Origin of the sequence: Salipiger mangrovisoli, assembly GCF_015223355.1 — a bacterium.
Classification (GTDB): Bacteria; Pseudomonadota; Alphaproteobacteria; order Rhodobacterales; family Rhodobacteraceae; genus Salipiger; species Salipiger mangrovisoli.
In genome coordinates this window covers 1-56060 of the sequence record NZ_JADFFK010000006.1, presented here as the reverse complement: position 1 = coordinate 56060, position 56060 = coordinate 1, and the positions used below count along the sequence as shown (strand labels likewise).

Here is a 56060-nt window from a genome sequence, read left to right as displayed (position 1 = left end):
GTGGTGGGCGGGTAGCCCTTGGCGGTCGGCGGCTCGCCCCCGGCGAGACCGATCTCGCGTTGCGCCATGGCAAAGCGGGTGACGCTGTCGATCAGCAGCAGCACCTGCTTGCCCTGATCGCGGAAGTATTCGGCCACGGTCGTGGCGGTCCAGGCCGCCTGACGGCGCATCAGCGGCGGCTCATCGCCGGTGGAGACGACCACCACCGAGCGCGCCAGACCGTCCTCGCCGAGGTCTTCCTGAAGGAAGTCCTGCACCTCGCGGCCACGCTCGCCGACGAGGCCCACGACGATCACGTCCGCCTGCGCACCGCGCGCCAGCATCGCCATCATCGTGGACTTGCCGACGCCCGATCCCGCGAAGACCCCCATGCGCTGCCCACGGCAGAGCGGGGTGAAGACGTCCATCACCTTGACCTTGGTGTTGAGCCGCTGGCCAACCCGGCGGCGTTCAAAGGCGGGGGGCGGCGCGGCGCGGATCTTGCGCGGGCTGCCGCCTTCGGGCAGGCGGCCCTTGCCGTCGAGCGGCTGACCGAGCGCGTTCACCACGCGGCCGATCCAGGCGTCGTCGGGGCGGATCTCGTTGGCGCTGTGCGACACATGCACCGGATCGCCGGTGCGCACCCCGTCCCAGCTGCCGAAGGGCAGCAGGCGCGTGCCCTGGGCGTCGATGCCAACGACCTCGGCCAGGACCGGCCCCTCGCGTCCCTGCACCAGGCAATGCGCACCGATGCCCACCGCGCGCTCGAGCCCCGAAACGGTCAGGACCAGCCCGAGCGCGGATTTCACCTCGCCGGTTATGCTTGACCTTTCAATGGTCCTGGTAAGGCTTGAAAGCTCCGAAAACGCGGTGTGCATGGTCACTATCCATTGATGTGTCCGTTTTATTCATGCTATCCTTGTTTCAACCGAAAGGGAACTCTTCATGAAACTTGATGGTATGTCCTTTTTCCAGTTGGCCTCCGAGCGCATGACGTGGCTCGGGGCGCGGCAGAGTGTGATTTCCGAGAACATCGCCAACGCGGATACGCCTAATTACAAGGCCCGCGAGGTGAATGACTTTGCCCAGGCGCTCGACGGGCAGCGGTCGATGAACGGCCTGGCGGTCACCAACGCGCAGCACATCCAGAGTGGCCATACCACCCCCGACGGCGTGCGAATCGAGCGCGACGAAACCGCCTGGGAAGCCAGCCTCGACGGCAACACCGTGTCGGTCGAGCAGCAGACCATCAAGGCGGCGGAAGTGGCGGGCAGCTACCGGTTGGCGGCGGAGTTGTATCGGAAGGGCCACACCCTGCTGACCGTCGCGGTCACTGGCATCCGCTGAGAGAGGGCATCATGGATCCGCTGAAATCAGTTCTGAACGTCGCAGCGAGCGGCATGCGTGCCCAGGGCGAGCGCCTCAAGGTCGTCTCGGAGAACGTCGCCAACGCCAGCTCCACCGGCAACACCGAAGGGGGCGAGCCCTATCGGCGCAAGGTGATCTCCTTCGAGGAAATGATCGACCGCGAGACCGGTGCCTCGATGGTGGGTGTCTCGGACGTGACCCAGGATGACGCCGATTTCGAGCTGCGCTTCGACCCGTCGCATCCTGCCGCCAACCAGGACGGCTTCGTCAAGGTCTCGAACGTCAAGACCATCCTCGAGCTGGCCAACATGCGCGAGGCCTCGCGCAGCTACCAGGCCAACCTGAACATGTTCGAGACCGGGCGCACCATGCGCTCGCAGCTGCTCGACCTGCTGAAATAGGACTTTGAACTATGGCGGGACCTTCCTCGCTTCTTTCGCTGAACACCGCCAGCGGCGCATACCGTGCGTCGCGCGACATGGCCGCCGAGAAGATGCCGGCCATCGTGCCGGACCGGACCGAGAAGCCCAGCTTCTCGGACATGATTGCCAAGGCCGGTGCCGACACAGTGCAGACCATCCGTCAGGCCGAGGCGGTTGCACAGAGCGGCATGCGCGGCGATGTCGACACGCAGCAGGTCGTGCTGGCGACGCTCGAACTGGAATCCACCGTCAAGGTGGCGGTGTCGGTGCGCGACAAGCTGGTCGAGGCCTACCAGGAAATCATGCGCATGCCGGTCTGATCCGGCGAATGGGGACGCGGTGACCGAAGCCGATACGCATACGATCCTGTCGGACGCTTTCCTGACCGTGCTCTACGCATCCGGTCCGATCATGGCGATCGCGCTGAGCATCGGCTTGGCCGTGGCCTTCTTCCAGGCGCTGACGCAGATCCAGGAAATGACGCTGACCTTCGTGCCGAAGATCGTGGCGATCTTCCTTGGCCTGCTGGTGCTGATGCCTTTCATGTACGCCATGGTGAAGCGGCTCTCGGATTCGGTGTTCGACCTGATCATAAACGGGGGCTTTTGATGCGCGGGCTGTGGAGCGCACTTCTGGCCGTCGCGGCGCTGGTCGGCAGCGGGCAGAGCGCTGTCGCGGACTGGAGCGACTTCTACCGCCCGACGCCGCGCACGGCCGAGCCGATGGCCCCTGTGGCCACGGCCACGGCCTCGGCACCTTCGGGCATCTGCATCCGAGAGATCCTGCGCGCGCAGCTGCGCCACCAGATTCCCGGCAACCTGCTCCTCGGCATCGGCCTGCAGGAGTCGGGCATGATGCACGAAGGCGAGCTGACCATCTGGCCCTGGACCGCCAATGCCGAGGGCGACGGCCGCTACTTCAACAACCCCGAGACCGCCGCCAGCTGGGTGCGGGCGCGGCAGAAGGACGGCGTCGCTTCGGTCGATGTGGGTTGCATGCAGGTCAACCTGCGCTGGCATCCCGAGGCTTTCGTCTCGCTTGAGCATGGTTTCGATCCGGCGCGCAACGTCGATTACGCGGCGCGGCTGCTGGTCTCGCTCTACGAGCAGACCGGCGACTGGGTCGAGGCGGCGGGCCGGTATCACTCGGCAACGCCCGAGTACCAGCAGGTCTACCTCGGGCGGCTCAAGCAGAATGTGGCGATCGCCAATGACCGCCTTGATATCTTCCGCGCGCTGGCGGCGGGGGCTGGGGATGGCGATGCAAGCGTCGCGGTCGCGGTTGCTTCTGCCGAACCGCTGCCCGAGGGCCACTTCTGGACCTCCTGGCTGACCACGCGAAGCGGTGCCGCCGACGAGGGCGCGCGCAGTCTCTACGGGCGCGAGGTCATGCAACCCGTACTGCCCGCCTTCCGAAAGATGTTCTGATGGCCGTGACCGATCCTTTCACAAGTTCCCCACGCAAGGGCTCCGGTCTGATGAGCAAGGGCTTCGCCAACCGCGACGTGGCCTTTGCCCTCGGCGTGACGCTGATGCTCGGCATGCTCTTCGTGCCGCTTCCGCCGGTGATCCTCGACCTCGGTCTCGCGGTCTCGCTGTCGGTCTCGGTGCTGATCCTGATGGTCGCGCTGTGGATCCCGAAGCCGCTGGAATTCAACTCCTTCCCGACGTTGCTGCTGGTGGTCACAATGCTGCGGCTGTCACTCAACGTCGCCTCGACCCGGCTGATCCTGTCCGAGGGCCACACCGGCCCCGGCGCCGCGGGCGGGGTGATCGAGGGTTTCTCGCGCTTCATCGTCGGCGGCAATTTCATCATCGGCATCGTGATCTTCGCGATCCTCGTGGTCATCAACTTCGTGGTGATCACCAAGGGCTCGACCCGGATCGCCGAGGTCTCGGCCCGTTTCTCGCTGGACTCGATGCCCGGCAAGCAGATGGCCATCGATGCCGATCTCGGCGCCGGGCTGATCGACGAGGAGCAGGCGCGCAGCCGCCGCAAGGAGCTGGAGGACGAGAGCGGCTTCTTCGGTGCGATGGACGGTGCCAGCAAATTCGTGCGTGGCGACGCGGTGGCAGGGATCATCATCACGCTGATCAACGTCATCGGCGGCATCCTGATCGGCGTGGCGCAGCACGACCTGTCGCTCTCTGAGGCGGCGAACTTCTACACGGTGCTGACCATCGGCGATGGGCTGGTGTCGCAGATTCCCGCGCTGGTCGTCTCGCTCGCCGCGGGTCTCATCGTCACCAAGGGCGGCACCGAGGGTGCGGCCAACGAGGCGGTCCTGGGTCAGCTGTCGAAGTTCCCCAAGGCTCTGTTCATGGCCGCGGCGCTGCTCTTTGCCATCGGCTTGCTGCCGGGCTTCCCGTCTCTGGTCTTCGCGGCGCTGGCAGGGCTGATGATCTTTCTCGGCATCACCGTGCAGCGCGGTGCCGAAGAGGCCACCCGCAGCGCAGCCCGCGAGGAGGCCCAGCGTCAGAAGGCGGCCGCCGCACCTGCCGAGGACAGCATCAAGGAGACGCTGAAACTCGACACGCTGCGGCTTGATCTGGGGCAGGCGCTGGTGCCGCTGATCTCCAGCCCCGACGCGGCGCTGGCGGGCAAGATCAAGAGCCTGCGCGGGCTTTTCGCGCGCGAGTTCGGCTTCGTGCTGCCCACGGTGCGGATCAAGGACGAGCCGATGCTGCCCTCGCAGAGCTACGCGCTGATGGTGCAGGGGGTCGAGGTCGCCCGCGGCGAGGTGCGCCCCGCGGGCATGATGGTGGTCAACCCCGGTGACTGCGGTCTGAAGGGCGAGAAGGGCAAGGATCCGACCTTCGGCCTCGATGCGCTCTGGGTCGATCCGCAGACCGCCAAGCAGGCCGAGGGCATGGGGCTGACCGTGGTCGACCCGGAAAGCGTGATCATCACCCATCTGACCGAGGTGGTGAAGGAACACCTGCCGGAACTGACCACCTACGGCGCAACGCAGGAGCTGATCGAGGGGTTGGACCGCGAGTACCAGAAGCTCGCCAAGGAAATCCCCGGCAACGCGCCGATGGTGCTGATCCAGCAGGTGCTGCAGGGATTGCTGGCCGAGCGCGTCTCGATCCGCAACCTGCCCCTGATCATCGAGGCCATCGCCGAGGCCAAGCGCGGCACCTCCAGCGTGACACAGATCACCGAGCAGGTGCGCCGCCGCCTCGCCAACCAGATCTGCAAATCGATGGTGGACGGCTCGGGCTTCATCTCGGTGATCACCATGGGTCCGGGCTGGGAGAAGGAGTTCCTCGAGGCGCTGCGGGTCAGCGGCGACGAGCGCAACTTCGTCATGTCGCCGCAGCGGGTGCAGGACTTCGTGCTGCAGGCGCGGCGCGAGATCCAGCAATTCGCCGAGCGCGACGAATGGCCGGCGCTGCTGGTCAGCCCCGAGGTGCGCAGCTTCGTGCGCTCGATGCTGGAACGGGTCAGCCCGATGACCACCGTGCTCTCGCACAACGAGATCCACCGCAAGGCCGCGCTGCGCACCGTCGCGACCATCGGCAAGTAATGAACGTCTCGGCGCTGATCACCGTCCAGTTCCTCGGGGTGGCGCTGGTCTTTGCCCGCATCGGCGGCATCCTGATGTTCATGCCCGGCCTCGGAGAGCCGCTGTTCCCGGTGCGTCACCGGCTGGCCATGGCGCTGGTGCTGTCGCTGGCGCTCTATCCTCTGGCGCCGCTGGGGCCGGTGGATTTCGACAACACCGCCGGCTTCATCGGCATCCTCGCGATCGAGCTGACGCTGGGGGTGTGGATCGGCATGTGCGGGCGCATCCTGTTGACCGGGCTGCAATTCGCCGGCTACCAGATCGGCATGATCGCCGGGCTTGCCAACGCCTTCTCGCCCAGCCTCGGCTCCTTCGAAGGGGCCAACCTCGTCTCTACGGCGCTGATGATGGCGGCGGTGGCGGTGATCTTCGCGACCGACATGCATCACCTGATCATCCACGCCATGGTGATGAGCTACGATATCTTCCCGCCGGGGCGCATTCTCACCGGCGATCTCGCGCAGCAGATCGTCAAGGCGGTGAGCGCGAGCTTCTACATGGGCCTGTCGATCGCCGCGCCTTTCTTCGTCATGGGATTGCTGCTCAACCTGGCGATGGGCCTGACCGCGCGCATGATGCCGACGCTGCCGGTGTTCTTCGTCGCCGGGCCGGTGCTGATCTGCTCGGGCCTGCTGGTGCTGGTCATGGCTTCGCCACTGATGCTGCGCGAGTTCGCCGAGCATTTCGCCGACTGGCTCGGCCTGCTGGTCTTCTGAGGAGCGCGCGGTGGCCGAAGACGAGGACAAGAGCAACAAGACCGAAGAGCCGACCGAGCGAAAGCTGCGCAAGGCGCGAGAGAAAGGCGAGGTCCCGAGTTCCAAGGAGGTGGGGAACGTCACCGCGGTGCTGTCGCTTTTTGCGATCACCGCCTTTGTCATGCCGAGCGTCTCCGCGCCGCTTGCGGGGGTGCTGCGCGGGGTTTTCGAGACCGCGGGGCAGGTGACCGTTGGCGAGGACGTTCAGGGCATCCGCGATCTGGGCGGGGTGACTTGGGGTGTGCTGCGCGGCGTCGGCATCCTGCTCGCGCCGCTGCTGACGCTGATGGTGCTCGGCGCCGTGGCCGGGGTGCTCCTGCAGGGCGATATCGTTGTGGCGGCAGAGAGGATCCGGCCGAAGCTGTCAAAGATCAGCCCGCTCGCGGGGTTCAAGAAGATCTTCTCGATGGGCGCCATGGTCGAATTCCTCAAGAGCATCGTGAAGGTGCTGGTGGTGGGCACGATCGGGCTCTGGATCACCTATCACGGCGTCCGCCAAATCTGGATGGTGCAAGGGATCCTGCCCGAGATGGTGACCGACTTCGCCCGCCGCACGGCCTCGCAGATGCTGCTTGTGGTGCTGGCGCTGCTGCTGGTGATCGCCGTCGCGGACGTCTTGTGGAAACGCTTCGAGCACCGGCGCAACCAGCGCATGTCGCTGCAGGACATCAAGGACGAGCACAAGGACACCGAAGGCGATCCGCAGATCCGTGGCAAGCGGATGCAATTGCGCCGCGAGCGGGCCCGGCAGCGCGTCGCGCAGGCGGTGCCGCGGGCCACGGTGGTGCTGACCAACCCGACCCATTTCGCCGTGGCGCTGAAATACGAGAGCGGGGTCGATCTGGCGCCGGTCTGCGTGGCCAAGGGGGCGGACCTGCTTGCCGCGCGGATCCGCGAGCTGGCGCGCGAGGCGGAGGTGCCGATCATCGAGAACAAGCCGCTGGCGCGCGCGCTGCATGACGTGGCCGAGGTCGACAAGCAGATCCCGATCCAGCACTGGGAGGCGGTGGCGGCGATCATCGGCTACGTCATGGACATGCAGCGCAACATCAAGCGCCCGCTGCCCGAAGGGTCGAGCCTGCGCGAAGAGGACTGATCGCTTCGACGCGCATCGCGCTGACCTTGCCATCGGCATATGGTCGCGCACGCGGGCTGCACGGCGTGGAAAACGCGCGGACTCCGCGCTAGGGCAGGGGGGCGAAGCGCGGCGCTTTGCTGCGTCACCGCGACTGTAGACCTTTGTATGCAGAACGGCTAAAGGGGGCCAGACCCCCAGGAAAGGCACCGCATCATGGCTGAGAACAACACTCCTGACATCGTTTACACCAAGGTCGACGAAGCGCCCGAGCTGGCCTCGGCCTCGCTGCTTCCGATCATCCGCAGCTTCGCCGCGGCCGCCGGCGTATCGATCGGCACCAAGGATATCTCGCTGGCGGGCCGTATCCTCGCGACCTTCCCCGAGGCGCTGACCGAGGCGCAGCGCCAGTCGGACGACCTGGCCTGGCTGGGCGAATGGGTGAAGACCCCCGAGGCCAACGTGATCAAGCTGCCGAACATCTCGGCCTCGGTGCCGCAGCTCGTGGCCGCGATCAAGGAACTGCAGGGCCAGGGCTACGCGCTGCCCGACTACCCCGAGGCCGCCACCACCGATGCGGAAAAGGCGATCCAGGCGAAATACGACGGCATCAAGGGTTCGGCCGTGAACCCGGTGCTGCGCGAGGGCAACTCGGACCGCCGCGCCGCCGCCGCGGTGAAGAAATTCGCGCAGTCGAACCCGCACCGCATGGGCGAGTGGACCAAGGACAGCAAAACCCGCGTCGCCTCGATGGACGGCGGTGACTTCTTCTCGAACGAAGTGTCGGCGACGCTGGACAAGGCGGCGACCGCCAAGATCGTGCTGGAAACCGCATCCGGCGAGAAGGTCCTGAAAGAGGGCGTCTCCTACCCCGCCGGCACCGTGGTTGATGCGACCTACATGAGCGCTGCCAAGCTCGGGGCTTTCCTGGAAGACGAAATCGCCAAGACCAAGGCCGAGGGCACGCTCTTCTCGCTGCACATGAAGGCGACGATGATGAAGGTCTCGGACCCGATCATCTTCGGCCACGCGGTGAAGGCCTGGCTGAAGCCGGTGTTCGACAAGTTCGGCGCCGAGCTGAAGGTGCTTGGCGTGAACCCGAACTCGGGCCTCGGCGACCTGCTGGCGCGCGTGAAGGACAATGCCGACATCGTCGCCGCGATCGAGGAAGTGACCGCCGCGCGTCCGCCGATGTACATGGTGAACTCGGACAAGGGCATCACCAACCTGCACGTGCCTTCGGACGTGATCATCGACGCCTCGATGCCCGCGCTGATCCGCGCCGGTGGCAAGGGCTGGGGCCCGGACGGCAAGGAAGCCGACACCAACTGCGTGATCCCCGACAACTCCTACGCGCCGGTCTATGACGCGTCGATCGAGTTCTTCAAGGCCAACGGCAAGCTGAACCCGGCAACCGCCGGCACCGTGCAGAACATCGGCCTGATGGCGCAGAAGGCGGAAGAATACGGCTCGCACCCGACCACCTTCGAGATCCCCGAGGCGGGCACCGTCAAGATGATCCTCGACGATGGCACCGTGCTGCATTCGCACGCCGTGGACGCGGGCGACATCTGGCGTTCGGCCTCGGCCCGCAAGGCGCCGATCGAGGACTGGGTGAACCTGGCGATCGACCGCCAGAAGGCCACCGGCTACCGCGCGATCTTCTGGCTCGACGCCAGCCGCGCGCATGACGCCGAGCTGATCGCCTACGTGAAGCCGATCCTCGAGGCCAAGGGCGTGGCGGACAAGTTCGAGATCATGGCCCCGCGCGAAGCCACCATCGCCTCGCTCGAGACCATCACCAAGGGCGAGAACACCATCGCGATCACCGGCAACGTGCTGCGCGACTACCTGACCGACCTCTTCCCGATCCTCGAGCTGGCCACCTCGGCCAAGATGCTGTCGATCGTGAAGCTGATGAACGGCGGCGGCCTGTTCGAGACCGGTGCCGGCGGCTCGGCTCCGAAGCACGTGCAGCAGCTGGTCGAAGAGAACCACCTGCGCTGGGACTCGCTGGGCGAGTTCTGCGCCCTCGGCGAGAGCTTCAAGTTCCTCGCCGACCAGAAGGGCAACGAGAAGGCGCGGGTGCTGGGCGATGCGGTGGATGCCGCGACGCAGGGCATCCTCGACCACGACCGTTCGCCCTCGCGCAAGGTCGGCGAGCCCGACAACCGCGACAGCCACTACTGGTTCGCCCGCTACTGGGCAGAGGCACTGGCGACGCAGACCGGTGACGCCGAGATGGCGGCGCATTTCGCCCCCATCGCCAAGGCGCTGGCCGAAGGCGAAGCGGCGATCGTGGCCGAGCTGGCCGCGGTGCAGGGCAAGCCCGCCGATCTGGGCGGCTACTACCACGGTGATGCGCAGAAGACCGCTGCCGTGATGCGCCCTTCGGCGACGCTGAACGGCATCCTCGGCTGAAATCGCGCCTGACGGTGTGACCGCGCCCCCGGCTCGCAAGGCCGGGGGCGTCTTCTATTGCAGACACGCGATCGGCAGGCCGGACAATGCATGCCCGATTTTATCCACAGCCTCGGTATGTCAATTCTGCGACAGTCTGAGTCTCTTGCGGTGAACACTGCTGAATGTAGGTGACAAGGAATGCGCTACTGCATCTGGTGGTTTTGCAAGGCGGGTTCTCAAAAAATCCATTGTTAACAACATATTAATGATTTGACCGCGATCATAGATCTGTGCCGACCCGGTGATTCTCGCTTGCCTTCGCGGCAGCGTAGCAGGGCCAATCGAGTCGTTCTCTCTTGGGTTGAAAATCCGTGGTCCACAGATTGTGGAAAAGATGCGGCAGGACAGTGGCTTGCACGAAAGCTGCCGGGCTGGCGCAAAAAACTGCTCACGCACGGCGATTTCCCGCTAATCTGAACGGGCCCGGGTCGCTGTCATGACTGAGCAAGATCGGAGATTTCTCTCCTGATGGCAGCGCCTCGCCCGCATTTTCAGGGCGACGTTCTCCGTTCGGGCAGAAGGGGGAGGCTGTTGGGCCGACGTATCCTTTGTCTTTTGTTTATTATGGTCGGCACCCGTAGAGAGATCTTCGGGTGCCTATTTTTTGGTGTAGGGCGCCTTGATTGACCCTCAATTCGGATATACATTTTCGAGTGTATATCCGCGTTCCGGAGGGCGCCATGCAGATCTCGAAATGGGGAAATTCGCTCGCGGTTCGCCTGCCCGCGGAACTCGTGCGCGAGCTTGGCCTCAAGGAGGGGGACCGCATCGAGTTGCATCCCGATGCGCGGGGGCTTGCGGTCAGCCGTGCCGAGCGGCCCGAGGAAATCCTTGCCGGGTTGCGCCGCTTCCGAGGTCGGTTGCCCGCCGAAGCACGGCTGTCGCGTGACGAGGCGAACGCGCGCTGACCGATGAGCCGCGCCTTCTTCGATACCAATGTGATCCTCTACCTTCTGGGGGAGGGACCGAAGGCGGACCGCGCCGAGGCGCTGCTGCTCCAGGGCGGGGTGATCAGCGTGCAGGTGCTGAACGAGGCGCTGGTCAACTGTCTGCGCAAGGCCCGGCTGAGCCCGCAGGAGGCGGGGGATTTCCTCGCCGGGGTCCGGGCGCTCTGCGAGACCGTGCCGCTCACCACCGAGACCCATGACATCGGCCGCGCGCTGGGGGCGCGTTACGGGTTTTCCGTCTACGATTCCATGATCGTCGCGGCGGCGCTCCGGTCCGGGTGCGACACGCTGTGGACCGAGGACATGCACCACGGGCTTTTGGTTGAAAGCAGCCTTCGTCTTCTCAACCCTTTCGCGAGCTAAACACCGTCCTTCACCTTTCGCTCACTTCTTCGGGAACCGATCGCCCTGCTACGCGGTTGCTTGGAGAAGGGTGCTGGTGACGGCAAGGGGCGTTATCCGTTTGAGACGCAGGGGTTTCCTGATCATTCCAATGGTCCTCGCGGGGTGTGGCGGGCGGCACAACTGGCTTGCGGCGGCGGGCGAGGAGGCGCGCGCGGTCGAGACGCTGTTCTGGATCGTGCTCGTGGGTGCGGGGGTGATCTGGGCGCTGGTCGTCGGGCTTGCCGTCTACGCCCACCGCGCCGAGGCCAAGCCCCACCGCGAGCGCGAGGCGCGGCGCTTCATCCTCTGGGGCGGGGTTGCCCTGCCGGTGCTGGTGGTGGGCGGTCTGTTGATCTGGGGTCTGCTGATCCTGCGTGACATCACCGCCGACGACGGCGCGCTGACCGTGCGCGTCGACGGCGAGCGCTGGTGGTGGCGCGTCATCTACGACACGCCCGAGGGGCCGGTGACCACGGCCAACGAGATCCGTCTTCCGCTTGGCGAACGCGCGCTGTTCCGGCTTACCGCCGATGACGTGATCCACTCTTTCTGGGTGCCCGCGCTGGGGGGCAAGATGGATATGATCCCCGGCCGAGAGACCACTCTGGCGCTGACGCCGAGGCGGCTTGGCAACTGGGGCGGGCTTTGCGCCGAGTTCTGCGGCGGGGCACATGCGCTGATGCGTTTCGACGCGATCGTCATGGAGCCGGATGACTTCGCGGCCTGGCTCGCGCAAGAGGCGCAGCCGGCGCGGGTGGCCATGGACGATCCGGGTTTTGCAATTTTTGCTGAAGAGGGCTGCGGTGCCTGTCACGCCATCCGCGGCACCGAGGCGCAAGGACCGGTCGGGCCGGATCTGACCCACCTGGCGTCGCGCGACAAACTGGGGGCGGGCATCTACGACATGACGCCCGAGAACATCGCGCGCTGGATCACCGAGACCGACGCGATGAAACCCGATATCGACATGCCCTCCTACCCGGGGCTTCGGGGCGCGCGGCTCGATACGCTTGTCAGCTTCCTGATGAGCCTCGAATAAGGGACCGCGCCACGCATGACCGAAGAGATCGACCTCTCCAAGCCGCCCCCCGCCGAGCCCTACGACAGGGCGCGCGACGAAGCGCAGCGTGCGCGGCTGATGAAGGTCTGGGAAACCCCGACCGGCTGGCGGCGCATCTCTGCGGTGAACAATTCGTCGGTGGGCAAGTGGTACCTGCTCACCTCCTTCGCCTTCTTCACCTTCGCCGGGTTCCTCGCGCTGCTGATCCGCGCGCAACTCGCCGTGCCGAACAACGATTTGCTGTCGCAAAGCCTCTACAACCAGCTTTTCACCCTGCACGGCACGGCCATGATGTTCCTCTTCGCCGTGCCGATCTTCGAGGCGGTGGCGATCCTCATCCTGCCCGAGATCCTCGGCGCGCGTGACCTGCCGTTCCCGCGGCTCTCGGCCTTCGGCTACTGGTGCTTCCTGATCGGCGGCATCTTCGTCTGCGGTTCGGTGTTCTTCGGCGTGGCCCCCGACGGCGGCTGGTTCATGTACACACCGCTGTCGTCCGACCCGGATTACAGCGGGCTCGGGGCCGACATCTGGCTCCTGGGCCTGTCGTTCATCGAGGTCTCGTCCATCGCGGCCGCCGTCGAGCTGATCGTCGGCGTGCTGAAGTCGCGCCCGCCGGGAATGCGGCTCAATCTCATCCCGCTCTACTGCTGGTACGTGCTGGTTGTGGCGGGGATGATCCTCTTCGCCTTCCCGCCGCTGATCGCCGGGGACTTGCTGCTCGAGATGGAGCGCGCCTTCGGCTGGGCCTTCTTCGATCCCGACCGGGGCGGCGATCCGCTCCTGTGGCAACACCTCTTCTGGATCTTCGGCCACCCCGAAGTCTACATCATCTTCCTGCCCTCGATCGCGCTGATCGCCACCATCCTGCCGACCTTCGCCGGGCGGCCCATGGTCGGCCATTCGTGGATCGTGCTCTCGGCCGTCGGGGTGGCGTTCCTCAGCTTCGGCCTCTGGGTCCACCACATGTTCACCACCGGCCTGCCGGAGATCTCGCTCTCGTTCTTCTCGGCGGCCTCCGAGGCGGTGGCAGTGCCCACGGGCATCCAGATCTTCTGCTTCATCGCCACCATGCTGGTCAGCAAGCTGCGCCGCTCGGTGCCGATGCTCTTCGCCGGGGGCGCGCTGGCGATCTTCGTCTTCGGCGGTCTGACCGGCGTGATGGTGGCGCTGGTGCCCTTCGACTGGCAGGCGCATGACAGCTATTTCGTCGTGGCGCACCTGCACTACACGCTGATCGGCGGCATGCTCTTCCCGCTCTTTGCCGGGGTGCACTACTGGTACCCATTCGTGACGCAGAAACGCATGTCCGACCGGCTGGGCCGCTGGAGCTTCTGGCTGATGTTCGGCGGCTTCAACCTCGCCTTCCTGCCGATGCACTGGACCGGGGTCATGGGCATGCCGCGCCGGGTCTGGACCTATGACGTGACCGACGGCTGGGCGGTGCTCAACATGGTCTCGACCATCGGAGCCTTTGTTTTCGCCGCGGGCTTCGTGGTGCTAGCGGTGAACGTTCTCTGGCCGCGCGGCAAGGCGCCGCTGGTCGTGCGCAACCTCTGGAACGCCGGGACGATGGAATGGAGCGGCGAGGTCCCCGACAAGCCCTGGGGCGTGCGCTCGATCCCTTACATCCACACCCGCTACCCGCTGTGGGAGCAGAAGGAGCTGCTGGGCGAGATGGACCGGGGCGAGTGGTTCCTGCCCGACGCCGAGGAGGGCAAGCGCGAGTTGATCATCACCGACATCCTCGACGCCCGTCCGCTCTACGTGCAGCGGGTCGGCGGGCCGAGCTACCTGACGCTAGGCTCGGCCTTCTGCCTCGGCGCGGTGTTTATCCTTGCGACCTTCCATCTCTGGGCGCTGACCCTGCTTTTCGGCGCGGGCTTCATTGGCTTCACGCTCTGGTGGCTGTGGACCGGCACCTCGGAAATCCCCGAGAAACCCGAGAAAATGGCGGGCCGCGGGCTTGTGCTGCCGACCTATGCACAGGGCAACAACTCGCCCGGCTGGTGGGCGGTGTTCATCACCATGACCGGTGACATGACCGCCTTCATGGGGCTGGTTTTCAGCTACTTCTTCTACTGGACTGCGCTGCCGGACTTCCTGCCGGGCGCGGCGAAACTGCCGGGTTTCGGCTGGCTGCTCATCGGCCTTGCGCTGCTGCTCGCGAGCTGGCTGACGGCGCTTGCAGCGCGCGAGCGATTGGCGGGCGGCAGCGCGGGGCAGGCGATGGCGCTGCTGGTCGCGGGCGTGCCGCTCGGCGCGGCGGGGATCGGCGCGTGGGGCTGGGCGGCGTGGAGCGCAGGTCTCGACCCGACCGAGGCCTCGTTTGATGCGACTGTCTGGGTGCTGATCCTTTGGATGGGCCTGCACCTGCTGCTCGACGCGGTGATGCGGCTCTACGTGGCCGCGCGGATCTGGCGGAAGCGCTGCACGCCGCGCTACCGGGCCGACAGCGCGAACCTCACGCTCTTCACCCATTTTCTCGCGCTGACGGCTGTGGTGATCTTCGCCCTGCTGGCGCTCTTCCCGATGCTGATGGGGGGCGCGTGATGGCACCGCGCAGAAAGATCGTTCCGCCCGGCGATGCGCCGCGTGTCATCGACCAAGGCTCGGTCTGGATCCTCGTCGCCGCGCCCTCGATCTGGGCGGCGCATTTCCTGATCAGCTACTGGGTCGCGGCGATCTGGTGCGCCAAGCTCGGGCGCGGGACTTCGCTGGCCGAGCCGCGCTGGATCATCGCCGGGCTGGGCGCGCTCTGCATCGGTGCGATCATCGGGCTGGCGGTGCTGGCGGTGCGGCGCTACGGCGGGGTCTTCGTCATCTTCGAGGAGATCACCGAGAGTTCCGAGCGCGGGCGCGACCGCTTCGTCGGCCACGTTGCGCTGCTGCTCTGCGTGCTCTCCGCCGCGGCGATCCTCTTCACCGTGATCCCCGGCATGGTGCTGGGACAATGCTGAGCCCGCGCCGGCTTTTGGCGCTGGCGCTGCTGGCGGCGCTCTGGCTCGGGCCACTGCCGGGGTTGGCGGCTGGCTCGATGGTGCTGCACATGGTGCTGCACCTTGGCGTGACGGCGGGGGTGCCCGCGCTCTGGGCTCCGAGGCTGCGCCTGCCCTCTGGCGCGATGGCGCTGGTGCTGGGCGCGGTCGCCGAGATGCTGGTGGTCTGGGTCTGGCACCTGCCGGGGATGCACCTCTGGGCGCGTCTTAGCGGCACGGGCCTCATGCTGGAGCAGGGAAGTTTTCTCATTGCCGGGATCATGCTCTGGGCCACGGTCCGCGCCGCGGGCGGTTTCGGCGGCGCGGTGGTGCTGCTGGCCACGACGATGCACATGACCCTGCTCGGCGCGCTGATCGGCCTCGCTCCGCGCACGCTCTATGGCGAGATCTGCGCCGGTCATCTCGGGCTCTCGGCGCTGCAGGAGCAGCAGGTGGCCGGGGCGCTGATGGCCGGGGCCGGGGGAGCGATCTATCTCGTCGCGGCGCTGCGCCGGCTGGGGCAGGCGCTGGAGTTGAAGGAGGCGCAGGCATGCGAGTGAAACGCTGGATACTTGGCGGCATGGGCGCCCTGGCCCTTGGCGGCGCCGCCTTCTTCTGGTTCGCGCCCTACAATATCGCGGCCTCCGTGCCGCACCTGCCCGGCGTGGGCGAGGTGCTGCACCAGTACCTGCGCAACGCGGTGCGGGTGCGGGCGGGTCGCGTAGAGGTGCCGGAGCATGTGGATCTCGACGATCCGGCGTTGATCCGTCTTGGCGCGGGGCATTTCGCCACCGGCTGCCAGACCTGCCACGGCGCGCCGGGCATCGCGCGCAACCCGGTGGTGGAAGGAATGCGCCCCGAGCCGCCGATGCTGACCTCCGAGGATTTCGAACCCAAGGAGTTCTGGTGGATCGCCCGGCATGGTTTCAAGTACACCGGCATGCCCAGCTGGCCGGGTGCAGGGCGCGAGGACGAGCCCTGGGCGCTGGCGGCCTTCCTCTCTCGCTATGACAGCTTTGACCGCGCGGGCTACGAGGACGCCGCCTTCGGCCGCGCCGGAGGCTATGAGAGCGACGGCGTGCGCTTCGGTGGTCTGCCCGGCGCGATCCCGCAGGAGCTCGGCTGCGCGCGCTGCCATGGCGAGGACGGTCTGGGCCGCGATGGCACCGCGCCGAAGCTGGCCGGGCAGTCCGCCGAATGGCTCGAGTTGGTGCTTGGGGCCTACGCCAAGGGGCATCGGGAGAGCGGCTTCATGGAACCTCTCGCCAAGCCCCTGAGCGCCGAGACCCGTGCCGGGATCGCCGCGCGCTACGCCGGGATGAGCGGTGAATGGCAGGGCAGGGCGCTGCCTTTCGGCGATGCCGAGCGGGGCCGCGCGCTGGCGCAGCGAGGCGACGAGCACGAGGACATCGCCAGCTGCGCCTCCTGCCACGAGGGCGGCGACGACGGTCTGTCGCCGAGGCGCGCGGATACCCCGCGCATCGCCGGGCAGGACGGCTACTGGCTGGTCAACTGGCTGCGTCTCTACCGCGATGGACCGGTGCCCGAGGCGCCGCGCGCCCCGCTGATGCAGGCGGCGGCGCGCAATCTCAGCGACGAGGACATCGCCGATCTTGCCGCTTATTACGCCATGCTCGGCGGGGGCTGAGAGGGATCCGAGCGCGGAATCCCGCCTCGGGACTTCCTCCCGCCGTGGGGAGCACGCGCCACGCTCAGCTGCCGCGGTAGGTGGAATAGCCGAAGGGAGAAAGCAGCAGCGGCACGTGGTAATGCGCGGGCTCGGACATGCCGAAGCGGATCGGCACCACGTCGAGGAAACGCGGCTCCTCGGGCGGGGTGCCGCAGGCATCAAGATAGGCACCGGCATGGAACACCAGCTCATAGGTGCCGAGCGCGAAATCTGCGGCGGGCAGAATCTGCGTGTCGGTGCGGCCGTCGTCATTTGTCACCAGCGTCCTGAGCAGGCTGCGGCTCTCGCCCTCGATCCGGAAAAGCTCGATCTTCAGCCCCTGTGCGGGGCAGCCGCGGGCGGTGTCGAGCACGTGCGTCGTCAGGTATCCGGTCATCGGCGGGTCTCCATAAGGGGTTGCGGGACATAGTGGCAGAAGCGGGGGGCGGGTAAAGCCCCGCACGCCCGAGGCAGTTTCAAACGCCGTTTGAAGATCAGCGCGCCGCCATGCGCCGGGTCATGTCGATCATCCGTGCGGAGAAACCCCACTCGTTGTCGTACCAGCCGAAGAGCCGCAGCTGGCCGCCCTCGATCACGCGGGTTTCGCGGGTCGAGAGCACCAGTGATTCCGGCCGGGCGCGCAGGTCGGTGGACACGCAGGGATCGGCGGTCAGCCCGACAAGCGGTGATCCCGCGAACAGCTCCGACAAGACCGAATTGATGTCGTTGGGCATGTCCTTGATCTGCAGGACGGCGTCCACCGCCGAGACCGAGATGCAGGGCACGCGCACGGCGGTCACGCTGAGCCGGTGGTCGAGCGCAGGCAGCACCTTGATCACCTGCTTCGCCGCGCTTGTGCTGGTCGGCACCATCGAAACGGCCGCGGCGCGGCTGCGCTCGTAGCTCGCGCCGGGCGCGTCCACCGTTGGTTGGCTGCCTGTGTAGCAGTGGATCGTCGTCACATGCGCGCGGTCAATGCCGAAGCGCGCGTCGAGCGCCTTCAGCATCGGCGCGATGGCGTTGGTGGTGCAGGAGGCGTTGGAGACGATCCTTGCGTCACCCATCTCTGCCTCGTTGGCACCGAGCACGCAGGTGACATCGGCGGCCTCGGAGGGGCCGGAAAGCAGTACCGACCGCGCCCCGGCCAGCAGCCCGGCCTCGGCATGCGGGCGGTTCGACGCCGCGCCGGTGCATTCGAGCACCACGTCGACATGGCCCAGGTCAAGGTCGCGCAGGTCGCGGGTGGTGTGGAAGGGGATGCGGCGGCCATTGATGACCAGCGCGCCGGGCTCCTCGGTCACGGTGCCGGGGAAGGGGCCGAAGACGCTGTCGTAGCGGAACAGATAGGCGCACATCTCGGGCGCGGCGATGTCGTTGATCGCCACCAGCTCGAGGTCGGCATGCGCCGGGTTGGTGAGCAGCTGGCGCAGCAGGGTGCGGCCGATGCGGCCGAAGCCGTTGATCATGATGCGGGTCATGGGTGCCTTCCGCGGAACTAGGACGGGCCAAGCGATACGCCTCTGCGCCGCGGGGTCAAGCGGGTGGGGTGACGCGCGGGCGCACCCGGCCTCGCGGGCAGGCGGCTGTTCCGGTCTTGCTCAGCCCACGAAGCGGCCCCGGTAGTCGCTGGGGCTCTGGCCGCGCAGCGCGCGGAAGCGGCGGGAGAAATAGGCCGGATCGGAAAAGCCCAGCCGGTAACCGACCTCGGCCACGGGCACCTGGGTGAAGGCGAGCAGGCGGCTGGCCTCGGTCATCAGCTTGCCTTCGATGTAGCGCGAGGCGCTGAGGCCGGTGGCGGCGTGGCACAGCCGGTTGAGATGGCCGGGGGTGATCGACAGGGCGGCGGCGTAGTCCCCGGCGCGCCAGCCCTCGGCGAGATGGTCCGAGATCAGCCCGTCGAGCGCCATCATCTTGGCCCCGCCGGGGGCGGCGGGCTCCTCGGCCGGGGCCAGTGTGCAGATCTCGGCGAGGAGCGCCTGCGCCAGCGACACCAAGAGGTTGGCGCGATAGGGGCCGGGGCGGGCGAAGGCGGCGACAAGCTGTTCGGAGAGGGTGACCAGCGTTTCCGAGGCGTCGCCGATCGCCGGGCGCGCCAGCCGTGCAGAAAGCGCAGCGGACGCCGGGCGCATCCCGGCGAGCACCGGCGCGGGGAAGGAAAGCACCAACCCTTCGCTCAGCATCTGAAATTCGAAGCCATGCACGATCTGTACCGGGATAAGCAGGAATTGTCCGTCGTCCAGGCGGTGCGCCTGACCGTCGATCCGCACTTCGGCATGGCCCTGCCGCATCAGAAACACCTGCGTGATCTCGGCGTGCCTATGCGAGGAAATCACCCAATCGTGAAGTCTTGCGCGGTCCCAGATGCGCTCGCAATGCACCGTGTCCGGAAAGCCACCGGTTTCTCCGAAGAGATCGAACAGGGGGATGTCGGGACGCCGGGTCATGCATGAATAGTACCAGTCTATGCGTCCCCTGTCTATTCGCGCCGGACCTTGCAGGGCGTAGGGTGCGCGGAATGATCGGAGGAGATTGCATGAAAACCGAAGTCGTGGTCATCGGCGGCGGGCCGTCGGGCCTGCTGCTCTCGCAGCTGCTGAACAAGGCCGGGGTCGCAACCGTGGTGCTCGAGCGCTCGAGCCGCGAGCACGTGCTGTCGCGCATCCGCGCCGGTATTCTCGAATGGGGCACGGTCGAGCTGCTGCGTGAGGCGGGTGTTGGTGCGCGCATGGATGCCGAGGGCTACCCGCATGATGGCACCTACCTCACCGATGCCGAGCTGATGGTGCACATCGACTTCAAGGCGCTCACCGGCAAGCAGGTCATGGTCTACGGCCAGACCGAGGTGACCCATGACCTCTACGATGCGCAGGACGCCATGGGCACCACGGTGATCCACGGGGTCGAGGACGTGACGATCCACGATCTCGACGCGTCCGAGGCGGCGGTGGAATACACGCTGAACGGCGAGCGTCACCGCATCACCTGCGCCTATGTGGCGGGCTGCGACGGTTTCCACGGTGTCAGCCGCGAGACGATCCCCGAGGAGAAGCGCCGCGAGTTCGAGCGGGTCTACCCCTTCGGCTGGCTGGGGATCCTCTCGCGCACCCCGCCGGTGCATGACGAGCTGATTTACTCCAACTCTCCACACGGGTTCGCGCTGGCCTCGATGCGCAACGAGAATCTGGTGCGCTACTACGTGCAGGTGCCGCTGACCGACAAGGTCGAGGATTGGTCGGACGAGCGTTTCTGGACCGAGTTCAAGCGCCGCATCCCGTCTGAGGCCGCCGCCAGGCTGGTCACCGGCCCGTCGATCGAGAAGTCCATCGCGCCGCTGCGCAGCTTCGTTTCCGAGCCGCTGCGCTGGGGCCGGCTTTTCCTCGTCGGCGATGCTGCGCATATCGTGCCGCCGACCGGCGCGAAGGGGCTGAACCTCGCGGTCTCGGACGTCTACTACCTGCACGAGGCGCTGATCGCGGCGCTGAAGTCCGGCCAGAGCGCGGGGATCGACGGCTATTCCAAGCGCGCTTTGGCGCGCATCTGGAAGGCCATGCGCTTCAGTTGGCAGATGACCACCATGTTGCACCGTTTCGAGGGCGAGGACAGCTTTGCCGAAGAGATGCGCCGCGCCACGCTGCGGCACCTTGCGGACTCGGAAACTGCCCGCAAGGACCTCGCCGAGAACTACGTCGGCCTGCCGTTCTGAGGCTCTCGGGGCGATCCCGGAAATTTTGCAGTCATCCTCTGATCAAGGCCCGCCTCTTTGAGCAGGCCTTATTTAATTCAGACTATTGACGGCTCTTGCGTGATCAGCGAGAGGGTGCATAGTCGGAATAAGGCAAAATTTCCGCAGGGAGAGAAAATTTTGCAGAGCATTGGAGAGGCCTTCCATCTGGCGCTGTCCCTCGTCCTGTCCGGCGAGGCCGATCTCTACGAGATCGTCGGCCTCTCGCTGCGGGTCAGCCTGAGCGCCACGGTGCTCGCCTGCGGCATCGGCCTGCCCATTGGCGCGCTGATCGCGGTGAGCCGCTTCCGCGGCCGCGGCCTCGTGCTGATCGTGATGAACGCGCTGATGGGTCTGCCGCCGGTGGTCGTCGGCCTGCTGGTCTACCTCTATCTCTCGCGCTCCGGGCCGCTCGGCTTTCTGGGGCTGCTCTACACCCCCGGCGCGATGATCTTCGCGCAGACCATTCTCATCGTGCCGATTGTCGCCGCGCTGTCGCGGCAGCTGCTCGAGGACCTGCATGCCGAATATGCCGAACAGTTCCGCTCGCTCTGCCTGACGCGCTGGCAGAGCGTTGCGACGCTGCTCTGGGACGGGCGCTACGCGCTGCTGACCGTCGGTCTGGCAGGTTTCGGCCGCGCCGTGGCCGAGGTCGGGGCGGTGATCATCGTCGGCGGCAACATCGATCACCTGACCCGCGTCATGACCACCGCCATCGCGCTCGAGACGTCAAAGGGTGATCTGCCGCTGGCGCTGGCATTGGGAATCATCCTGCTGGTGCTGGCGCTGGGGGTGAACGCCGGGGTGCAAGCGCTGCGCATGACCGCCGCGAGGCAGGCCCATGTCTGAGAGGGCGCATGTCTGACCTGCCGATCACCTCGGTCCCGCCGATGGCGCGCCCCCGCGACGAGGCCGCGCCGAAGCGCCCGCTGCTGCCGTTGCGGGTCTCCGGCCTGCGGTTGACCGCCGATGGCACCGCCCTTCTTGACGGGGTGGAGCTGACGCTCGCGCCGGGCGGCTGCACGGTGATCATGGGGCCGAACGGCGCGGGCAAGAGCCTGCTGCTGAAGATGATGCACGGGCTGCTTGTGCCTGGGGCCGGGGACGTCAGCTGGAACGGCATCCCGGCGGCGCAGGCCACCGCCCGGCAGGCGCTGGTGTTCCAAAAGCCGGTCCTGCTGCGCCGATCGGTCGCCGCCAACGTCGATTTCGTGCTGAAGAGCCGGGGTCGCGACCGCAGCCGCCGGGACGCATTGCTGCGCGAGGTCGGGCTCTTGCACAAGGCGCGCCAGCCCGCGCGGCTGCTCTCGGGCGGCGAGGCGCAACGGCTGGCGCTGGCCCGCGCGCTGGCCACCGATCCGGAAGTGCTGTTCCTCGACGAGGCCACCGCCAGCCTCGATCCGGCCTCGGTGCTGGTGATCGAGCGCATCGTTGCCGCCGCCCGTGACTGCGGCACGCGGATCGTCTTCGTCACCCATGATGTCGGGCAGGCCCGGCGCATGGCGGACGAGGTGGTCTTCCTGCACCGCGGCCGCGTCGCCGAGCACAGCCCGGCCGATGTCTTCTTCCCTGAGCCGCGCAGCCAAGCGGCACGGGATTACCTGGCGGGACGCATCGTTCTCTGATCGCCCGCCCCATGTGTCTCCAAGTGATTGATTACCAAGACAGAAGGATCCTCGTCATGACCATCGCAAGACTGATCGCCTCAACTGCGCTGACCCTCGGCCTCGCCGGTGCGGCGATCGCGCAGGAGCAGTCGATCATCGTGCAGTCCACGACATCGACCGCCAACTCGGGGCTCTACGACTACCTGCTGCCAATCTACACCGCCGAGAGCGGCATCACCGTCAACGTCGTTGCCGTGGGCACCGGCCAGGCGATCAAGAACGCCGAAAACTGCGATGGCGACCTACTGCTGGTGCACGCCAAGCCGTCCGAAGAGAAGTTCGTCGAGGCGGGCTTCGGCACCACGCGCACGGATCTGATGTACAACGATTTCGTTATCGTCGGCCCCGAGGCCGACCCGGCGGGCGTGAAGGGCATGGACGACGTCGAGGCGGCGCTGACCAAGATTTCCGAAGCGGGCGCGCTCTTTGCCTCGCGCGGGGATGACAGCGGCACCCACAAGAAAGAGGTCGCGCTGTGGAAGGATGCGGGCATCGACCCGACCGCCGCCTCGGGAGAGTGGTACCGCGAGACCGGCTCGGGCATGGGCGCGACGCTGAACGCCGGCATCGGCATGGGGGCCTACGTGCTGACCGACCGCGCCACCTGGATCAGCTTCCAGAACAAGCAGGACTACGCGATCGAGGTCGAGGGCGACGAGAACCTCTTCAACCAGTACGGCGTGATCCCGGTGAACCCCGAGAAATGCCCCTCGGTCAAGATCGATGCGGCGCAGGATTTCGCCGACTGGCTGATCTCGGACGAGGGCCAGAAGGTGATCGCCGACTACAAGATCGACGGCCAGCAGCTGTTCTTCCCCAACGCACCGAAGTCCTGATAGGGTCCGGGGGCGGCGTCGTGCCGCCCCCCGACACATCCGGACCCCATGACAGACCCGCAGTTTCCGCCCCACGACTACCTGACTGTCCGCGAACTGGCCGATCTGCTGCGCCTGAAAGAACGCAAGATCTATGATCTTGCTGCCTCGGGCGAGGTGCCCTGCTCGCGCGCCACCGGCAAGCTCCTGTTCCCCGCCGCCGAGATCCGCGCCTGGATCGAAGGCGCGCAGAGCGGCGGGACGATTGCCGCTCCCACAGCGCGACCGGGTGTCTTCCTGGGCTCCCACGACCCCCTGCTCGACTGGGCGATCCGCCAGTCGCGCTGCGGGCTTGCCACCTATTTCGACGGATCGCTTGACGGGCTGACGCGCTTCGCCGGCGGGGAAGGCGTGGCAACGGGCCTGCACGTCCGCGACCCGGCGGGAGGCTGGAACGCGGCTACCGCGCGGGATGCCGCAGCCGGACAGAATGCGGTGCTGGTGGGCTTCGCGGCGCGACGCCGCGGGCTGGTGCTGCGCGAAGGCGGGGCCGCGCCGAAAGGGCTTGCCGAGCTTGCCGGACTGCGGCTGGCACCGCGGCAGCAAAGCTCGGGAAGCGCCGGGCTGCTGCGCGACCTGGCGGCCGAAGCGGGGCTTGATCTCGGCATGGTCACCCTGACACCGCTCGAAAGGACCGAGGACGAGGCGGTGCAGAGCGTGCGGCGTGGCGAGGCCGACGTGACCTTCGGGCTGGAATCGGTCGCCCGCGCCTATGGCCTGCCCTTCGTGCCGCTGATCGACGAGCGCTTCGATCTGCTGATCGATCGCAAGGCGTGGTTCGACCCGCCTTTGCAGCGGCTGATGGCCTTCTGCCGATCCGAGATCTTCCGCAGCCGCGCGGAGAGCCTTGGCGGCTACGACCTAACGCCGCTTGGCGAGGTGGTCTGGAACGCCTAGCGCAGTGCGGATTTCATCGCGGTCTCGGGGAAGCAGGTGGCGGGTCGCCCCTGCGCCTCTTGCCAGCGCCCGATCGAGCGTCGGGTCTTGAACCCCGGCAGCCCGTCCGCCCCGCCGACATCGTGACCCATCCGCTCCAGCGCCCGCTGCATGGCCGCGACATCAGAGCGGTAGAGCCCGCCGACCGCGCCCCATCCCGCGCTGAAATCGCCAACGCCGTACTGGATGCGGTCGCCCACATGGCCCACAAAGAGCGCGTAGAGATCGCTCATGTTGTACTCCTTCAGCACGTAGAAGTTGGGCGTGACGATGAACGCTGGCCCATGCCGCCCGGCAGGCATCAGCAGGAATCCCTCGCCGCGCCGCTCGCTCTCGGGGAAGGCGCGGCCGGAAACGCGGGTGATGCCGAGCTTTTCCCACTCGGAAATGCGCCTGCCCTGATCGGGGCCTTCGAGCGTGCAGGAGACGGAGGCGGGCACGGTGACCTCGAAGCCCCAGTCGCGTCCGTTCTGCCAGCCGTGTCTGGCAAGGTAGGTGCCGATCGAGGCGATGGTGTCCGCCTCCGAACGCCAGATGTCGGCGTGGCCATCGCCGGTGCCGTCGGCGGCGTATTTCAGGAAGTTCGAAGGCATGAACTGCGGCTGCCCCAGCGCCCCGGCCCATGAGCTTTTCATCACCCCGGCCGGCGCGTGTCCGGCTTCGGCGATCTCGAGCGCGGCGATCAGCTCGTCGGTGAAATAGCCGGCGCGGGTCGACATGAAGCCCTTGGTGCCCAGCACCTCGAAGGCGCTGTGCGGGATCGCCACGCGGCCATAGCCGCTCTCGCGGCCCCAGATCCCGAGGATGATGCGACCGGGCACGCCGGTTGCCCTTTCCGTGGCGGCGAGCGCCGAGGCGTGTTTCCGCGCCATCTGCCGTCCGGTGCTGGTCGCGCCGTCCACGGACCCACGGTTGAAATACTTCGCGGGCTGGCCGAACTCGGCCTGACGCTGTTGCTTCGGGGTCTCGGGCCTGGTGCCCGGTGGCACGAGGTCGGGCAGGTCCCAGTTCAGACGCACGCCGGCGAAGGCCGTCTCGAAGGTGCCGCGCGACACGCCCCTGGCCGAGGCGCGGGGCCAGACGGTCTGTTCGAGCCAGCCACGGAACTGCCGCTCGATGGCGGCGCGGTCGAGCGCCGCGGCGGGGGAGGCGAGGGCGCAAAGCGCCAGCAGCGCCGCTGCCATGGCGCGGCGCCACCCTAGGGAATCGCGATGTCTGGTCATGGTCTGCTCCGCTCGGCTTTTGCCCCAGCCTAGCGCAGCGGTCCCGGCGGGGTCACGCTCTCTTCGCCCCACTGCGCGATCTTGCGGTCGATGGTCTTGCGCGAGACTCCGAGCCGCCGCGCTGCCTCGGCCCGGTTGCCCTCGCAGAGGTCGAGCATGTGCAGGATGTGACGCTGGACCACGAGGTCGAGATCCTCGATCGCCCGCGCCCCGGTCATCTCGCCGGAGCCAGCGACCTCGGGCGGAAAGCCGCCCAGGATCACCGAGCGTTCGATCAGGTTGCGCAGCTCGCGCACGTTGCCGGGCCAGTCGTAGCGGCGCAGGTTGAGCAGGGTCTGCTGGTCAAGCTCCAGCCCCGGCATCCCGAGCGCTTGGCTGAACTGCTTGGTGAAGAGCGCGGCCAGCTCGAGGATGTCGTCCGACCGGTTCGACAGGGGCGGCATCTCGACCTTCAGCACGTTGATGCGGTGGTAGAGGTCGGCGCGGAACCTGCCTTGGGCCACCAGCGCCTCGAGGTCGGCATTGGTGGCGAAGAGGAAGCGCAGGTTGAGGGGAAGCTCGCGTTCTGCCCCGGTCGGGCGGATGCGCTGATCCTCGAGCACGCGCAACAGCGCCGCCTGAAGCGGCTCGGGCATCTGCGCCACCTCGTCGAGAAACAGCGTCCCGCCGTCGGCCAGGAGCAGCAGCCCCGGTTTCAGGCGATCGCCGTTCTCGAGGCTGCCGAACAGCTCCTGCACCATGCGGTCGGGCGCAATGGCAGCGCAGTTGACCGGGACAAAGGGCTTGTCGGCGCGGTCGGAGAGCTGATGGAGATGGCGCGCGGCCATTTCCTTGCCGGTGCCGCTGGCCCCGGTGAAGAGCACCGGCGTGGGCAAAGGCGCCAGCTTGGCGAGCAGGGCACGCACGGCGACCATCACCTCGGATTTGCCGAGCAGCTTGCCCTGGAACTGGCCCGTGCGCAGCTCGCGCCGCAGCAGCGTGTTGTCGCGCCGCAGGTACTTGCGGTCGAGCGTGCGCGCCACGGCGCCGAGGATTTGGTTGGCGCGGAAGGGTTTCAGGACGAAGTCGCTGACCCCGGCGCGCAACGCGGTGATCGCGGTCTCAAGATCCGCATAGGCGGTGATCAGGATCGTGTCGCCGAAGAAGCCGCGGCGCTGCTGCTCTGCCAGCCAGTCGAGGCCGGTCATCTTCGGCATCACGTTGTCGAGGATGACCAGGTCGAAATGCGCCGCGTCGAGCTTTTGCGTCGCCTCCAGCGCCGAGCGCGCTTCCTCGACCCGCTGCACCCGCGGGGTCAGCATCTTGACGAGGAAGTTGCGCATCCCCGGTTCGTCATCGACCACGAGGATCGAGGCGCCGGCCAGGGTCGGGCCGTAATCGTCGGTGGTGGCGTCCTTCGGCGTCATCCGCGTGGGCTCAGTCGTGGCGGACGTTTGGGCTCGAGTAGACCTCTGCCGAGGACATGCCGATCTCGTGCAGCCCGAAATAGGCGGCAATGCCGATGACGATGATGGCGGCGAAGCCCGTGAACATGGCTTTCATATGCGGTCACTCTCCTTTGGTGGCCTGTTTCAGGTAGTCTATCAGATCGGCCCGGTCGCTGCCGCCCGCGATCACCTGCATGGGCATCTTCGAGCCGGGTATGTAATGGTCCGGACCCTGATCGAAAAGCGCATCGATCGTGGTTTCGGTCCAGATGATCTCCGACCCGTCCAGCGTGTCGGAATAGCTGTAGCCGGGCAGGGTCCCGGCGCGGCGGCCGAAAAGGCCGTGCAGGCTTGGACCCGCCTTGCGCGACGGGCCGGGGTCGAGCGCGTGGCAGATCGAGCATTTGCGCATGAACTGGCGCTCGCCATTGGGCATGGTCTCGGCGGCACGCAGGAAGCTGCGCGCGCCCTCGATGCCCGGATCGAAGACGTCGAGCAGGTCGACCGGCCAGGCATAGGCCACATCGTCCAGCCCGCCGGCGTGGATCACCGTGCCATCGGGCGAGAAGGCCAGCGCCCAGACCGGGCCCTGCCGGGTGGCGCGGAAATCCCGGGTGATGCGCCAGTCCTGCGTGTCGACGATCATGATGAACCCTTCGCCATCGCCCACCGCAAGCTGGTGCGAAGGGGCGTTGTAGGCCATGGCGAGGATCGGGCGGCGATCGAGCGTCAGGTCGGCGACCTGCGCGCCCGTCGCGAGATCGATCACGCGGGTGCCGCCGTCGACCGCGCCATAGGCGATCCAGCCCTGCCCGAGCGCCAGCCGGTTGATGCCGAAGCCGTGCTGGACGATGGCCAGCGGCGCATCGCCCGCGGTGAGGTCATAGCGCAGCAGCGCGCCGGCCATGGTGGCGGCGTAGAGCATGCCGGGCCCGCCGAAGGCCAGCGCGTTGACGCCGGAACCAGGGGCTGGCAGTACCGTCCCTTCGGCTCCGCTGCGCGGCCAGAGCGCGATGGAGCCATCCCAGCTGCCGCTGGCGACGCGCGTGCCATCCGGCGAGACCGCGAGTGCCGCGACCTTGCCCTGATGCCGCCCGAGCACGCGCGGCGCATCGCCCCAGATGCGCACCGAGAAATCGTCGCCGCCCGAAACCAGGGTGCCGTCCGCCCCCCAGCTCAGCGCGGTGACCGCTGCGGCATGACCTTCAAGCCAGCGCGGTGTGACCCCGTCCCAGAGGCCGACGGAATTGTCGAAACTCCCGGTCGCCACCTGCCCCGAGGGCGAAACGGCGATGGCCATGATCGGCCCGCCGTGGCCCTTCAACGTGGTGAACTCCTGCGCCGCCGCCGGGGCGGCGCAGAGCAGGGCGCTCAGGACAAAGGCCAGGCGGCCCATCGCGGTCACTCCGCCGGGGTGGCCGTCTTGCTGGCCGGGTTGCGGGCTTCGGCCGCCTCGCGTTCCTTCACCTTCTCGTACCAGATCGAGTGGTGCTGATGCGCCCAGTTCTCATCGACCTGGCCGGAGCCCATGGCGTCATAGGCACCCTCCATGCCGAGCGTGCCGATGTAGATGTGGCCGATGATCACCGCCATCAGCAGGAAGGCGACGATGGCGTGCCAGAGCTGGGCGAACTGCATCTCTTCCTGCGGCGCGAGCTGGACGGGGAAAGCGTCCCTGCCGAACCAGCCCGGCACGCCCCAGTCGTTGAGCACCGAGAATGTGTGGGCAAAGAGCGGCAGATCGAACGGGAAGAGCAGCGACAGCCCCGAGACCGAGACCGAGGCCCCGAGCAGGATCACCGACCAGAAGATGATCTTCTGGCCCGCGTTGAACTTCTTCGCGGGCGGGTGCTTCTTGCCGATGATGCCGCCGGCCTGGGCGAACCAGGTGATGTCGGTGCGGTCGGGAATGTTGTGCCAGACCCACATGACGAAAACCATGATCAGCCCGAGCATGAAGGCCCAGCTGACGTTGTTGTGGATGAACTTCGAGTAGTGCAGCAGCGTCGAGTTGAATTCATGGCCCAGCAACGGCACCAGGTACTTACGCCCGAAGAGGGTGAAAAGCCCGGTGAAGCCGAGCAGGAGGAACGATCCTGCCAGCGTCCAATGCGCAAAACGCTCGATCCACTTGAAGCGCTGCACGGTGCTGCCCGCCTTGCCGCCGTCGATCTTGATCCGGCCGCGCAGCAGGAAGAATACCGCCAGGATGCCGATGGTCCCCAGCAGCAGCCAGCCGCCGTAGGTCGCGAGCGGACCGCGGCGGAAGCTCAACCACCACATGCCGCCGTCCTGGATCAGCACCTTGCCGTTGGGGTTGATCGTCGAGGCGCGCACGTCGGCCTCGTTGTAGCGCAGCGCGCGCCACAGGTCGGGATCCGAGGCGCCGCCGCGGGTGCCGAGCTCGGGCGCCTCGGGTGCGGCGCCGCCGATGTTGTCGCGCCGGAAGCTGTCATCGATCTTGATGCCCGCCTGCCTGCGCATGATGTCCTCGAGCGTCTGCGCGCCGCCGGTGGCGGAGCGGTCGGGCTCGGGCGGAAGAAGGGTGCCCTGCGCCGCGACGCCCAGCGGGGCGGCGGTCATCAGGACCAGTGCGAAAAGTGCCAGCAGGTGGCGCAGCATGGTCGTCTCCATGAAGTAGGTTCACGCGAGAACCGCGCGGAACGGCGGCCATCGCCGCCCCGCGCGGGACTTCGTTGCGTTACCGGCGGGCCCGAAAGCCCGCCGACCTTTGGCTCAGTTGGCCTTTTCGTCGTAGGCGGTGCCCCAGCCCCAGGCGCCCGAGCCGAAGCCACGGGCCACCACGCGCTCGCGGTAGATCGCCGACACCTCGTCGCCGTCTCCCGCCAGCAGGGCCTTGGTCGAGCACATCTCGGCGCAGATGGGCAGCTTGCCCTCGGCGATCCGGTTGCGCCCGTACTTCTGGAACTCGGCCGCGGAGTTGTTCTCTTCCGGGCCGCCGTTGCAGAAGGTGCACTTGTCCATCTTGCCGCGCGAGCCGAAGTTGCCCGCTTGCGGGTACTGCGGCGCGCCGAAGGGGCAGGCGTAGAAGCAGTAGCCGCAGCCGATGCACAGATCCTTGGAGTGCAGCACCACACCTTCTTCGGTCTGGTAGAAGCAGTCCACCGGGCAGACGGCCATGCAGGGTGCGTCCGAGCAGTGCATGCAGGCGACCGAGATCGAGCGTTCGCCCGGCTGGCCGTCCTGGATGGTCACCACCCGCCGGCGGTTGATGCCCCATGGCACCTCGTGCTCGTTCTTGCACGCGGTGACGCAGGCGTTGCACTCGATGCAGCGCTCGGCATCGCAGAGGAATTTAGCTCTTGCCATGTCTCGCTCTCCTTACGCCGGCATGATCTTGCAGAGTGTGGCCTTGGTCTCCTGCATCTGCGTGACGGAGTCGTAGCCATAGGTCTGCGCGGTGTTGGTGGATTCGCCCAGCACGATCGGGTCTGCCCCGTCGGGATATTTCGAACGCTGGTCGACGCCTTCGAAATGGCCGCCGAAGTGGAAGGGCATGAAGGCAACGCCCTCGCCCACCCGCGGGGTGACCATGGCCATGACCTTGACCTTGCCGCCCTCGGGGCCCTCGACCCAGACATCCGCCCCGTCCCGCACGCCGAGATTGTTGGCGTCGCGCGGGTTGATCTCGATGAACATGTTCTGCTGGAGCTCGGCGAGCCACGGGTTGGACCGCGTCTCGTCGCCGCCACCCTCGTATTCGACCAGTCGGCCGGAGGTGAGGATGATCGGGTAGTCCTTCGAGAAGTCGTTCTTCTGGATCGAGGCATACATGGTCGGCACCCGCCAGAAGGTCTTGTCTTCGTAGGTCGGGTAGTCGGCCACCAGGTCGCGCCGGTTCGTGTAGAGCGGCTCGCGGTGCAGCGGGATCGGATCCGGGAAGGTCCAGACCACGCAGCGGGCCTTGGCGTTGCCGTAGGGGGCGCAGCCATGCAGGATCGCCACGCGCTGGATGCCGCCCGAAAGGTCGGTCTTCCAGTTCACGCCACCGATCTGCTCGGCGAAGTCGGACGGGTAGGGACCGGTCTGGTCCTGCTCGCCGACCTCAGTGTCGGTGCTGGGGCGCGCGTCGATATAGCCCGCGACCCATTCGATCATTCGCCGCTCGTAGGGCGTGAGGTCCTTGTCCCATCCCAGATCGATCAGCATCTGCATGGTGAACTCGGGGTAGCCGTCCTCGATCTCGGAGCCGACGGTGTACGAGCCCTCGGCCAGCAGGTTCTGCCCCTCGTATTCGACGCCGTAGCGGGCACGGAACGGCAGGCCGCCGTCCTTCACCGCCAGCGACAGGTCATAGAGGTTGGCCGAGCCCGGGTGGTTCATCTCGGGCGTACCCCAGCAGGGCCACGGCATGCCGTAGAAGTCGCCATCCGCGGGGCCACCGTTGGCGCGCAGCGTGGTGCGGTCAAAGGTGTGCTGGTTCGCCATGTGCATCTTGAGCCGTTCCGGCGACTGGCCGGTGTAGCCCACGGTCCACATGCCCCTGTTGAACTCGCGCGTCAGATCCTCGATCGAGGGTTCCTCGCCGTTCACCTCGATGTTGCGGAACAGGCGATCCGCAAAGCCGAACTTGGTGGCGAACTTGTGCATGATGATGTGGTCGGGCAGCGACTCGAAGAGCGGGTCCACCACCTTGTCACGCCATTGCAGCGAGCGGTTCGACGCGGTCACCGAGCCGTAGGTCTCGAACTGGGTCGAGGCCGGCAGCAGGTAGGTGTTGTCGGTCCGGTCGTGCAGGATCGCCGAGACGGTGGGGTAGGGATCGACCACGACCAGCAGGTCGAGCTTCTCCATCGCCGTCTTCATTTCCTTGAGGCGGGTCTGCGAGTTCGGGGCGTGGCCCCAGAACACCATCGCGCGGGTGTTGTCGGGCTGTTCGAGGTTTTCCTTGGCCTCGAGCACGCCGTCGATCCAGCGCGAGACGGGGATGCCGGTCAGACCCATCATCTCCTTGTCCTTGCCGTCCTTGCCTTTCAGCATGGCGAAGCGGGACTTGAGATAGTCGAGGTCTTCCTCCCAGACGCGGGCCCAGTGGGCCCAGGCCCCCGCGGTCAGGCCGTAGTAGCCCGGCAGCGTGTCGGCGAGCACGCCGAGGTCGGTTGCGCCCTGCACGTTGTCATGGCCGCGGAAGATGTTGGTGCCGCCGCCGGCGGTGCCCATGTTCCCCAGCGCGAGCTGCAGGATGCAGTAGGCGCGGGTGTTGTTGTTGCCGTTGGTGTGCTGGGTGCCGCCCATGCACCAGATCACGGTGCCCGGACGGTTGTTGGCCAGCGTCCGCGCCACGCGCTCGAGCTGGCGGCCCGGCACGCCGGTGACCCGCTCGACCTCTTCGGGGGTCCACTTGGCGACCTCGGGACGGATCTGGTCCATGCCCCAGACGCGGCTGCGGATGAAGTCCTTGTCCTCCCAGCCGTTCTCGAAGATGTGCCACAGCAGGCCCCAGACCAGCGCCACGTCCGACCCCGGACGGAACCGCACGTATTCGTCCGCGTGGGCGGCGGTGCGGGTGAAGCGCGGGTCGCAGACGATCAGCGGCGCGTTGTTCTGTTCCTTGGCCTTCAGCACGTGCTGCAGCGAGACGGGGTGCGCCTCGGCCGGGTTGCCGCCGATGATGAAGATCGCCTTGGAGTTGTGGATGTCGTTGTAGGAGTTGGTCATGGCGCCGTAGCCCCATGTGTTCGCAACGCCCGCAACGGTGGTCGAGTGGCAGATCCGCGCCTGGTGGTCCACGTTGTTCGTTCCCCAGTAGGCGGCGAACTTGCGGAACAGGTAGGCCTGCTCGTTGCTGTGCTTGGCCGAGCCGAGCCAGTAGACCGAGTCAGGCCCCGAGCTGTCGCGGATCGACAGCATCTGGTCGCCGATCTCGTTGATCGCCTGCTCCCAGGAGATGCGCTGCCATTCGCCGCCCACCTTCTTCATCGGGTACTTCAGGCGCCGCTCGCCATGCGCATGCTCGCGCACCGAGGCACCCTTGGCGCAATGCGAGCCAAGGTTGAACGGGCTGTCCCAGCCGGGCTCCTGCCCGATCCAGACACCGCCCTGCACCTCTGCCATCACGGTACAGCCGACCGAGCAGTGGGTGCAGACGGATTTCACCGTCTTGATCTCGCCGCCGGTGGCGGTGGCCGCGGTGGCCTGGGTTACCGTACCACCGGTGGCGGCCACGGCCGCGAGGCCGCCGATCGCCAGACCGGACCCGCGCAGGAAGGCGCGACGGTCAACCGAAGTGTTCGCCACTTCGGAAAGGATACTTGTCCGCTGGGGGCGTCGCGCAACCCCGTTGGTCTTTTTCCTCAACATGTTTCTCTCTCCCCTTGCGCGCTAGGCCCCCGCATGGTGCCTGGCTTGCTTGGTGTTGATCGGGTGCCTCGGACAGTCGGGCGTCACGCAACCAGTCGTCCTTGGCGGGAAGTGCTGCGTCCGGTCAGAACCGGGCGGCGGCGTAGTAGGCGCGCGTGTGCGCGGTGTCCTGCATCTTGTTCGACGACAGGTCGGGCTCGGCGGCCTCGGCCTCGGTCCCGGTGGTGGTTGCCACGGCGACCGCCGCGAGCGGCGCTGCCGTCGAGGCCAGTTTCAGGAAATCGCGGCGGCTGGTCGCCTCCTCGTCTTTCCGCTTCATCGAGAGACCTCCTCTCTCAGGTTGCGGCGGTTGCCCGCCATACTGCGGATCACTCCGCGCTCATCCGGAAGGCTTCGGTCTCGATCTCCATGAAGGCCCGGCCGAGACGTCCGACCGGGGCATAGAAGACCGAGTTCTTGGCGCCCTCGAGATCCGAATAGAAATGGCTCGCCCAGGGGGCGATGTGCTTGTTGAAGAAGCTCTTCTGCTGGCCGAGCGTGGCCGGGGTGCCGAAGCGGCCGACGATCATCGCGCCCATCATCTCCATGAGGCTGGCGATATTGTCCTCGGGCTCGAAGACGTTCTCGGCGCGAGCAAGGCCACGCGCGGTCATGTCCTGGCGCAGCTGCGCCAGCGGCTTCTCGTTCAGGAAACCGGTCAGGTAGTACGAGGCATAGGGCAGCAGCTCGCCGCGGCCGAGGCCGATGAACAACCGGTTGTACTCGCTCTCCACCGCCTTCGGCTTCGAGATCTTGGCGACCTTTGCCAGCGTGGTCACCGCCTCGCCGATGGCGCTGGCATCGCCGGTCAGCCCGGCAGTCTGGTCGATCAGCCCCTGGTCGGCGGGGCGCGCAAGGATGAGCCCGAGGAAGTTGTAGAGATCGGCGCGCAGGCGATCCTCTTCGGCGATCTTCGGCGCGGCGGTCTGGGCTGTGGTCTGGGCGGCTGCGGTCATGTGGGTCTCGTCGGTCATCATCAGGCCTCGAAGGAAAAGCGCATGCGGCGCGCGCTTGCGGGCAGGGCGCTGTCCTCGGGCTCGGGGTCAAATTGGGCGACTTCGGCCGCCGGCGGTTCGGCGGGGCGGAGCGGCGGGATTTCCGGTTGCGTCTCGATGGTCGGCCCAAGCGTTTCCGGCGCGCGGATCGAGGCGGTGCCGGCGTCGGCGACCTGCACGGCCGCTTCGGCGTTGTCGTCCTCGGTCTCTGCGGGCTGGGCCTCGGTCTTCGGCTGGCCGACGTATTCAAGATGCGCCAGCAGCCCCTTGCCGACCTGGTAGGTGGTGCGAAACTCGGAGGCGGGCGCCACGCCGGTGAAATCGGTGTCGTAATCGTTCAGCCCGTCGAGGCAGGCCAGCACCGGGTTCGAGCGCCAGAGCGTGCGCAGGGCGCGGTTCTTCAGTCGCTTTGGCAGTTGAGATTCGAGGAACTTGCGGACCATCTCGCCATCGGTGACCGCTTCCGGTGCGGGCAGCCCGGCCTCGGCCAACAGATCCTCGTCGCTGCGCTCGGCGAGCTGCGCCTCGGTTTCGGCGCGGCGGGCGCTTTCTTGCGCCTGCGCCTCGGCACGGGTCTCTGCCTCTACGCCGGCCTTCCTGCGGGACCAGAAATCCTTCACTGCAGCCTCCCTCTTTTCAGGGCGGGCGAGGCGTAGATGTCCGCGGGTTTCGAGACACGCGGATCGCCGATGCCGTCCTGCTTGCCGTCCACCTTGGCACGATCCCTGCGGCGTTTCACGAATTCTTCTTCCTGGTGGTGGCGTTCGACGAAATCGCCGACCCAGGCCAGCAGACCGGCGGGCATCGGCACCTTCTCGACGATGTCCTCGCCGCTGTCGCAGTAATCCTGCGCCTCGTAGGGCGAGGCGGTGATCAGCACGATTTCAAACGGATGCGCGCCGAGGGTCTTGCGCATGACGACGTATACCGAAGGCTCACGGGCGGTGATGCCATGCAGGTAGGCTTCGGTTTCGGCGCGGTAGAGCTCGAGCGAGACGGTGGCGGCGTGGTATTCGACGGCCTCGCCCTCGCGCCGCAGCTCGCGCCAGTCGGCCGGGCCGGCCCCGGGCAGCACGGCAACGGCCCGCCAGGCCCACTTGGCCCAACGGGTGACACCGGGGGTGCGCCGCAGCACAACGCCCACGGGCATGAATTGATCGTTGCTCGGATGTCCTGTCACAGTGATGTATCCTTCCTCCCAGTTTGATTGAAGCAGGTCGGGCGCATCGCGAAAGGGTCAATCGGTGCACAGCGGTATTCTGCAACCGAAGATGGACATTTTGGGTAGCTCCGGAAGAGGCAAAAATGCGGCAGGGACAATCTGTCCAATCCGAGTTTTTTGCTCTGGAAAGCCGCCGCGGTGCGGCATGCGAATCACCTTGGCGCAGGGGAGGCAAGGTCGGGCCGGATCGGCGAGTTTCCGCCCGAGGAATTGAGTTGTCGGAGGGCACGAATCGGGGCTACCTAACCCTCTAACCGAGCGCAAAACGGCCCGGAACGGAGCCGTTGGCCAGGAAGGAAGCCATGACCAAGACCTTGATAACATGTGATTGTATGGGCACGCAGTCCATCGATGCCGAGGCACTCGCCAAAGCCACGGGATTCGAGGTCACGCCCCCCTGCAAGGCGCTCTGCACCAGCCAGATCGAGCGCGCTGCCAAGGGATTGACGCAGGGGAATGTCGTCCTCTGCTGCACCCAGGAGAGCCGCACCTTCGAGGCGCTGGCCGAGGAGTTGGGAACCGAGCCCGCACCGCTGCTCGACCTGCGCGACCGGGCCGGATGGAGCGCCGATCATGCAACCAAACTACCCAAAATGTCCGCCCTCGCGGCAGAGGCCATGCTGCCCGCCGCACCCGAGAAGACGCTGGATGTCATCTCCGAAGGGCTCTGCCTGATCCTTGGTGCGCCCGAGGTTGCGCTTGAGGCGGCCGCGCAGCTGGCGCCGCATCTCGGTGTCACGGTGCTGCTCGACAGCGCCGACGAGATGCCCGACACCCGCGCCTTCGACGTGATCACCGGCCGGCTGCGCAAGGCGCAGGGCGCGCTTGGCCAGTTCAGGGTGACGATCGACGCGCTGCGTCAGGTCGAGCCCGGCGGGCGCGGTGCCTTCACCCTGACCGAGCCGCGCGACGGCGGCGTGTCGCAATGCGACGTGATCCTCGACCTGCGCCGCGACCCGCCGCTCTTCCCCGCGCATGAAAAGCGCGAGGGGTACCTGCGCGCCGATCCCGGCCGTCCGCAGGCAGTGGCGGCCGCGGTCATGGCCGCCTCGCACCTCGTCGGCACCTTCGAGAAGCCGCTCTACGTGCGGCTGGAGTCGCTGCTTTGTGCCCATTCGCGCGCGGGCAAGACCGGCTGTACCAACTGCCTCGACCTCTGCCCGACCGGGGCGATTTCGCCCGACGGCGAGCATGTGACGGTCGATCCGATGATCTGCGCCGGCTGTGGCGCCTGTTCCTCGGCCTGCCCCTCGGGCGCGATCAGCTACGACGCGCCGCCGGTCGATCTGACCATGCGCCGGGTGCAGACGCTCGCCAAGGCGTTCCTCGACGCGGGTGGCCACGCGCCGCGCCTTCTGGTGCACGACGCGCACGGAGCCGAGATGATCCGCCTCTCGGCGCGCCACGGCGACGGGCTGCCCGCCGACGTGGTGCCGCTGGAGATCCGCGCCATCGGGGCCTTCGGCCATGCCGAGACCGTCGCGGCGCTGGCTGCCGGTTTCGCTTCGGTGACCGTGCTGCCGGGGCCGGGCGCTGATCTTCCGGCGCTTGCGGCGCAGGTGGCGCTGTCGGACGCGATCAGCGGCGGTGGCAGGGTCATCCTGCTGCAGACCTCCGACCCGGACGCCATGTCCGAAACGCTCTACGCCGAGGCCGCCCCCGCACCTGTCGCCACGCCGGTGCGCCCCATGGGCACCCGCCGCCAGATCACCCGGCAGGCGGCCCGTGCGCTGCATCCCGGCGCCGAGACCCTGCCGCTGCCCGAGGGTGCGCCCTATGGTGCGGTGCTGGTCGACACCGACGCCTGCACGCTCTGCCTGTCCTGCGTCTCGCTCTGCCCCTCGGGCGCGCTTGGCGACAACCCCGACCTTCCGCAGCTGCGCTTCCAGGAGGACGCCTGCCTGCAATGCGGCCTCTGCGCCAACGTCTGTCCGGAGGATGCGATCACCTACGAGCCGCGCCTGCTGCTGACAGAGGAGGCGCTGGAGCAGCGCGTGATCAACGAGGAAGAGCCCTTCGCCTGCATCGAGTGCGGCACGCTCTTCGGCGTCAAGTCGACCATTGACCGGATCACCGAAAAGCTTCAGTCCCATCCGATGTTCGACGGCGACAAGCTGCGGATGATCCAGATGTGTGACGACTGCCGGGTGAATGCGCAGTACCATGCCAAGGACAACCCGTTTGCCGCCGGCGAGCGTCCGCGTCCCCGGACCACGGATGACTACCTCAGCAAGCGGCGCGATCACTGAGTGCAGAGCCACAGGGAGGCAAGAATGAGCGACGATTTCAACATGTCCATGCGCAAATTCCTCAAGCAGGTGGGGGTGACCTCGCAGCAGGCGATCGAGGAAGCCATGCGTGGCAATGAAACCGCCGGGAAGAGCTACGCGGTGAAGGCCGTGATCACCATCGAAGAGCTCGGCCTGACCCATGAGGTCACGGGCGAGATCAAGGGACAGGAGTAAACCTTGCCAGCGAGCAGAGAGGCGGTTCAGGCCGTCCTGAAGAGCGTCGCCGATCCGGTTGCGGGTGGCGACATCATGTCGAGCGGCGTGGTGCGCGCGCTGAATGTGGACGAGGCGGGCGCGGTGCGCTTCGTCATGGAGATCCCGCCCAGCCAGAGTGCCGCCTACACCAAGATCAAGGAGCAGGCGGAAAGCGCGCTGAAGGCCACCGAGGGCGTCTCGGCGGTCTCGATCGTGCTGACCGGCCACACCGACAAGGCGCCGCCGGATCTCAAGATGCGCAAGGCCGAGCCGCAGGGTCCGCAGCGCGTGCCCGGCGTGAACCACATCATCGCCATCGCCTCGGGCAAGGGCGGCGTGGGCAAGTCCACGGTGTCCTCCAACATCGCTTGCGCGCTGGCGCAGCAGGGGCGGCGCGTGGGTCTGCTGGACGCCGACGTCTACGGTCCCAGCCAGCCGCGGATGCTGGGCGTCTCGGGCCGTCCGGCCTCGCCTGACGGCAAGACCATCCTGCCGCTGCGCAACCATGGCGTGACGATGATGTCGATCGGCCTGATGACCAACGAGGATCAGGCGGTGGTCTGGCGCGGCCCGATGCTGATGGGGGCGCTGCAGCAGATGCTGATGCAGGTGCAATGGGGCGCGCTCGACGTGCTGATCGTCGACCTGCCGCCGGGCACCGGCGACGTGCAGATGACGCTGAGCCAGAAGGCGCATGTGGACGGGGCCATCGTGGTCAGCACGCCGCAGGACGTGGCGCTGCTGGACGCGCGCAAGGGCATCGACATGTTCAAGCAGCTGCACGTGCCGATCCTCGGGATGGTCGAGAACATGTCCACGCATGTCTGCTCGAATTGTGGCCATGAAGAACACGTCTTCGGTCATGGCGGTGTTGCGGCCGAGGCGGCGAAGCTCGGCGTGCCGCTGCTCGCCGAGGTGCCGCTCGACCTGCAGATCCGGCTCGCCTCGGATGGCGGCGCGCCGATCGTGGTCAGCCAGCCCGACAGCGCTCAGGCGCAGGCGTTCCACGCCATCGCCGCGGCGCTGGTGGCGCAGGGGGTGGCATGAGCACCACCGATGCGCTTGCCTTCCCGCCCCTCCTGTGGGGCGAGGAGGTGACCACCAATGCCTTCGACCACGCCTGTCAACGCGCCCTGCTGGGCTGCGATGCCGGGCTGGTCGCCTATCGCATCACCGCCGATACGCTCGAGGGCGCGCTGGTCTTCGCCCCCGAGGTGCCGCTCAAGCAGGCGATGGCGATGCTGCCGCTCTGTGGCGTCGGCTTCCAGAACGCGCTTGGCGTCATGGCGCCGCCCGAGGTCGCCGTGCACCTGGGTTGGGACGGAGGCATCCGGGTGAACGGCGCCGCCTGCGGGCATTTCCGCTGCATGGCCGCCTCCGACGATCCGGCGCAGGTGCCCGACTGGCTGGTGATCGGCTTCACCCTGCCGCTCATCCCGGCCAGCGACCGCCCCGGCGACACGCCCGACCAGACCTCGCTCTTCGCCGAGGGCTGCGCCGAGGTCCAGCCGCCCGCGCTGCTCGAGGCCTGGGCGCGGCACACGCTGAACTGGGTCAACCGCTGGGAAGACGAGGGCGGCCGGTCGCTGCACGCCGAATGGCGCGCGCTGGCACAGGACATTGGCGAGGAGGTCACGCAAGGCGGCCTCTCCGGTACCTTCCTCGGCGTAGACGAGGATTTCGGAATGCTGCTCCGCGAAGGCGAGAGCACCCACCTCATCCCGCTCACCACCCTGCTCGAGCCCGCGCCATGAAGGATCACGCATGAAACTCGCCCGCGCCATCCATTTCGACGAGAGCGACACCCGTGTCTTCGCCTCGCCCGCGCGCACCGGCGAGTGGTGCATCTCGGGCGGCTTCGAGTTCTCCAACTGGACCGAGGGTGACCTCACCGGAAAGGCGCGGCAGGCCTTTGCAAACGGCTGGCTGGGGCTCGAGACCTTCGGCCGGGTGACCTTTGTCGCGGTGACCAATGTCGAGCCCGCCGAGGTGCAGGCGCTGACCGACCTCTTGGCGGAGCATTTCGTGACCTACTACGGAGCGCCTTCGGTCGAGGCCGCGCGTCCGGTCGCCGCCGAGGAACTGGCGCAGATGGTCGAGCTCTGCGAGGACCATGCCGCCAACACGCTGCTCACCGTCGCGCGCGAGCTGACCGACGCCGGGGTGCGCGAGAGCTACCGGGTGATCGAGGCCAGCGATGCCGGGCTCGAGCAGTTCGCCATCCACGGCGCGCTCGACGATCCGCACGACCACCACCACTAAGACGGGCGCCGAACCAGCCCGAGAATCCGGCCCGACAATCCGGACTGACCGGGGGCGGGGGCCGTGCTAGGCTCGCCCCCGACATGAAAGCCAAGACCCGCCCGATGATCTCTGTCCGCCTGCGCCTGCTGATTCTTGCGCTTGCGCCGCTGGTCGTGCTGATGCCGCTCCTGCTGCTGCTCGGCATGACCCGCTGGACCGAGGACTACGACAAGGTGCTGGCTGCCAACGTGCAGAGCGACCTGCGCATTGCCGAGCAGTACCTGTCGCGGATCATGGTGCGCACCGGTGACGAGCTGTCCGGCGTGGCGGGCTCGGTGGCCTTTGCCGAGGCCTTCTCGGGCGAGGTGCCCGACCGCACGTTCATGCTGGCCAAGCGTGCCGAACTGCGGCTGGATTTTCTCTACTACCTGCCCGCGGGCAGCAGCGCCGCCGCCGCGCAGCGCTGGCCGGTGATCGCCGCGGCGGCCGAAGGCCATGCGGGTTCGGCGCTCGACATCTTCCCGCCCGACGCGCTGGCGTCGCTGCCGCGCAACCTTGCCGGACGGGCGCGGATCGACCTGATCGCGACGCCGGCCGCCGCGCCCAGCGACCGCCGCGTCGAGGAGCGTGGGATGGTGGTGCACGCCGCGAGCCCGGTCAGCCTGCCGGGCCACGAAGGCGTGCTGGTCGGGGGCATCCTGCTCAACAGCAACCTCGGCTTCATCGACGCGATCAACGCGCTGGTCTATCTCAACCCGGAGACCGGCGGCACGCGGCAAGGCACGGCGACGCTCTTCCTCGACGACGTGCGGATCTCGACCAACGTGCGGCTCTTCGAGGACGTGCGGGCGCTCGGCACCCGCGTCTCGGCCTCGGTGCGCAACGCGGTGCTGGACGAGGGCCGCACCTGGCTCGACCGCGCCTTCGTGGTCAACGACTGGTACATCTCGGGCTACCTTCCGCTGACCGACAGCTTCGGTGCGCGCGTCGGCATGCTCTACGTCGGCTTCCTCGAGGCGCCCTTCGCCGAGGCCAAGCGCGCCGCCTACCTGTGGATGATGGCCGCCTTCGCGGCCGTTCTTGGCCTCTCGGCACCGGTCTTCCTGTGGATGGCCAAGGGTATCTTCGCCCCGCTCGAACGGATGACCCACACCATGCGCCGGGTCGGTCGAGGCAACCTCTCGGCGCGGATCGGCCCGGTCGGGGCGCATGACGAGATCGGCCAGGTGGCAGCGCATCTCGACGGGTTGCTCGACCAGGTTCAGGACCGTGACCTGAAGCTGCGGGCCTGGGCGGAGGAACTGGAGGATCGGGTCGATACCCGTACGGCCGAGCTGCGCGAGGCCAATGCCAAGCTCGAAGAGACCTACCGCCAGCTGGTGATGAGCGAGAAGCTTGCTTCGATCGGCGAGATCACCGCCGGCGTTGCGCATGAGATCAACAACCCGATGGCGGTGATCCAGGGCAACGTCGAGGTGATCCGTATGGAGTTGGGCGAGGAGGCCGGGCGGGTCGAGACCGAGCTGACGCTGATCGACCGGCAAATCCTGCGCATGGAGGCGATCGTCGGCAAGCTGCTGAAATTTGCCCGGCCCGCCGAGTTCTCGGACTGCGGTGAAAGCGTGGACCTCGCGCCGCTGGTCGAGGACTCGCTGCTGCTGGTCGAGCACGCGCTGCACAAGGGGGCGGTAGAGGTCACCACCGACCTGCCCGCGCTGCCGCAGGTGGCCATCGACGCGGGCGAGATGCAGCAGGTGGTGATCAACCTCGTGCTCAACGCCGCGCAGGCGATGGGCGAGGCGGGACGGCTCTCGCTGGTGCTGACGGAAACTGCGCGGGACGGGCAGCCGGGCGTGGCGCTGGTGGTGCGCGACACCGGGCCGGGGATCGCGCCCGATCACCTGCCGTCGATCTTCGATCCATTCTTCACCACCCGTCGGGGCGAAGGCACGGGGCTTGGGCTGTCGATCTCGCAGAGCATCGTGCAGCGCGCGGGTGGCCTGATCACCGCCGCCAATGCACCGGAAGGCGGGGCGGTGTTCACCGTGTGGCTGCCCACGGCGGGGTGAGGGCGCGCCAGCCCGTCCGGAACCAGGGCGAAGCGGCCGGGCGCGCGCGCCCGGCCCTCGGCCCGCTAGGCCGCCGTGACCCGCACCGCCGAGAACTTGAACTCGGGGATCTTGCCGAAGGGGTCGATGGCCGGGTTGGTCAGGATGTTCGCCGCCGCCTCGACATAGGCGAAGGGCAGGAACACCATGTCCGGCGCCACCGCGCGGTCGGCGCGGGCCATGACCTCGATCTCGCCGCGGCGGGTCTGCAGCTTAACCATGCCGCCCGGCTCCACGCCGAGCCTGCGCAGGGTCGAGGGATGCAGCGAGCAGTTCGCCCCCGGCTCGACCGCGTCCAGCACCTTCGAGCGGCGGGTCATCGAGCCGGTGTGCCAGTGCTCGAGCTGCCGCCCGGTGGTCAGGATCATCGGGTACTCCGCATCCGGTGTCTCGTCCGGGGGGATCACCGAGGCGGGGGTGAAGCGGGCGCGTCCGCCCTCGCGCGGGAAGCCATCGGCGAAGACGATGGGCTGGCCGGGATCCTCGGGCGAGAGCGACGGGTAGGTGACCGCGTCCTCGCGTTCCAGCCGCTCCCAGGTGATGTTGTCGAAGGACGGCATGCCGCGCTTCATCTCGGCAAAGACCTCGCGCGGGTGGGTGTAGGTCCAGCCGAGCCCGAGGCGCTGCGCCAGCTCGGTGGTGATCGCCCAATCCTCGCGCGCTTCGCCCGGCGGCGTGGCCCCGGCGCGGCCCATCTGCACCTGCCGGTTGGTATTGGTGACCGTGCCGGTCTTCTCGTAGAAGGCCGCGGCGGGCAGGATCACGTCGGCGTAATTGGCGGTCTCGGTCAGGAAGATGTCCTGCACCACCAGATGCTCGAGCTTCGCGAGCGCGGCGCGGGCGTGGGTGACGTCCGGGTCCGACATGGCCGGGTTCTCGCCAAGGATGTACATGCCGCGGATGCCGCCCTCGTGCACCGCGTCCATGATTTCCGTGACCGTCAGGCCCTTCTTGCCGCTGAAGTCGCCCGAGCCCCAGATCTCGGTGAAGGCCGAGCGCACGCCGTCGTTGGTCACATCCTGGTAGTCGGGCAGGAACATCGGGATGAGGCCCGCGTCAGAGGCCCCCTGCACGTTGTTCTGCCCGCGCAGCGGATGCAGCCCGGCGCCGGGCTTGCCGACGTTGCCGGTCATCAGCGCGAGGCTGATCAGGCAGCGCGAGTTGTCGGTGCCGTGGATGTGCTGGCTGACGCCCATGCCCCAGAAGATCAGCCCCGCGTTGGCGGTGGCGAAGGTGCGGGCAACGTCGCGCACCAAAGCGGCATCGATACCGGTCAGATCCTCCAGCGTTTCCGGGGCGAAGCCGGCGAGGTGCTGCTTCTCGGCTTCCCAGTTCTCGGTGAACTTGTCGATATAGGCCTGATCGTAGAGCCCTTCCTCGACGATCACCGACATGATCGAATTGAGCAGTGGCACATCGGCGCCGGGGCGGAACTGCACCATGTGGCTGGCGAAGCGCTTGAGCGCGTGGCCGCGCGGGTCCATGACGATGAGCTTGCCGCCGCGCTTGGCGAACTGCTTGAAGAAGGTCGCGGCGACCGGGTGGTTCTCGATCGGGTTGGCGCCGATGACGATGGCGACGTCGGCGTTCTCGATCTCGTTGAAGGTGGCCGAGACCGCGCCCGAGCCCACGTTCTCCATCAGGGCCGAGACCGACGATGCGTGGCACAGCCGGGTGCAATGGTCGACGTTGTTGTGACCAAAGCCCTGACGGATGAGCTTCTGGAAGAGGTAGGCCTCTTCGTTGGTGCATTTGGCCGAGCCAAAACCGGCGACCGTCTCGCCGCGCTCGTCGTGCAGCTTGGCAAGGCCGCTGGCCGCAAATGACATCGCCTCGTCCCACGAGGCTTCGCGGAAATGGGTGAACGGGTTGGCGGGATCGACGTTCAGCCCCTTCTCGGCCCCGTCGAGGCGGATCAGCGGTTTGGTCAGCCGGTGCGGGTGATGGATGTAGTCGAAGCCGAAGCGCCCCTTGACGCAGAGCCGCCCCTCGTTGGCCGGTCCGTTGATACCCTCGACGTATTTGACCTTGCCGTCCTTCAGCTTCAGCGAGACCTGGCAGCCGACGCCGCAGAACGGGCAGACCGACTGCACCGCCTCGTCGAAGTCGCGGCTGTCGCCGTGCTGCTCGGCATCCATCACCGTGGCGGGCATCAGCGCGCCGGTCGGGCAGGCCTGAACGCATTCGCCGCAGGCCACGCAGGTGCTGTCGCCCATCGGATCATCCATGTCGAAGACCGGAAAGGTGTCATGCCCGCGGTCGGCCATGCCGATCACGTCGTTCACCTGCACCTCGCGGCAGGCCCGTACACACAGGTTGCACTGGATGCAGGCGTCGAGATTGACCTTCATCGCCACGTGGCTGTCGTCGAGCAGCGGGATGCGGGCCTTTTCCATCGCGGGAAAGCGGCTCTCGGTGACGCCGGTCTGCTCGGCCATGTCCCACAGGTGCGAGCCGCGGTCATGCGCCGCCTCGCGGGCAGGCTGGTCGGCCAGCAGCAGCTCCATCACCATCTCGCGCGACTTCTTGGCGCGGGCGCTGTCGGTGGTCACCTTCATGCCTTCCGCGGGCGCGCGGCAGCACGAGGCGGCCAGCGTGCGCTCGCCGTCGATCTCGACCATGCAGGCGCGGCAGTTGCCGTCGGGCCGGTAGCCGGGCGCGTCCTTGTGGCAGAGATGCGGGATCGTGGTGCCGAGCCGCTTGGCGACCTGCCAGATGGTCTCGCCGGGGAAGGCGCTGACCTCTTTGCCATCAAGGATGAAAGAGGTCTGGGGAATGCTCGATCCGTCGGCCATGACTTATGCCTCGCGCTGGCTGGGCTGCGGTTTGGGTGCGGCCGCGGCGGGACGTTGGCCGCGGCCGCGCTGCTGCGCGGTCCGAGAGGGACAGGGAGCGGGACCGCGCATCATTTCACCTCCTCGGGGAAATGTTTCATCACTAGCCTGATCGGGTTCGGGGCGGCTTGTCCAAGACCGCAAATCGAGGCGTCGGTCATCACCTGACAGAGGTCTTCCAGAAGCTCTGCATCCCAGCGGTCCGCCTGCATCAGCTTCACCGCTTTCTCGCAGCCGACGCGGCAGGGGGTGCATTGGCCGCAGCTCTCCTTCTCGAAGAACTTCAGCATGTTGAGCGCCGCGCCGCGGGCGCTGTCCTGCTCCGAGAGCACCACCACGGCGGCGGAGCCGATGAAGGTGCCATGCGGTTGCAGCGTGTCGAAATCCAGCGGCACGTCGCCCAGAGAGGCGGGCAGCAGGCCGGACGAGGGGCCGCCCGGCTGGTAAGCCTTGAACACATGCCCCTCGGCCATGCCGCCCGCCGCGATGATCAGGTCGTTGATCGTGCTGCCCGCGGGCAGCACGTAGACGCCGGGACGCGCGACACGGCCCGACAGCGAGTAGCTGCGCATCCCCTTGCGATCATTGTGGGCGATGCCGGACTTGATGGCGTGGCCCTCGCGGGTGATCCGGCCGATCCAGTGCAGCGTCTCGACGTTGTGCACCAGCGTCGGTCGGTCGAAGATGCCCACCTGCGCCACGAAGGGCGGGCGCAGACGGGGCATGCCGCGCTTGCCCTCGATCGACTCGATCATCGCCGACTCTTCGCCGCAGATATAGGCGCCTGCGCCGCGGCGCAGGTCGATGTAGCCGGCAGGGACGATCCCCGCGGCCTCGAGCGCGGCGAGCTCCTTGTGCAGGATGTGGTGGATCGCCGGGTACTCATCGCGCATGTAGATGAAGCAGGTCTCCGCCTCGACCGCCCAGGCGGCGATCAGCATCCCTTCGAGCATCATGTGCGGCGTGCGTTCGAGGTAGTAGCGATCCTTGAAGGTGCCCGGCTCGCCCTCGTCGCCGTTCACGGCAAGGTAGCGCGGGCCGGGATTGGCGCGCACGAAGCCCCATTTCTTGCCCGAGGGGAAGCCGGCGCCGCCCATGCCGCGCAGGCCGGCGGCAAGGATCTCGTCCTGCACCTTCTCCCAGTCGCCGCCATCGCGCAGCGCAAGCAGCCTGTCGTAGCCGCCGCCGGCGCGATAGGCCTCGAAGCCCTCGTAGCGGGGGATCACCGGCTCGAAATCGCCTGCATCGAGGGCCGCCGCGATCTTCTCGGGGGTGGCGTGGTCGACGTGCAGATGGCCGATCTCGACCGTCGGTCCGGTGTCGCAGCGGCCCATGCAGGGCGCGCGTAGCACCCGGACCCGCGCGGGATCATGGCCGGCGCAGAGCGCGTCGAACAGCGCCTCGGAGCCCGCCATCTCGCAGGACAGGGAGTCGCAGACGCGGATGGTCAGGTCGGGGGGCGGGGTCTCGCCTTCCTTCACCGGGTCGAAATGGGCGTAGAAGGTGGCAACTTCCCAGACCTCGGCCATCGACAAGCGCATTTCCTCGGCCAGCGCGCGCAGGTGGGCGGCGGACAGATGATGATAGCGGTCCTGGATCAGGTGCAGGAATTCGATCAGCAGGTCACGGCGGCGCGGCCGGTTGCCGAGCAGCGCCCTGACCTCGTCCCACGCACGGTCGTCGAGCTGCCGCCCCTTTGGCGTGGCGCGTCCCATGCCGCCCTTTCGGCCGGATTTCCAGATCCCCTGCTGCTGATCCAGCGCCATCGGATGCCTCCCTTTCGCGTCGGTGGGTGCCCGTTCTTCAAGCATCCCATCATTCCCAGTCAATATCGCTGTACCGTCAATCGATTGAATAAAACTATCATGGCGAAACCCATCAGGCCGAAACCCGAGAGGATGGACAGCGCCGCGCCGTCTGATATGCAGATCGCATGACTTGGGATCAGGAACTCGACGCCCGCGGGCTGCTCTGCCCGCTGCCGGTGCTCAAGGCGCGCAAGCGTCTTCAGGGCATGACCAATGGCGAGGTGTTGCGATTGATCGCCACCGATCCAGCGGCGGTGATCGACGTGCCGCACTTCTGCAACGAGGCAGGGCACAGCCTGCTCGGATCGTCGGACGAGGGTGAAGCCCAAGTGTACCTGATCCGCAAGGGTTGAGCCCGCGCGCTTCTCGTGCCGCTGTCGATCCCACGGGCTGCGGTGCCTCTGCCGGGCCGAGCCGGGATCGGAAGATTTTGTTCTGGAATTCGGCGCCCTTGTGGACTCTAACGAGGTCAAGGTTTGTCGAGGAGTAAGTCTATGCTTAGGATCACCCCTGTCATCCTCTGTGGCGGGTCCGGAAGCCGGCTCTGGCCGGTTTCGCGCAAGAGCTTTCCGAAGCAATTCGCCAGCCTCATCGACGACACGAGCCTGTTTCAGGCGACGGCAACGCGGCTTGGCGGCAGCCCGCGCTTCGCCCCACCGGTGATCGTGACCAATTCCGCCTTCCGCTTCGTTGTGGTCGAGCAACTCGCCGAGATCGGCATTGATCCCGGCGCCATCCTGATCGAGCCCGAGGGCAGAAATACCGCACCGGCGGTGCTGGCGGCGGCATTGCACCTGCACGCACTGGACCCCGAGGCCGCGATGATCGTCGCGCCCTCGGACCATCGGATGCCCGATACCGAGGCCTTCCATGCCGCGGTCGAGAAGGGCATCCCGGCGATCGAACAGGGCAAGCTGGTGCTCTTCGGGATCCAGCCGGACCGTCCGGAGACCGGCTTTGGATATCTTGAGCTGGATGGCAGCAAGGGCGACTCGGTGCCACTGCGCCGCTTCGTCGAGAAACCCGATGCGGATGCAGCCGCCGCCATGCTGACACAGGGAAACTTCCTGTGGAACGCGGGCATCTTCCTGTTCCGGGTCAAGGATATCATCGCCGCCTTCGAGGCACACGCCCGCCAGCTCATTGTGCCGGTGCGGGCCGCGGTCGAGCAGGCAGAGGTGGACCTCGGGTTCCTGCGGCTCGCCCCGGAGCCCTGGAGCGGGGCCGAGGACATCTCGATCGACTACGCGGTGATGGAGAAGTCCAGCAATCTCGAGGTTGTGCCTTTCCGCGAAGGCTGGTCCGATCTTGGCGGCTGGGATGCGATCTGGCGTGAGCTGGAACAGGACGAGAAAGGCGTGGTGACCTCCGGCGGTGCGACGGCCATCGATTGCCGCAGCTCGATCCTGCGCTCGGAGTCCGAGGCGGTGCAACTCGTCGGCATCGGCCTGGACGATATCATTGCCGTGGCGATGAAGGATGCGGTTCTGGTGGCGCATAAGGATCGCTCGCAGGACGTCAAGCTGGCGGTCAGCGCGCTGACGGAAAAGGGCGTGAAGCAGGCCACCGAGTTTCCGATGGATCACCGCCCCTGGGGCTGGTTCGAAAGCCTCGTGGTCGGCAGCCGCTTCCAGGTGAAGCGCATCCACGTGCACCCCGGCGCCTCGCTGTCGTTGCAAAGCCACTTCCACCGCTCCGAGCATTGGATCGTGGTGGAGGGCACCGCGCGGGTCACGGTGGACGACGAGGTGAAGCTGATCACCGAGAACGAGAGCGTGTATATTCCGCTCGGCTCGGTGCACCGGATGGAAAATCCTGGCAAGGTGCCGATGGTGCTGATCGAGGTGCAGACCGGCTCTTACGTCGGCGAAGACGACATCGTGCGCTACGAGGACATGTACGCGCGCGGCCAGGGCGCCAAGGGCTGAGGCCAGACCAAAAGGCAGGAGACGCCGGCATGGCACCGAAATTCGGAACGAGCGGCCTGCGCGGCCTCGTGGTTGAGCTGACGCCCGCGCTGGTCGCCGATCATGTTCGGGCCTTCGCGGCGGCCTGCGACCATGGCGGCGTGCTCTGCCTTGGGCAGGATCTGCGTCCGTCGAGCCCGCGCATCGCGGGCGACATCATTGCCGCCGCCCGCGCCGAAGGGCTGCGGGTGATCGACTGCGGCGCGCTGCCGACGCCGGCGCTGGCGCTTGCCGCGCAACGGGCCGGCGCAGGCGCGATCATGGTGACCGGCAGCCACATTCCCGCCGACCGCAACGGGCTGAAATTCTACAGCCGCGCGGGCGAGATCACCAAGGCCGACGAGGCGGCGATCAGCGCGGCCCTCGGCCGTGCGCCCGGCACCGCCGAGGGTGCGCTCGAGCAGGACCCGCGGGCCGCCGCACGCTTCGTGGCGCGCTACGTGAGCGCCTGCGGCGCGGGCGCGCTGGCCGGTCGCCGGATCGGACTCTATGCCCATTCCGCCGTGGGGCGCGACGACTTGCAGGCGATGCTGGAAGGTCTGGGTGCCGAGGTGATCGAGCTTGGCCGGTCCGCGGCCTTCATCCCGGTGGACACAGAGGCGGTGGACCCGGACACGCGCGCGCAGATCGCCGCATGGGTCATCGAGCACGGGCTCGACGCGCTGGTTTCCACCGATGGGGACAGCGACCGGCCGCTGCTGGCGGATGAGACCGGCACCCTCGTGCCCGGCGACATTCTGGGTCAGATCACCGCGCAGGCGCTGGCGGCAGAGGCGGTGGTGACGCCGATCTCGTCCAATTCCGGGGTGTCTCGCAAGAGCTTCGCCAGGGTGCTGACCACCCGCATCGGCTCGCCCTATGTGATTGCCGGCATGGCGGAGCTGGGCGGCAAGGTCGTCGGCTACGAGGCCAATGGCGGCTTCCTTTTGGGGTTCGACGCCGATGGGCCCTCGGGGGTGATCACTGCCCTGCCCACCCGCGACTGCATGCTGCCGCTGATCATGACGCTGATCGCGGCAGGGGACGGCGCGGTCTCGGCGCGCGTCGCGCAGGAGCCGCCGGTGGTGACCGTCGCGGACAGGGTGCAGGAGGTGCCGCAGGAGGCCTCGCAGCCCTTCGTGGCCCGGCTGAGCGCCGACGCGCAGGCACGCGCGGCGTTCCTCGGTCGGCTCGGCGCGTCCGAGGCGGCCTGCGATCTTACCGACGGTATCCGGATGCGACTCGCGGATGGGCGGATCGTGCACGTTCGCCCCTCGGGCAACGCGCCGGAGCTGAGGCTCTACGTCGAGGCCGACGACCGGGACAAGGCCGAGGCGCTCCTGCGGTCCGGCCTCGCAGAATTGCGTTCGGCGCTGCTCGGCTGAGACCCGGTCAGCACAGTCCGAAGGAGGCGTAGGGAATGTAGCGCACCGGCGTGCCTGGCGCGACATTCACCGCCCCGTCGGGCAGTTCCACCAGACCGTCCGCCCAGGACAGCCCGCTGATCCGGCCGGATCCCTCGGAGCCGAAGACCTCTGCCGCGCCCTCCGCGTTCAGCCGCGCGCGCAGGTATTCGCGCCGTCCGGGCTTCTTGCGCTTCTCGAAGGCCGCCGGAACGGTGAATCCCTGCGGTGCGCTCCAGCCCGCGCCCGAGAGCAGCGACAGCGCCGGGCTGGCAAAGACCAGCGCGCAGACCAGCGCCGCGACCGGGTTGCCCGGCAGGCCGAAGACCGGCACGCCCTCCCACATGGCCAGCGCCAGCGGACGGCCCGGTTTCAGCGCGATGCGCCAGCTCGACAGGCTGCCCCGCGCGCGCAGCAGCGCCGAGACGTGGTCTTCGTCCCCCGCCGAGGCACCGCCCGAGGTCAGGATCACGTCGGCCTCGCGCGCGCCCTCGTGCAGGCGTTCGGCGATCTGCGCGGCATCGTCGCCGACATGGCCGAGGTCCACCGGCTCGTAGTGCCAGCCCTGCGCCAGCGACAGCAGCATGGGGCGGTTGGCATCCCAGATCTGGTGCGGCGCGGCGGGCAGCTCGGGCGAGGCGATGATCTCGTCCCCGGTCGACAGCACGCCGACGCGCAGTCTGCGGTGGACCGGAAGCTCGGCGATGCCGAGCGCCGAGGCCAGCGCGAGATCAGGCGCGCGCAGTCGCTGGCCCTTCGTCAGCGCGGGTGCCCCGGCCGCCACGTCTTCGCCATCCCTGCGGGTGTTGGCGCGCGGCTTGATCGGCCCGTCGAAGACGACCGTCGTGCCGTCGGTATTGGTGTCCTCTTCGAGCACCACCGTATCCACCCCCTCGGGCAGGATCGCCCCGGTGAGGATGCGCACGGCCTGGCCCGCGGGCACGGCATGGGGGTAGGGCTGGCCCGCGGCGGCGCGCCCCGCAACCAGCGGCAGGCGCTGCACGCCGCTGCCGGTGGCGGCATGGGCAAAGCCGTAGCCGTCCACCGCTGAATTCGGCATCGGCGGGTTGGAGCGCCTGGCCGCCACGTCAGAAGCTAGTACCCGGCCCGCCGCGCGGGCGGTGGCGATGGTGGTGGTGCCGGTCACCGGGCGCAGTGCGGCCCGCAGCTTCGCCAGCGCCTCTTCCACCGGCACCCAACTCACCCCCTGCGGCATCGCAAAACAATCGTCGCGCAGGCGCGGCGGGAGCAGGGGGCTTTCTGGATCGGAGGACATGGCGGGCTCGCTGGGCTGGGAAAAGGCGCGACGGGCGGCTGCGGTCAACGCGTCCTCGTGACCGAGGCCGAGAATCCAGCCTTCCATGGCATCGCCTTCGCGGGTCATCGCGTCAAGCCGTTGCGGGTCGAGCGCGCGCAGTGCGCCGGCGAGAATCCGAACCTGCGCGCGATCCTTGATCTCGTCTTGCTCGGCCAACTCGGCAACAGTGTGCCTTATGAGCGACGGGAAGAGCTCGACCAGGGTGATCGCGGTGTCGTGGTGCTCAAAGGGGCGCACCGAGAGATCCTCGCCGAACCGCGCGCGCAGGGCCTGCAGGCGGGGGATGCCGAGCAACGCCTGCGAGCCGACCGAGCCGGTGGTGTAGAGCTTCCAGACCGGCTGCGCGCCGGGGGTGCCGTCACACGCGCGCCGCTCGGGCAGGCCGTGGCCCTCCCGCTTCGTGCCCCGGGTTGGCAGGCGCGGGTCGCCGAAGGTTTCCGGGCAGCCCCAGAACGGGCCAATGCCGGGAAAGAGATCGTTCAGCTCGGCGGCGACCTGAAAGCGGTTGTTTGCATTGTCCGGCGCATCATCGATGCGCTCGCTTAGGGCGTGCCAGAGCCGCAACGGGTCGGACGTGCCAGTGAGCGCCTCGGCAAATTCCTTCGGGTAGGCGAAGGGAAAGTCGAACCCCGCCAGCACCCGCCGCCCGGCGGCGCGCTCCGCCTCGAACAGCGCGGCCAGCGTCTCGATCGCGTCATGGCGGGTGCGGTGGTAGCTGGCCTCGACATCCTTCCCGCGGGCAACGCCGATCCAGATGGCATCCTTCGACGGCTTCGTGGGAGAGGGTTTCGACGCCCCCGACCAGTCCACGACGACGAAGGTGTCGAAGCTCAAAGCCCGACCTCGCGCAGGATGAAATCGGCGATGGCCCCGGTGTCGTCGAGGTCGAACCGGGGCAGGGCCGTCTCCACGTCGCTGTCGGCGGCCACCGCACGGATGCTGGCGTTCGCGGGGGAGAGCAGCGGTTTGCCGGTCTCGGCCCGATGCGCCTCGATCTTCGGATGCGGCGCGGCCTTGTAGCCCTCGATCAGCACCAGATCGACGGGCGAGAGCTTGGTCAGCAGCTCGGAAAGCGGCGGCTCGGCGGCATCCCTCAGCTCGTGCATCAGCGCCCAGCGGTGCGGCGAGGCGAGCAGCACCTCGCGCGCCCCGGCCTGCCGGTGGCGGTAGCTGTCGCGGCCGGGCTGGTCGACGTCGGTGCTGTGATGCGCGTGCTTGAGCGTGGAGACCGAGAGGCCGCGCCCGCAGATTTCCGAAACAAGCCGCTCCATCAGCCCGGTCTTGCCGCAGTTCTTGCTGCCGGTGACGCCGTAGATCTTCATGAGGCGAGCGCCTGCGCCCGCGCCAGGTCTTCAGGCGTGTTGACGTTGAAGAAGGGATCGAAGGGCTCGGCGGGGAAAAGCGCCTCCCCCGCGCCGTGCTGGTCGGTCCAGAGCACAACCTTGCGCAACCCGCCCTCGAGCGCCGCGCGCAGGTCGTCTCGCAGCGAAACCGGCCAGAGGCCGAAGGTCGGGTGCCGATTGATCTTCTTGCCGCCGCCGGACTTCAGGGCCTCGTCACCGGAGCGCGGCGTGCAGGCCAGCGCCAGCAGGTGTGGCGCGTCTTCGGCAGAGAGCAGCAGGCGCGGCACCAGATCGCAGGGGAAGAAGGGCGTGTCGGCGGCCACGGTGACGATGCTGTCGGCCCCTTGTTCGACGGCCCAGTCGAGACCTGCCAGCACGCCCGCCAGCGGGCCGGGGAAGCCGGGGATCGTATCGGGCAGCACGGGGAGGCGGTAGCGGGCAAACCGGCCCGCATCGCCGTTGGCATTGAGCGCCAGCCCCCCCACCTGTGGCTCGATCCGGTCGATCACGCGCTGCAGCAGCGGCTCGCCGCCGATCTCCAGCAGCCCCTTGTCGCCGCCGCCCATGCGCGTGGCGAGGCCGCCCGCGAGGATCACCCCCAGCGGCTGTTGCAGCGGGCGGCTCATTCGGCGGCCTCGTCAGCGGACTTCCGGCGGGACTTGCGGTCTTCTTCGGGGACGGACGAAGGATCGACGTCGCGCACCAGCCGTTCCTCGCCCGACAGGCAGACGAAACGCTGCCCGCGCATCCGCCCGATCAGCGTCAGTCCCACCTGCCGGGCGATCTCGACCCCCCAGGCGGTGAAGCCCGAGCGCGAGGCCAGCACCGGAATGCCCATCAGCGCGGTCTTGATCACCATTTCGGAGGTCAGCCGCCCGGTGGTATAGAGGATCTTGTCCTCGGCCCCCATGCCATGGCGGAACATGAAGCCCGAGATCTTGTCTACCGCGTTGTGCCGCCCGACATCTTCCATGTAGACCAAGGGCTTGTCCTGCTGGCAGAGCACCGTGCCATGGATCGCCCCGGCCTCAAGATAGAGCGACGGGGTGGTGTTGATCTCCTTGGCCAGCGCATAGAGCCACGACGTGCGGACCTCGGCCTGCGGCAGGGTGAGCCCCTCGAGCCCCTCCATCATGTCGCCGAAGACGGTGCCGACGGCGCAGCCGGAGGTGCGGGTCTTCTTCTGCACCTTCTCCTCGTAGGAGGTCTCGCGCTCTGTGCGGACGACGACGGTCTCGATCTCGTCGTCGTAATCCACCCCGGTCACCACGTCATCGGCGCGCAGCATTCCCTGATTGCGCAGGAACCCCAGCGCAAGATACTCGGGATAGTCGCCGATGGTCATCGCGGTGACGATTTCCTGACGGTTGAGATAGATGGTGAGCGGGCGCTCCTCGACCACCGAGATCTCGGTCTCGGCCCCGGTCTGGTCGGTGCCCGAGATGCGCCGCGTGAGGCGCGGATCGGCGGGATTGGGGAGCAGGGGAAATTCGGGCATGCGGATGATCTTGCGCCTCCTCTGGCCTGCGCGATGGGCATCTTGTAACCTGAGCCGGGGAGTTTCAAGGGGACGAGCATGCTTGGGTACGTAACGGGTCTGGGGCGCGGTGAAGTGGACCGGCTGATGCGCGAGGTGGCGGGCCGCCTGCGCGCCGAGGGCTGGCCGCTGGCCGGCGCGGTGCAGCACAACATCGAGACCGGGCCAGCCAGCAAGTGCCACATGGATCTGCAAGTGCTGAGCGGAGAGGACGTGGTGCGCATCAGCCAGGATCTTGGCGCGCTGTCGCGCGGCTGCCGACTCGATCCGCAAGGGCTCGAGCGGGTGGTCGGGCTGGTGAGCGCGGGCCTTCAGAAGGGCGCGGCGCTGCTGCTGGTCAACAAGTTCGGCAAGCAGGAGGTCGACGGCCGCGGCTTCCGCCCGGTGATCGGCGAGGCGCTGTCGTCGGGCGTGCCGGTGCTGGTGGCGGTCAACGCGGGCAATCTCGAGGCCTTTCTGACCTTCGCCGAGGATCTGGCCGAGCCGCTGCCGACGGATGCGGATGCCGTGATGGACTGGTGCCGGGCGCGGATCCGCGAGGCGCGGGCGGCCTGATCCCGTTTCAGGTGCTCAGAGCCAGATCGTCGCGCAGCGGTTGCCGCTTTCGGCGATGATCTTCGCGCCCGCGCCGAGCGCGATCTGCAGCATGGCGCGGTTGTCATGGCTGAAGGTCGCCTCGACCGTCTCGATCCCCATGTCGCGGGCATGCCCCAGCGCTGCGGAGAAAAGCTGCCGCCCGTAGCCAATGCCCTGGTAGGCATCCTCCACCGACAGCGCGATCTCTGCGTGCGACTTGGCAACGCGATAGATCTCGAGCACGGCGCGGGTGTCGCCATCGGCCTCCAGTCCAAGCACCAGGTCTGGTCGGCAGGACTCGGCGCGGCGCTTCAGCCAGTCGTCGCCGACGCGGCTGTGAAACCGGCTGCGGATCGCCGCCGCGCTGAGGCGTTTCCAATGGCCGTAAAGCAGCGCCGCCGCCCGATGGACGGAGCCTTCGGTCGTTACGGTTGTCAGCACTGCCTCTGCGGTCGCCATGGATCATCCTTTCTGCACCGGCGGTGACATAGGGATCCGAAACCTGTCGCACTAGCGACAATTCGGGGATCCCGGCATGCGCTGGCGGCATAACAATGCCGTGATCGCCCGTGTTCCCCTCGCGCGCGCCGAAAGGCAAAAGGTCCCTTGATTATCCCGAGTAAAATTGTCATGTAAGGCCCGCGGCAAGCAGTGCGCCAGCCAGAGCGTTCCAAATCTCAAGGCGGAGGCGACATGGCACGAGTTCACGCAGAGGAAAGCACGGGGTGTGCAGGATGAGCGGCACGGGTCACGGCCGCTGCGGCAGGGGGCCGGCAGGGCTTTCCGATCTCACCGGGCTTGGGCAGAGCGATCTGGTTGTCCTGATGATTGCCCGCTATTTCTTCCAGTCCTTCGCGCAGCCGCAGGCCGAGGGCTGGCTGCGCGCGATCTCGGGGGCGGAGCAGGTGATGGGGCGCGAGGCGGGGCCACATGTGGTCTGCGCGGTGCTGCGCGCGGTGCAGCAGATGCGCGCCGCCCGGATCAACCACTTCCAGTTCTCCAACCCCGATTGCCCTAGCTGCGCGGCGCGGCTCTGCGGGCATGAGCGGCTGTTCCTCAACACCTTCCGGGCAGTCCGCCGAGGCCGCATCGCGGATGCCGAGGCCCATGCCATGCTGCTCTGCGAAGGCAATCCCGCCGAGGCACTGATCACGGCGATGGCAGACCTCTGCGCGGCGCTGCCTTCGGCACCGGTACGACCTTCGGTGGAGCGGCAGCCGCTACACTGAGGCGGGACGGGCCCTGGCCTCTCCCTCGGGCCAGGGCCGGTTTCCGCTTACCGCTCGGCTGCGGCGCGGTACCATTGCACGATCTCTTTGCGGGCCTCCGGGTCCATCTGGATGGCGTTGGGCGGGGGCATGGCATG

Annotated in this window: 54 protein-coding genes (1 of these 54 running past the window's edge); 32 read left to right on the top strand and 22 right to left on the bottom strand. The window is 67.5% G+C overall.

Going from position 1 to position 56060, the window contains the following annotated elements; genetic code table 11:
* Positions 1 to 857, bottom strand: the 5' portion of a protein-coding gene (gene fliI, locus IQ782_RS09385; protein ID WP_194134373.1) for a flagellar protein export ATPase FliI. Its footprint begins 490 nt before the window's first position; only the first 857 of its 1347 coding nucleotides appear in the window; it begins with the start codon at positions 855 to 857; the stop codon falls past the left edge of the window.
* A 67-nt stretch (positions 858 to 924) separates the two neighbouring features.
* Between fliI and flgB the strand changes: the two genes are divergently transcribed.
* The 16 genes from flgB to IQ782_RS09305 all read left to right on the top strand — a co-directional run bounded on the left by flgB (position 925) and on the right by IQ782_RS09305 (position 16644).
* Positions 925 to 1326 (top strand): flagellar basal body rod protein FlgB, encoded by a 402-nt coding sequence (flgB, locus tag IQ782_RS09380; protein ID WP_194134372.1) that lies wholly within the window; start codon positions 925 to 927, stop codon positions 1324 to 1326.
* Positions 1327 to 1337: 11 nt separating this feature from the next.
* Entirely contained in the window at positions 1338 to 1748 is a 411-nt protein-coding gene (gene flgC, locus IQ782_RS09375) for a flagellar basal body rod protein FlgC (RefSeq protein WP_194134371.1), read from the top strand.
* Positions 1749 to 1759: 11 nt separating this feature from the next.
* The gene (gene fliE / locus IQ782_RS09370; protein WP_194134370.1) at positions 1760 to 2089 is read left to right on the top strand and encodes a flagellar hook-basal body complex protein FliE; all 330 of its coding nucleotides are present in this window, start codon (positions 1760 to 1762) and stop codon (positions 2087 to 2089) included.
* A 19-nt stretch (positions 2090 to 2108) separates the two neighbouring features.
* Positions 2109 to 2378, top strand: a complete 270-nt coding sequence (locus IQ782_RS09365) for a flagellar biosynthetic protein FliQ (protein ID WP_194134369.1) — start codon at positions 2109 to 2111, stop codon at positions 2376 to 2378.
* Positions 2378 to 3196: a lytic transglycosylase domain-containing protein gene (locus tag IQ782_RS09360; RefSeq protein ID WP_194134368.1), complete on the top strand. Its 819-nt coding sequence runs from the start codon at positions 2378 to 2380 to the stop codon at positions 3194 to 3196. Before IQ782_RS09365 ends, IQ782_RS09360 begins: the two co-directional genes overlap by 1 nt.
* A 50-nt stretch (positions 3197 to 3246) precedes the next feature.
* Entirely contained in the window at positions 3247 to 5298 is a 2052-nt protein-coding gene (gene flhA, locus IQ782_RS09355; protein ID WP_476707521.1) for a flagellar biosynthesis protein FlhA, read from the top strand.
* Positions 5298 to 6053: a flagellar biosynthetic protein FliR gene (locus tag IQ782_RS09350; RefSeq protein WP_194134366.1), complete on the top strand. Its 756-nt coding sequence runs from the start codon at positions 5298 to 5300 to the stop codon at positions 6051 to 6053. Before flhA ends, IQ782_RS09350 begins: the two co-directional genes overlap by 1 nt.
* Before the next feature lie 10 nt (positions 6054 to 6063).
* Positions 6064 to 7188 carry a flagellar biosynthesis protein FlhB gene (gene flhB / locus IQ782_RS09345; protein ID WP_194134365.1) on the top strand — a complete coding sequence of 375 codons (1125 nt, stop codon included), beginning with the start codon at positions 6064 to 6066 and terminating at the stop codon, positions 7186 to 7188.
* 195 nt (positions 7189 to 7383) lie between these two features.
* A complete protein-coding gene (locus tag IQ782_RS09340) occupies positions 7384 to 9588 on the top strand; it encodes an NADP-dependent isocitrate dehydrogenase (protein ID WP_194134364.1) in 2205 nt (734 codons plus the stop codon).
* 722 nt (positions 9589 to 10310) lie between these two features.
* Positions 10311 to 10538 (top strand): AbrB/MazE/SpoVT family DNA-binding domain-containing protein, encoded by a 228-nt coding sequence (locus IQ782_RS09335; protein ID WP_194134363.1) that lies wholly within the window; start codon positions 10311 to 10313, stop codon positions 10536 to 10538.
* A gap of 3 nt (positions 10539 to 10541) precedes the next feature.
* Positions 10542 to 10940, top strand: coding sequence for a PIN domain-containing protein (locus tag IQ782_RS09330; protein ID WP_194134362.1), 399 nt, complete (start codon positions 10542 to 10544; stop codon positions 10938 to 10940).
* Between the two features lie 130 nt (positions 10941 to 11070).
* Positions 11071 to 12000: a cytochrome c oxidase subunit II gene (gene coxB, locus IQ782_RS09325; RefSeq protein WP_194134361.1), complete on the top strand. Its 930-nt coding sequence runs from the start codon at positions 11071 to 11073 to the stop codon at positions 11998 to 12000.
* 15 nt (positions 12001 to 12015) lie between these two features.
* The gene (ctaD, locus tag IQ782_RS09320) at positions 12016 to 14571 is read left to right on the top strand and encodes a cytochrome c oxidase subunit I (RefSeq protein WP_194134360.1); all 2556 of its coding nucleotides are present in this window, start codon (positions 12016 to 12018) and stop codon (positions 14569 to 14571) included.
* Positions 14571 to 14978, top strand: coding sequence for a hypothetical protein (locus IQ782_RS09315; RefSeq protein WP_194134359.1), 408 nt, complete (start codon positions 14571 to 14573; stop codon positions 14976 to 14978). The genes ctaD and IQ782_RS09315 overlap by 1 nt, the downstream gene beginning before the upstream one ends.
* A complete protein-coding gene (locus IQ782_RS09310) occupies positions 14972 to 15556 on the top strand; it encodes a cytochrome c oxidase assembly protein (protein ID WP_194134358.1) in 585 nt (194 codons plus the stop codon). The genes IQ782_RS09315 and IQ782_RS09310 overlap by 7 nt, the downstream gene beginning before the upstream one ends.
* Positions 15547 to 16644 (top strand): c-type cytochrome, encoded by a 1098-nt coding sequence (locus tag IQ782_RS09305; protein ID WP_240989201.1) that lies wholly within the window; start codon positions 15547 to 15549, stop codon positions 16642 to 16644. Before IQ782_RS09310 ends, IQ782_RS09305 begins: the two co-directional genes overlap by 10 nt.
* A 64-nt stretch (positions 16645 to 16708) precedes the next feature.
* On the opposite strand, the gene uraH is transcribed toward IQ782_RS09305, so the two are convergent.
* The 3 genes from uraH to IQ782_RS09290 form a co-directional block, all read right to left on the bottom strand.
* Positions 16709 to 17062 (bottom strand): hydroxyisourate hydrolase, encoded by a 354-nt coding sequence (uraH, locus tag IQ782_RS09300; protein WP_194134357.1) that lies wholly within the window; start codon positions 17060 to 17062, stop codon positions 16709 to 16711.
* Between the two features lie 97 nt (positions 17063 to 17159).
* On the bottom strand, positions 17160 to 18143 hold the full coding sequence (locus tag IQ782_RS09295) for a type I glyceraldehyde-3-phosphate dehydrogenase (RefSeq protein ID WP_194134356.1): 984 nt from the start codon (positions 18141 to 18143) through the stop codon (positions 17160 to 17162).
* A 120-nt stretch (positions 18144 to 18263) separates the two neighbouring features.
* Positions 18264 to 19109 carry a helix-turn-helix domain-containing protein gene (locus tag IQ782_RS09290; RefSeq protein WP_194134355.1) on the bottom strand — a complete coding sequence of 282 codons (846 nt, stop codon included), beginning with the start codon at positions 19107 to 19109 and terminating at the stop codon, positions 18264 to 18266.
* Between the two features lie 89 nt (positions 19110 to 19198).
* On the opposite strand from IQ782_RS09290, the gene pobA reads away from it, so the two are divergent.
* From pobA to IQ782_RS09265, 5 genes are all read left to right on the top strand, one after another.
* Positions 19199 to 20368 (top strand): 4-hydroxybenzoate 3-monooxygenase, encoded by a 1170-nt coding sequence (gene pobA / locus IQ782_RS09285; protein ID WP_194134354.1) that lies wholly within the window; start codon positions 19199 to 19201, stop codon positions 20366 to 20368.
* Between the two features lie 159 nt (positions 20369 to 20527).
* Positions 20528 to 21235 (top strand): ABC transporter permease, encoded by a 708-nt coding sequence (locus IQ782_RS09280; protein WP_194134353.1) that lies wholly within the window; start codon positions 20528 to 20530, stop codon positions 21233 to 21235.
* 8 nt (positions 21236 to 21243) lie between these two features.
* Positions 21244 to 22011 carry an ATP-binding cassette domain-containing protein gene (locus tag IQ782_RS09275; RefSeq protein ID WP_194134352.1) on the top strand — a complete coding sequence of 256 codons (768 nt, stop codon included), beginning with the start codon at positions 21244 to 21246 and terminating at the stop codon, positions 22009 to 22011.
* Positions 22012 to 22067: 56 nt separating this feature from the next.
* Positions 22068 to 22889, top strand: coding sequence for an ABC transporter substrate-binding protein (locus IQ782_RS09270; RefSeq protein ID WP_194134351.1), 822 nt, complete (start codon positions 22068 to 22070; stop codon positions 22887 to 22889).
* Positions 22890 to 22937: 48 nt separating this feature from the next.
* On the top strand, positions 22938 to 23825 hold the full coding sequence (locus IQ782_RS09265) for a helix-turn-helix transcriptional regulator (RefSeq protein ID WP_194134350.1): 888 nt from the start codon (positions 22938 to 22940) through the stop codon (positions 23823 to 23825).
* Here IQ782_RS09265 and IQ782_RS09260 read toward each other — a convergent pair.
* The 11 genes from IQ782_RS09260 to IQ782_RS09215 all read right to left on the bottom strand — a co-directional run bounded on the left by IQ782_RS09260 (position 23822) and on the right by IQ782_RS09215 (position 35019).
* Complete coding sequence (locus IQ782_RS09260) at positions 23822 to 25048, bottom strand: lytic murein transglycosylase (protein ID WP_194134566.1); 1227 nt, start codon at positions 25046 to 25048, stop codon at positions 23822 to 23824. The two genes, IQ782_RS09265 and IQ782_RS09260, sit on opposite strands and share 4 nt — an antisense overlap.
* Positions 25049 to 25116: 68 nt before the next feature.
* Positions 25117 to 26493, bottom strand: a complete 1377-nt coding sequence (locus IQ782_RS09255; RefSeq protein ID WP_194134349.1) for a sigma-54-dependent transcriptional regulator — start codon at positions 26491 to 26493, stop codon at positions 25117 to 25119.
* A 10-nt stretch (positions 26494 to 26503) separates the two neighbouring features.
* A complete protein-coding gene (locus IQ782_RS30160; RefSeq protein ID WP_260348423.1) occupies positions 26504 to 26629 on the bottom strand; it encodes a hypothetical protein in 126 nt (41 codons plus the stop codon).
* A gap of 6 nt (positions 26630 to 26635) precedes the next feature.
* Positions 26636 to 27910 (bottom strand): c-type cytochrome, encoded by a 1275-nt coding sequence (locus IQ782_RS09250; RefSeq protein ID WP_194134348.1) that lies wholly within the window; start codon positions 27908 to 27910, stop codon positions 26636 to 26638.
* Between the two features lie 5 nt (positions 27911 to 27915).
* Entirely contained in the window at positions 27916 to 29148 is a 1233-nt protein-coding gene (locus IQ782_RS09245) for a formate dehydrogenase subunit gamma (RefSeq protein WP_420832633.1), read from the bottom strand.
* A 102-nt stretch (positions 29149 to 29250) separates the two neighbouring features.
* On the bottom strand, positions 29251 to 29844 hold the full coding sequence (gene fdh3B / locus IQ782_RS09240; protein ID WP_194134347.1) for a formate dehydrogenase FDH3 subunit beta: 594 nt from the start codon (positions 29842 to 29844) through the stop codon (positions 29251 to 29253).
* 12 nt (positions 29845 to 29856) lie between these two features.
* Complete coding sequence (locus tag IQ782_RS09235) at positions 29857 to 32835, bottom strand: formate dehydrogenase subunit alpha (protein ID WP_194134346.1); 2979 nt, start codon at positions 32833 to 32835, stop codon at positions 29857 to 29859.
* A gap of 124 nt (positions 32836 to 32959) precedes the next feature.
* Positions 32960 to 33154, bottom strand: a complete 195-nt coding sequence (locus IQ782_RS09230; RefSeq protein WP_092424675.1) for a twin-arginine translocation signal domain-containing protein — start codon at positions 33152 to 33154, stop codon at positions 32960 to 32962.
* 49 nt (positions 33155 to 33203) lie between these two features.
* Positions 33204 to 33830 carry a TorD/DmsD family molecular chaperone gene (locus IQ782_RS09225; protein WP_194134564.1) on the bottom strand — a complete coding sequence of 209 codons (627 nt, stop codon included), beginning with the start codon at positions 33828 to 33830 and terminating at the stop codon, positions 33204 to 33206.
* A 20-nt stretch (positions 33831 to 33850) separates the two neighbouring features.
* Positions 33851 to 34489, bottom strand: a complete 639-nt coding sequence (locus tag IQ782_RS09220; protein WP_194134345.1) for a DUF3306 domain-containing protein — start codon at positions 34487 to 34489, stop codon at positions 33851 to 33853.
* Complete coding sequence (locus IQ782_RS09215) at positions 34486 to 35019, bottom strand: DUF3305 domain-containing protein (protein WP_194134344.1); 534 nt, start codon at positions 35017 to 35019, stop codon at positions 34486 to 34488. The genes IQ782_RS09220 and IQ782_RS09215 overlap by 4 nt, the downstream gene beginning before the upstream one ends.
* Positions 35020 to 35393: 374 nt before the next feature.
* Between IQ782_RS09215 and IQ782_RS09210 the strand changes: the two genes are divergently transcribed.
* From IQ782_RS09210 to IQ782_RS09185, 6 genes are all read left to right on the top strand, one after another.
* Complete coding sequence (locus IQ782_RS09210) at positions 35394 to 37340, top strand: 4Fe-4S binding protein (protein WP_194134343.1); 1947 nt, start codon at positions 35394 to 35396, stop codon at positions 37338 to 37340.
* Positions 37341 to 37364: 24 nt separating this feature from the next.
* Positions 37365 to 37556 (top strand): DUF6494 family protein, encoded by a 192-nt coding sequence (locus IQ782_RS09205; protein WP_194134342.1) that lies wholly within the window; start codon positions 37365 to 37367, stop codon positions 37554 to 37556.
* Positions 37557 to 37559: 3 nt separating this feature from the next.
* Positions 37560 to 38624 (top strand): iron-sulfur cluster carrier protein ApbC, encoded by a 1065-nt coding sequence (gene apbC, locus IQ782_RS09200; protein ID WP_194134341.1) that lies wholly within the window; start codon positions 37560 to 37562, stop codon positions 38622 to 38624.
* Entirely contained in the window at positions 38621 to 39331 is a 711-nt protein-coding gene (locus IQ782_RS09195; RefSeq protein WP_194134340.1) for a biotin/lipoate--protein ligase family protein, read from the top strand. The genes apbC and IQ782_RS09195 overlap by 4 nt, the downstream gene beginning before the upstream one ends.
* Before the next feature lie 10 nt (positions 39332 to 39341).
* The gene (locus IQ782_RS09190; RefSeq protein ID WP_194134339.1) at positions 39342 to 39839 is read left to right on the top strand and encodes a DUF6505 family protein; all 498 of its coding nucleotides are present in this window, start codon (positions 39342 to 39344) and stop codon (positions 39837 to 39839) included.
* Between the two features lie 104 nt (positions 39840 to 39943).
* The gene (locus IQ782_RS09185; protein WP_194134563.1) at positions 39944 to 41890 is read left to right on the top strand and encodes a sensor histidine kinase; all 1947 of its coding nucleotides are present in this window, start codon (positions 39944 to 39946) and stop codon (positions 41888 to 41890) included.
* A 65-nt stretch (positions 41891 to 41955) separates the two neighbouring features.
* Here the strand turns inward: IQ782_RS09185 and fdhF are convergent, their stop codons facing one another.
* Both fdhF and IQ782_RS09175 read right to left on the bottom strand, forming a co-directional pair.
* Positions 41956 to 44724, bottom strand: a complete 2769-nt coding sequence (gene fdhF, locus IQ782_RS09180; protein WP_194134338.1) for a formate dehydrogenase subunit alpha — start codon at positions 44722 to 44724, stop codon at positions 41956 to 41958.
* A gap of 110 nt (positions 44725 to 44834) precedes the next feature.
* Complete coding sequence (locus IQ782_RS09175; protein ID WP_194134337.1) at positions 44835 to 46529, bottom strand: NAD(P)H-dependent oxidoreductase subunit E; 1695 nt, start codon at positions 46527 to 46529, stop codon at positions 44835 to 44837.
* A gap of 167 nt (positions 46530 to 46696) precedes the next feature.
* On the opposite strand from IQ782_RS09175, the gene IQ782_RS09170 reads away from it, so the two are divergent.
* The 3 genes from IQ782_RS09170 (at position 46697) to IQ782_RS09160 (ending at position 49902) form a co-directional block, all read left to right on the top strand.
* Entirely contained in the window at positions 46697 to 46924 is a 228-nt protein-coding gene (locus IQ782_RS09170; protein WP_194134336.1) for a sulfurtransferase TusA family protein, read from the top strand.
* Positions 46925 to 47065: 141 nt separating this feature from the next.
* A complete protein-coding gene (locus IQ782_RS09165) occupies positions 47066 to 48499 on the top strand; it encodes a mannose-1-phosphate guanylyltransferase/mannose-6-phosphate isomerase (RefSeq protein ID WP_194134335.1) in 1434 nt (477 codons plus the stop codon).
* A 29-nt stretch (positions 48500 to 48528) separates the two neighbouring features.
* Complete coding sequence (locus IQ782_RS09160; protein ID WP_194134334.1) at positions 48529 to 49902, top strand: phosphomannomutase; 1374 nt, start codon at positions 48529 to 48531, stop codon at positions 49900 to 49902.
* 7 nt (positions 49903 to 49909) lie between these two features.
* On the opposite strand, the gene IQ782_RS09155 is transcribed toward IQ782_RS09160, so the two are convergent.
* The 4 genes from IQ782_RS09155 to IQ782_RS09140 are packed head-to-tail and all read right to left on the bottom strand — an operon-like array spanning position 49910 to position 54079.
* A complete protein-coding gene (locus tag IQ782_RS09155) occupies positions 49910 to 52072 on the bottom strand; it encodes a molybdopterin-binding protein (protein WP_194134333.1) in 2163 nt (720 codons plus the stop codon).
* Positions 52069 to 52560: a molybdopterin-guanine dinucleotide biosynthesis protein B gene (gene mobB / locus IQ782_RS09150; RefSeq protein WP_194134332.1), complete on the bottom strand. Its 492-nt coding sequence runs from the start codon at positions 52558 to 52560 to the stop codon at positions 52069 to 52071. The genes IQ782_RS09155 and mobB overlap by 4 nt, the downstream gene beginning before the upstream one ends.
* Positions 52557 to 53207 carry a molybdenum cofactor guanylyltransferase MobA gene (mobA, locus tag IQ782_RS09145; protein WP_194134331.1) on the bottom strand — a complete coding sequence of 217 codons (651 nt, stop codon included), beginning with the start codon at positions 53205 to 53207 and terminating at the stop codon, positions 52557 to 52559. The genes mobB and mobA overlap by 4 nt, the downstream gene beginning before the upstream one ends.
* Positions 53204 to 54079 (bottom strand): formate dehydrogenase accessory sulfurtransferase FdhD, encoded by an 876-nt coding sequence (locus tag IQ782_RS09140; RefSeq protein WP_194134330.1) that lies wholly within the window; start codon positions 54077 to 54079, stop codon positions 53204 to 53206. Before IQ782_RS09140 ends, mobA begins: the two co-directional genes overlap by 4 nt.
* Positions 54080 to 54157: 78 nt before the next feature.
* Here IQ782_RS09140 and IQ782_RS09135 point away from each other — a divergent pair, with 78 nt between their 5' ends.
* The gene (locus IQ782_RS09135; RefSeq protein ID WP_194134329.1) at positions 54158 to 54673 is read left to right on the top strand and encodes a DUF2478 domain-containing protein; all 516 of its coding nucleotides are present in this window, start codon (positions 54158 to 54160) and stop codon (positions 54671 to 54673) included.
* A gap of 15 nt (positions 54674 to 54688) precedes the next feature.
* Here the strand turns inward: IQ782_RS09135 and IQ782_RS09130 are convergent, their stop codons facing one another.
* Positions 54689 to 55153: a GNAT family N-acetyltransferase gene (locus tag IQ782_RS09130; protein ID WP_194134328.1), complete on the bottom strand. Its 465-nt coding sequence runs from the start codon at positions 55151 to 55153 to the stop codon at positions 54689 to 54691.
* Positions 55154 to 55428: 275 nt separating this feature from the next.
* Here IQ782_RS09130 and IQ782_RS09125 point away from each other — a divergent pair, with 275 nt between their 5' ends.
* The gene (locus tag IQ782_RS09125) at positions 55429 to 55923 is read left to right on the top strand and encodes a hypothetical protein (RefSeq protein ID WP_194134327.1); all 495 of its coding nucleotides are present in this window, start codon (positions 55429 to 55431) and stop codon (positions 55921 to 55923) included.
* Positions 55924 to 56060 lie beyond the last annotated feature (137 nt).

Coding starts and splice junctions, on each gene's coding strand:
- IQ782_RS09160 (WP_194134334.1), top strand. CDS start 48,529: ATGGCACCGAAATTCGGAACGAGCGGCCTGCGCGGCCTCGTGGTTGAG.
- IQ782_RS09225 (WP_194134564.1), bottom strand. CDS start 33,830: ATGACCGCAGCCGCCCAGACCACAGCCCAGACCGCCGCGCCGAAGATC.
- IQ782_RS09265 (WP_194134350.1), top strand. CDS start 22,938: ATGACAGACCCGCAGTTTCCGCCCCACGACTACCTGACTGTCCGCGAA.
- IQ782_RS09255 (WP_194134349.1), bottom strand. CDS start 26,493: ATGACGCCGAAGGACGCCACCACCGACGATTACGGCCCGACCCTGGCC.
- IQ782_RS09230 (WP_092424675.1), bottom strand. CDS start 33,154: ATGAAGCGGAAAGACGAGGAGGCGACCAGCCGCCGCGATTTCCTGAAA.
- IQ782_RS09330 (WP_194134362.1), top strand. CDS start 10,542: ATGAGCCGCGCCTTCTTCGATACCAATGTGATCCTCTACCTTCTGGGG.
- IQ782_RS09175 (WP_194134337.1), bottom strand. CDS start 46,529: ATGGCGCTGGATCAGCAGCAGGGGATCTGGAAATCCGGCCGAAAGGGC.
- IQ782_RS09190 (WP_194134339.1), top strand. CDS start 39,342: ATGAAACTCGCCCGCGCCATCCATTTCGACGAGAGCGACACCCGTGTC.
- IQ782_RS09335 (WP_194134363.1), top strand. CDS start 10,311: ATGCAGATCTCGAAATGGGGAAATTCGCTCGCGGTTCGCCTGCCCGCG.
- flgB (WP_194134372.1), top strand. CDS start 925: ATGAAACTTGATGGTATGTCCTTTTTCCAGTTGGCCTCCGAGCGCATG.
- IQ782_RS09295 (WP_194134356.1), bottom strand. CDS start 18,143: ATGACCCGCATCATGATCAACGGCTTCGGCCGCATCGGCCGCACCCTG.
- IQ782_RS09205 (WP_194134342.1), top strand. CDS start 37,365: ATGAGCGACGATTTCAACATGTCCATGCGCAAATTCCTCAAGCAGGTG.
- IQ782_RS09250 (WP_194134348.1), bottom strand. CDS start 27,910: ATGGGCCGCCTGGCCTTTGTCCTGAGCGCCCTGCTCTGCGCCGCCCCG.
- flhA (WP_476707521.1), top strand. CDS start 3,247: ATGAGCAAGGGCTTCGCCAACCGCGACGTGGCCTTTGCCCTCGGCGTG.
- mobA (WP_194134331.1), bottom strand. CDS start 53,207: ATGAGCCGCCCGCTGCAACAGCCGCTGGGGGTGATCCTCGCGGGCGGC.
- IQ782_RS09125 (WP_194134327.1), top strand. CDS start 55,429: ATGAGCGGCACGGGTCACGGCCGCTGCGGCAGGGGGCCGGCAGGGCTT.
- IQ782_RS09340 (WP_194134364.1), top strand. CDS start 7,384: ATGGCTGAGAACAACACTCCTGACATCGTTTACACCAAGGTCGACGAA.
- IQ782_RS09360 (WP_194134368.1), top strand. CDS start 2,378: ATGCGCGGGCTGTGGAGCGCACTTCTGGCCGTCGCGGCGCTGGTCGGC.
- mobB (WP_194134332.1), bottom strand. CDS start 52,560: ATGAAGATCTACGGCGTCACCGGCAGCAAGAACTGCGGCAAGACCGGG.
- IQ782_RS09315 (WP_194134359.1), top strand. CDS start 14,571: ATGGCACCGCGCAGAAAGATCGTTCCGCCCGGCGATGCGCCGCGTGTC.
- IQ782_RS09260 (WP_194134566.1), bottom strand. CDS start 25,048: ATGGCAGCGGCGCTGCTGGCGCTTTGCGCCCTCGCCTCCCCCGCCGCG.
- IQ782_RS09140 (WP_194134330.1), bottom strand. CDS start 54,079: ATGCCCGAATTTCCCCTGCTCCCCAATCCCGCCGATCCGCGCCTCACG.
- IQ782_RS09270 (WP_194134351.1), top strand. CDS start 22,068: ATGACCATCGCAAGACTGATCGCCTCAACTGCGCTGACCCTCGGCCTC.
- IQ782_RS09195 (WP_194134340.1), top strand. CDS start 38,621: ATGAGCACCACCGATGCGCTTGCCTTCCCGCCCCTCCTGTGGGGCGAG.
- IQ782_RS09305 (WP_240989201.1), top strand. CDS start 15,547: ATGCGAGTGAAACGCTGGATACTTGGCGGCATGGGCGCCCTGGCCCTT.
- IQ782_RS09185 (WP_194134563.1), top strand. CDS start 39,944: ATGATCTCTGTCCGCCTGCGCCTGCTGATTCTTGCGCTTGCGCCGCTG.
- IQ782_RS09170 (WP_194134336.1), top strand. CDS start 46,697: ATGACTTGGGATCAGGAACTCGACGCCCGCGGGCTGCTCTGCCCGCTG.
- IQ782_RS09350 (WP_194134366.1), top strand. CDS start 5,298: ATGAACGTCTCGGCGCTGATCACCGTCCAGTTCCTCGGGGTGGCGCTG.
- fdhF (WP_194134338.1), bottom strand. CDS start 44,724: ATGGCCGACGGATCGAGCATTCCCCAGACCTCTTTCATCCTTGATGGC.
- fdh3B (WP_194134347.1), bottom strand. CDS start 29,844: ATGGCAAGAGCTAAATTCCTCTGCGATGCCGAGCGCTGCATCGAGTGC.
- fliE (WP_194134370.1), top strand. CDS start 1,760: ATGGCGGGACCTTCCTCGCTTCTTTCGCTGAACACCGCCAGCGGCGCA.
- uraH (WP_194134357.1), bottom strand. CDS start 17,062: ATGACCGGATACCTGACGACGCACGTGCTCGACACCGCCCGCGGCTGC.
- IQ782_RS09135 (WP_194134329.1), top strand. CDS start 54,158: ATGCTTGGGTACGTAACGGGTCTGGGGCGCGGTGAAGTGGACCGGCTG.
- IQ782_RS30160 (WP_260348423.1), bottom strand. CDS start 26,629: ATGAAAGCCATGTTCACGGGCTTCGCCGCCATCATCGTCATCGGCATT.
- IQ782_RS09210 (WP_194134343.1), top strand. CDS start 35,394: ATGACCAAGACCTTGATAACATGTGATTGTATGGGCACGCAGTCCATC.
- IQ782_RS09290 (WP_194134355.1), bottom strand. CDS start 19,109: ATGACCCGGCGTCCCGACATCCCCCTGTTCGATCTCTTCGGAGAAACC.
- IQ782_RS09235 (WP_194134346.1), bottom strand. CDS start 32,835: ATGTTGAGGAAAAAGACCAACGGGGTTGCGCGACGCCCCCAGCGGACA.
- IQ782_RS09310 (WP_194134358.1), top strand. CDS start 14,972: ATGCTGAGCCCGCGCCGGCTTTTGGCGCTGGCGCTGCTGGCGGCGCTC.
- pobA (WP_194134354.1), top strand. CDS start 19,199: ATGAAAACCGAAGTCGTGGTCATCGGCGGCGGGCCGTCGGGCCTGCTG.
- coxB (WP_194134361.1), top strand. CDS start 11,071: ATGGTCCTCGCGGGGTGTGGCGGGCGGCACAACTGGCTTGCGGCGGCG.
- IQ782_RS09245 (WP_420832633.1), bottom strand. CDS start 29,148: ATGGAGACGACCATGCTGCGCCACCTGCTGGCACTTTTCGCACTGGTC.
- IQ782_RS09215 (WP_194134344.1), bottom strand. CDS start 35,019: ATGCCCGTGGGCGTTGTGCTGCGGCGCACCCCCGGTGTCACCCGTTGG.
- IQ782_RS09130 (WP_194134328.1), bottom strand. CDS start 55,153: ATGGCGACCGCAGAGGCAGTGCTGACAACCGTAACGACCGAAGGCTCC.
- ctaD (WP_194134360.1), top strand. CDS start 12,016: ATGACCGAAGAGATCGACCTCTCCAAGCCGCCCCCCGCCGAGCCCTAC.
- flgC (WP_194134371.1), top strand. CDS start 1,338: ATGGATCCGCTGAAATCAGTTCTGAACGTCGCAGCGAGCGGCATGCGT.
- IQ782_RS09275 (WP_194134352.1), top strand. CDS start 21,244: ATGTCTGACCTGCCGATCACCTCGGTCCCGCCGATGGCGCGCCCCCGC.
- IQ782_RS09165 (WP_194134335.1), top strand. CDS start 47,066: ATGCTTAGGATCACCCCTGTCATCCTCTGTGGCGGGTCCGGAAGCCGG.